The organism is Sphingobacterium sp. 2149, assembly GCF_031455655.1.
Lineage (GTDB): Bacteria > Bacteroidota > Bacteroidia > Sphingobacteriales > Sphingobacteriaceae > Sphingobacterium.
The window spans coordinates 288,358-346,028 of record NZ_JAVDTD010000005.1 but is presented as its reverse complement, the minus strand read 5'-3'; the positions used below and the strand labels follow the sequence as shown (position 1 = coordinate 346,028).

Annotated in this window: 49 protein-coding genes (2 of these 49 only partly in view); 21 read left to right on the top strand and 28 right to left on the bottom strand. The window is 39.7% G+C overall.

From position 1 onward, the window contains the following. On the bottom strand, positions 1-741 hold the 5' portion of the coding sequence (sucD, locus tag J2X77_RS09830; protein WP_209576846.1) for a succinate--CoA ligase subunit alpha. The gene continues 132 nt to the left of window position 1, outside the view; 741 of the gene's 873 nt are visible here — the first part of the coding sequence; its start codon is at positions 739-741; the stop codon falls past the left edge of the window. Between the two features lie 90 nt (positions 742-831). After that, positions 832-1,365, bottom strand: a complete 534-nt coding sequence (locus J2X77_RS09825; RefSeq protein WP_209576791.1) for an RNA methyltransferase — start codon at positions 1,363-1,365, stop codon at positions 832-834. A gap of 113 nt (positions 1,366-1,478) precedes the next feature. On the opposite strand from J2X77_RS09825, the gene rpsT reads away from it, so the two are divergent. Further along, the gene (gene rpsT / locus J2X77_RS09820; RefSeq protein ID WP_209576789.1) at positions 1,479-1,733 is read left to right on the top strand and encodes a 30S ribosomal protein S20; all 255 of its coding nucleotides are present in this window, start codon (positions 1,479-1,481) and stop codon (positions 1,731-1,733) included. 146 nt (positions 1,734-1,879) lie between these two features. Here the strand turns inward: rpsT and J2X77_RS09815 are convergent, their stop codons facing one another. Together J2X77_RS09815 and J2X77_RS09810 are read right to left on the bottom strand one after the other, a co-directional pair. Further along, complete coding sequence (locus J2X77_RS09815; RefSeq protein ID WP_209576787.1) at positions 1,880-2,731, bottom strand: DUF1080 domain-containing protein; 852 nt, start codon at positions 2,729-2,731, stop codon at positions 1,880-1,882. A 39-nt stretch (positions 2,732-2,770) separates the two neighbouring features. After that, positions 2,771-3,604 carry an AraC family transcriptional regulator gene (locus tag J2X77_RS09810; protein ID WP_209576785.1) on the bottom strand — a complete coding sequence of 278 codons (834 nt, stop codon included), beginning with the start codon at positions 3,602-3,604 and terminating at the stop codon, positions 2,771-2,773. Positions 3,605-4,014: 410 nt separating this feature from the next. On the opposite strand from J2X77_RS09810, the gene J2X77_RS09805 reads away from it, so the two are divergent. Further along, positions 4,015-5,511: a succinate CoA transferase gene (locus J2X77_RS09805; protein WP_310080523.1), complete on the top strand. Its 1,497-nt coding sequence runs from the start codon at positions 4,015-4,017 to the stop codon at positions 5,509-5,511. A 202-nt stretch (positions 5,512-5,713) separates the two neighbouring features. Here the strand turns inward: J2X77_RS09805 and J2X77_RS09800 are convergent, their stop codons facing one another. After that, positions 5,714-7,006: a hypothetical protein gene (locus J2X77_RS09800; RefSeq protein ID WP_209576781.1), complete on the bottom strand. Its 1,293-nt coding sequence runs from the start codon at positions 7,004-7,006 to the stop codon at positions 5,714-5,716. A 258-nt stretch (positions 7,007-7,264) separates the two neighbouring features. Here J2X77_RS09800 and J2X77_RS09795 point away from each other — a divergent pair, with 258 nt between their 5' ends. Both J2X77_RS09795 and J2X77_RS09790 read left to right on the top strand, forming a co-directional pair. Continuing rightward, complete coding sequence (locus J2X77_RS09795) at positions 7,265-7,474, top strand: hypothetical protein (RefSeq protein WP_209576779.1); 210 nt, start codon at positions 7,265-7,267, stop codon at positions 7,472-7,474. A gap of 169 nt (positions 7,475-7,643) precedes the next feature. Then, entirely contained in the window at positions 7,644-10,169 is a 2,526-nt protein-coding gene (locus J2X77_RS09790) for a cation-translocating P-type ATPase (RefSeq protein WP_209576777.1), read from the top strand. Positions 10,170-10,214: 45 nt separating this feature from the next. Here J2X77_RS09790 and J2X77_RS09785 read toward each other — a convergent pair whose 3' ends face one another. Genes J2X77_RS09785 through J2X77_RS09770 form a run of 4 tightly spaced genes read right to left on the bottom strand, consistent with a single transcriptional unit; the run spans position 10,215 to position 13,412 of the window. Next, positions 10,215-11,153 carry a glycerophosphodiester phosphodiesterase family protein gene (locus J2X77_RS09785; RefSeq protein ID WP_209576775.1) on the bottom strand — a complete coding sequence of 313 codons (939 nt, stop codon included), beginning with the start codon at positions 11,151-11,153 and terminating at the stop codon, positions 10,215-10,217. A gap of 3 nt (positions 11,154-11,156) precedes the next feature. Beyond that, a complete protein-coding gene (locus J2X77_RS09780; RefSeq protein ID WP_209576773.1) occupies positions 11,157-11,672 on the bottom strand; it encodes a shikimate kinase in 516 nt (171 codons plus the stop codon). Positions 11,673-11,677: 5 nt separating this feature from the next. Next, positions 11,678-12,862 carry a BT_3928 family protein gene (locus J2X77_RS09775; RefSeq protein WP_209576771.1) on the bottom strand — a complete coding sequence of 395 codons (1,185 nt, stop codon included), beginning with the start codon at positions 12,860-12,862 and terminating at the stop codon, positions 11,678-11,680. A gap of 7 nt (positions 12,863-12,869) precedes the next feature. Then, positions 12,870-13,412 (bottom strand): nucleotide modification associated domain-containing protein, encoded by a 543-nt coding sequence (locus J2X77_RS09770; RefSeq protein WP_209576769.1) that lies wholly within the window; start codon positions 13,410-13,412, stop codon positions 12,870-12,872. Positions 13,413-13,700: 288 nt separating this feature from the next. On the opposite strand from J2X77_RS09770, the gene J2X77_RS09765 reads away from it, so the two are divergent. The 4 genes from J2X77_RS09765 (at position 13,701) to cysM (ending at position 16,669) form a co-directional block, all read left to right on the top strand. Then, positions 13,701-14,498 carry a HipA family kinase gene (locus J2X77_RS09765; RefSeq protein ID WP_209576767.1) on the top strand — a complete coding sequence of 266 codons (798 nt, stop codon included), beginning with the start codon at positions 13,701-13,703 and terminating at the stop codon, positions 14,496-14,498. Further along, positions 14,476-14,859, top strand: a complete 384-nt coding sequence (locus tag J2X77_RS09760; RefSeq protein WP_209576765.1) for a DUF3037 domain-containing protein — start codon at positions 14,476-14,478, stop codon at positions 14,857-14,859. The genes J2X77_RS09765 and J2X77_RS09760 overlap by 23 nt, the downstream gene beginning before the upstream one ends. 122 nt (positions 14,860-14,981) lie before the next feature. Next, positions 14,982-15,791 carry a serine O-acetyltransferase gene (locus J2X77_RS09755; RefSeq protein WP_209576764.1) on the top strand — a complete coding sequence of 270 codons (810 nt, stop codon included), beginning with the start codon at positions 14,982-14,984 and terminating at the stop codon, positions 15,789-15,791. Positions 15,792-15,796: 5 nt separating this feature from the next. Beyond that, positions 15,797-16,669, top strand: a complete 873-nt coding sequence (gene cysM, locus J2X77_RS09750; RefSeq protein ID WP_209576762.1) for a cysteine synthase CysM — start codon at positions 15,797-15,799, stop codon at positions 16,667-16,669. 56 nt (positions 16,670-16,725) lie between these two features. Here the strand turns inward: cysM and J2X77_RS09745 are convergent, their stop codons facing one another. The 4 genes from J2X77_RS09745 to J2X77_RS09730 form a co-directional block, all read right to left on the bottom strand. Further along, complete coding sequence (locus J2X77_RS09745) at positions 16,726-17,103, bottom strand: VOC family protein (RefSeq protein WP_293939734.1); 378 nt, start codon at positions 17,101-17,103, stop codon at positions 16,726-16,728. A gap of 60 nt (positions 17,104-17,163) precedes the next feature. Next, on the bottom strand, positions 17,164-17,622 hold the full coding sequence (locus tag J2X77_RS09740; protein WP_209576760.1) for a GNAT family N-acetyltransferase: 459 nt from the start codon (positions 17,620-17,622) through the stop codon (positions 17,164-17,166). A gap of 40 nt (positions 17,623-17,662) precedes the next feature. After that, positions 17,663-18,121, bottom strand: coding sequence for a MaoC family dehydratase (locus J2X77_RS09735; protein WP_209576758.1), 459 nt, complete (start codon positions 18,119-18,121; stop codon positions 17,663-17,665). 168 nt (positions 18,122-18,289) lie between these two features. Then, positions 18,290-18,721, bottom strand: a complete 432-nt coding sequence (locus tag J2X77_RS09730; RefSeq protein WP_209576757.1) for an SRPBCC domain-containing protein — start codon at positions 18,719-18,721, stop codon at positions 18,290-18,292. A 198-nt stretch (positions 18,722-18,919) separates the two neighbouring features. Between J2X77_RS09730 and J2X77_RS09725 the strand changes: the two genes are divergently transcribed. The 4 genes from J2X77_RS09725 to J2X77_RS09710 all read left to right on the top strand — a co-directional run bounded on the left by J2X77_RS09725 (position 18,920) and on the right by J2X77_RS09710 (position 23,850). Then, positions 18,920-19,726 (top strand): alpha/beta hydrolase, encoded by an 807-nt coding sequence (locus J2X77_RS09725; RefSeq protein ID WP_209576755.1) that lies wholly within the window; start codon positions 18,920-18,922, stop codon positions 19,724-19,726. Positions 19,727-19,873: 147 nt separating this feature from the next. Further along, complete coding sequence (locus tag J2X77_RS09720; protein ID WP_209576753.1) at positions 19,874-20,284, top strand: hypothetical protein; 411 nt, start codon at positions 19,874-19,876, stop codon at positions 20,282-20,284. Positions 20,285-20,447: 163 nt separating this feature from the next. Further along, positions 20,448-21,344, top strand: coding sequence for a DUF3347 domain-containing protein (locus J2X77_RS09715; RefSeq protein ID WP_293939739.1), 897 nt, complete (start codon positions 20,448-20,450; stop codon positions 21,342-21,344). A gap of 229 nt (positions 21,345-21,573) precedes the next feature. Next, positions 21,574-23,850: a multicopper oxidase family protein gene (locus J2X77_RS09710; protein WP_209576749.1), complete on the top strand. Its 2,277-nt coding sequence runs from the start codon at positions 21,574-21,576 to the stop codon at positions 23,848-23,850. A 141-nt stretch (positions 23,851-23,991) separates the two neighbouring features. Here the strand turns inward: J2X77_RS09710 and J2X77_RS09705 are convergent, their stop codons facing one another. Continuing rightward, positions 23,992-24,990 carry a beta-ketoacyl-ACP synthase III gene (locus J2X77_RS09705; RefSeq protein ID WP_209576747.1) on the bottom strand — a complete coding sequence of 333 codons (999 nt, stop codon included), beginning with the start codon at positions 24,988-24,990 and terminating at the stop codon, positions 23,992-23,994. A gap of 303 nt (positions 24,991-25,293) precedes the next feature. Next, positions 25,294-26,727 carry a PLP-dependent aminotransferase family protein gene (locus tag J2X77_RS09700; RefSeq protein ID WP_209576745.1) on the bottom strand — a complete coding sequence of 478 codons (1,434 nt, stop codon included), beginning with the start codon at positions 26,725-26,727 and terminating at the stop codon, positions 25,294-25,296. Between the two features lie 219 nt (positions 26,728-26,946). Between J2X77_RS09700 and J2X77_RS09695 the strand changes: the two genes are divergently transcribed. Both J2X77_RS09695 and J2X77_RS09690 read left to right on the top strand, forming a co-directional pair. After that, positions 26,947-28,089: an aspartate aminotransferase family protein gene (locus tag J2X77_RS09695; protein ID WP_209576743.1), complete on the top strand. Its 1,143-nt coding sequence runs from the start codon at positions 26,947-26,949 to the stop codon at positions 28,087-28,089. A 132-nt stretch (positions 28,090-28,221) separates the two neighbouring features. Further along, complete coding sequence (locus tag J2X77_RS09690) at positions 28,222-28,635, top strand: NUDIX domain-containing protein (protein ID WP_209576741.1); 414 nt, start codon at positions 28,222-28,224, stop codon at positions 28,633-28,635. A gap of 15 nt (positions 28,636-28,650) precedes the next feature. On the opposite strand, the gene J2X77_RS09685 is transcribed toward J2X77_RS09690, so the two are convergent. Next, positions 28,651-29,184: a hypothetical protein gene (locus J2X77_RS09685; RefSeq protein WP_209576739.1), complete on the bottom strand. Its 534-nt coding sequence runs from the start codon at positions 29,182-29,184 to the stop codon at positions 28,651-28,653. Positions 29,185-29,434: 250 nt separating this feature from the next. Here J2X77_RS09685 and J2X77_RS09680 point away from each other — a divergent pair, with 250 nt between their 5' ends. The 5 genes from J2X77_RS09680 (at position 29,435) to J2X77_RS09660 (ending at position 39,268) form a co-directional block, all read left to right on the top strand. Next, positions 29,435-30,781 (top strand): sensor histidine kinase, encoded by a 1,347-nt coding sequence (locus J2X77_RS09680; RefSeq protein WP_209576737.1) that lies wholly within the window; start codon positions 29,435-29,437, stop codon positions 30,779-30,781. Positions 30,782-31,165: 384 nt separating this feature from the next. Then, on the top strand, positions 31,166-33,769 hold the full coding sequence (locus J2X77_RS09675; RefSeq protein WP_310080510.1) for a zinc-dependent metalloprotease: 2,604 nt from the start codon (positions 31,166-31,168) through the stop codon (positions 33,767-33,769). A 19-nt stretch (positions 33,770-33,788) separates the two neighbouring features. Continuing rightward, positions 33,789-37,127, top strand: coding sequence for a SusC/RagA family TonB-linked outer membrane protein (locus tag J2X77_RS09670; RefSeq protein WP_209576735.1), 3,339 nt, complete (start codon positions 33,789-33,791; stop codon positions 37,125-37,127). A gap of 21 nt (positions 37,128-37,148) precedes the next feature. Beyond that, positions 37,149-38,468 carry a RagB/SusD family nutrient uptake outer membrane protein gene (locus tag J2X77_RS09665; protein WP_209576732.1) on the top strand — a complete coding sequence of 440 codons (1,320 nt, stop codon included), beginning with the start codon at positions 37,149-37,151 and terminating at the stop codon, positions 38,466-38,468. Positions 38,469-38,542: 74 nt separating this feature from the next. Then, positions 38,543-39,268 (top strand): LytTR family DNA-binding domain-containing protein, encoded by a 726-nt coding sequence (locus J2X77_RS09660; protein ID WP_209576731.1) that lies wholly within the window; start codon positions 38,543-38,545, stop codon positions 39,266-39,268. Positions 39,269-39,409: 141 nt separating this feature from the next. Here the strand turns inward: J2X77_RS09660 and J2X77_RS09655 are convergent, their stop codons facing one another. The 5 genes from J2X77_RS09655 to J2X77_RS09635 all read right to left on the bottom strand — a co-directional run bounded on the left by J2X77_RS09655 (position 39,410) and on the right by J2X77_RS09635 (position 48,511). Then, entirely contained in the window at positions 39,410-40,591 is a 1,182-nt protein-coding gene (locus J2X77_RS09655) for a PepSY domain-containing protein (protein WP_209576728.1), read from the bottom strand. Position 40,592: 1 nt separating this feature from the next. Continuing rightward, a complete protein-coding gene (locus J2X77_RS09650) occupies positions 40,593-42,923 on the bottom strand; it encodes a TonB-dependent receptor (RefSeq protein ID WP_209576726.1) in 2,331 nt (776 codons plus the stop codon). Between the two features lie 421 nt (positions 42,924-43,344). Then, complete coding sequence (locus J2X77_RS09645; RefSeq protein ID WP_209576724.1) at positions 43,345-43,770, bottom strand: tetratricopeptide repeat protein; 426 nt, start codon at positions 43,768-43,770, stop codon at positions 43,345-43,347. Positions 43,771-43,873: 103 nt separating this feature from the next. Next, a complete protein-coding gene (locus J2X77_RS09640) occupies positions 43,874-45,313 on the bottom strand; it encodes a SusD/RagB family nutrient-binding outer membrane lipoprotein (protein ID WP_310080506.1) in 1,440 nt (479 codons plus the stop codon). 78 nt (positions 45,314-45,391) lie between these two features. Beyond that, a complete protein-coding gene (locus J2X77_RS09635) occupies positions 45,392-48,511 on the bottom strand; it encodes a SusC/RagA family TonB-linked outer membrane protein (RefSeq protein ID WP_209576720.1) in 3,120 nt (1,039 codons plus the stop codon). A gap of 427 nt (positions 48,512-48,938) precedes the next feature. Between J2X77_RS09635 and J2X77_RS09630 the strand changes: the two genes are divergently transcribed. Further along, on the top strand, positions 48,939-49,550 hold the full coding sequence (locus J2X77_RS09630; protein WP_209576718.1) for a zinc-ribbon domain-containing protein: 612 nt from the start codon (positions 48,939-48,941) through the stop codon (positions 49,548-49,550). Positions 49,551-50,311: 761 nt separating this feature from the next. On the opposite strand, the gene J2X77_RS09625 is transcribed toward J2X77_RS09630, so the two are convergent. From J2X77_RS09625 to J2X77_RS09595, 7 genes are all read right to left on the bottom strand, one after another. Beyond that, entirely contained in the window at positions 50,312-51,631 is a 1,320-nt protein-coding gene (locus J2X77_RS09625) for a serine hydrolase (protein WP_209576716.1), read from the bottom strand. Continuing rightward, the gene (locus J2X77_RS09620) at positions 51,628-52,185 is read right to left on the bottom strand and encodes a hypothetical protein (RefSeq protein WP_209576714.1); all 558 of its coding nucleotides are present in this window, start codon (positions 52,183-52,185) and stop codon (positions 51,628-51,630) included. The genes J2X77_RS09625 and J2X77_RS09620 overlap by 4 nt, the downstream gene beginning before the upstream one ends. A 49-nt stretch (positions 52,186-52,234) precedes the next feature. Next, positions 52,235-52,579, bottom strand: a complete 345-nt coding sequence (locus J2X77_RS09615) for a PadR family transcriptional regulator (protein ID WP_209576712.1) — start codon at positions 52,577-52,579, stop codon at positions 52,235-52,237. 533 nt (positions 52,580-53,112) lie between these two features. Beyond that, complete coding sequence (locus J2X77_RS09610) at positions 53,113-53,388, bottom strand: hypothetical protein (RefSeq protein ID WP_209576710.1); 276 nt, start codon at positions 53,386-53,388, stop codon at positions 53,113-53,115. A gap of 5 nt (positions 53,389-53,393) precedes the next feature. Then, a complete protein-coding gene (locus J2X77_RS09605; protein ID WP_209576708.1) occupies positions 53,394-54,107 on the bottom strand; it encodes a hypothetical protein in 714 nt (237 codons plus the stop codon). Between the two features lie 175 nt (positions 54,108-54,282). Further along, positions 54,283-56,520 carry a Tex family protein gene (locus tag J2X77_RS09600; protein ID WP_209576706.1) on the bottom strand — a complete coding sequence of 746 codons (2,238 nt, stop codon included), beginning with the start codon at positions 56,518-56,520 and terminating at the stop codon, positions 54,283-54,285. Between the two features lie 85 nt (positions 56,521-56,605). After that, entirely contained in the window at positions 56,606-57,127 is a 522-nt protein-coding gene (locus tag J2X77_RS09595; protein WP_209576704.1) for a twin-arginine translocase TatA/TatE family subunit, read from the bottom strand. Between the two features lie 240 nt (positions 57,128-57,367). Here J2X77_RS09595 and J2X77_RS09590 point away from each other — a divergent pair, with 240 nt between their 5' ends. Beyond that, positions 57,368-57,671, top strand: partial view of an MATE family efflux transporter gene (locus J2X77_RS09590; protein WP_209576702.1) — the beginning only. It continues 1,073 nt past the right edge of the window; 304 of the gene's 1,377 nt are visible here — the first part of the coding sequence; the start codon lies at positions 57,368-57,370; its stop codon lies off the right edge, out of view.

Below are 57,671 nucleotides of genomic sequence, written 5' to 3'. Positions count from 1 at the left end.
GTGTCCCATACGGCGTCCTGGAGGCGCTGTTTGGCCTGCGATAAATCCAACAACAGGTTTAGTACCATGCTCTTTGATCCAACGGGCAGCTTCAGCTTCCATTCCACCACCAATTTCACCAATCATGATGATAGCTTCAGTTTCAGGATCATTCATTAATAATTCAACAGCTTCTTTTGTTGTAGTACCGATAATAGGGTCACCACCAATTCCGATTGCAGTTGTAATTCCTAATCCCGCTTTCACCGTTTGATCTACAGCTTCGTAAGTCAAAGTTCCTGACTTAGAAACTACACCTACATTACCTTTTTTGAAGATAAATCCTGGCATGATACCGATTTTAGCTTCGTCTGCAGTGATAATACCTGGACAGTTAGGACCGATTAAACGAGAGTTTTTGTCGCTTAAATAAGATTTAACTTGGATCATATCCTTTGTCGGGATACCTTCTGTGATACAAACAATCACTTCAATACCTGCAGCGGCAGCTTCCATGATCGCATCTGCAGCAAATGCTGGAGGTACAAAGATAATAGAAACATTAGCTCCTGTAGCGTCTACTGCATCTTGAACAGTATTGAATACAGGACGGTCTAAGTGTTGTTGACCACCTTTACCAGGAGTAACACCACCAACTACATTTGTTCCGTACTCAATCATTTGAGTAGCATGGTAAGTACCTTCGTTTCCAGTGAAACCTTGAACGATTACTTTTGAATCTTTATTAACTAATACACTCATTTCTTCTTTAAATTTTGCACACAAATCTACTATTTTGCTTTCTAAAATGGAAGCAATGTGAATAGGAATGTGACCTTTATTGATAAATTTTTAATTGGAATTGCGTTTTTGGATAAAATCCCAAAGAATAATGCCAATTGCGACAGATACATTGAAGGAGTGTTTAGTTCCGTATTGCGGTATTTCGATACAGGTATCAATTTTTCTCATGACCTCTTCATCAACCCCATTGACTTCATTTCCAAAAATCAATGCATATTTTTGATGATTTTTGGGTTCAAACTCCTGTAGCATGACACTGTTATCTGCTTGCTCAATGGCAACAATGACATAGCCTTCTGACCGAAGCTGATCGATGACAGCTGTCGTATCCTGGTGATATTCCCAAGCGACCGATTGAGTTGCTCCTAAGGCTGTCTTTTCGATTTCGCGATGGGGAGGTGTTCCGGTGATGCCACACAAGTATATTTTTTCAATAGCAAATCCGTCTGCTGTACGAAAGGCCGAGCCTACATTATGCATGCTCCGTACATTGTCCATAATGATTGCGATTGGAGTTTTTTCTTGTTTTTTAAACGATTCAACATCTGTACGTTGAAGTTCATCCATCGATAATTTTTGCATGCTGCAAATATACTAAACCTAAAAAATAAAATAGATTTTGAATATTGAAAATAAGGTGTTATTTTTGCAGTCCGAATTACAAGAAAAAATTGAATAAAAATTAGCTAAAAAAAATGGCAAATCATAAATCAGCGATCAAAAGAATTAGAGCAAACGCTACTAAACGTTTAAGAAACCGTTACCAAGCAAAAACTACACGTAACGCAATCAAAAAATTACGTCATACTACTTCTGCGGAAGAAGCAAAAACATTGTTACCTCGCGTAATTTCTATGCTTGATCGTTTGGCAAAGAAAAATGTGATCCACAAGAAAAAAGCTTCAAACAACAAATCTAAGTTAACTAAATTTGTTAACAGTTTAGCTTAAGCTTTTTGTATAGATATCGAGGGGTACAGCTCGCTGTATCCCTTTTCTTTATGTTATATACTTTGGATTTCTCTTTCCAAGCGAATTGTAAATAAAAAAGCATCGATATTCGATGCTTTTTTATGTTTAAGCCTTTCTTGCAAACCTTACTGGTGCAAATTGGGCAGCAATTCGGCAATAACCTTTTTCAATTTGTTTGGATCTTTCATATAAGGTTCTAAATCGTAAAGTTCTACCTTTTTGAAGTCAATCGGATGACTTTCACTTTGAAGTGAAATGGTACCTTTAGTCAATAGCTGACCATCTTTTTTTACACTTGGGTCAAAATCGCTTACGTTTCCGCCACCAATTTGGGGTTTAGTATACTGTAAGACTACTTTATCTTCAAGAATATGCTGTACTAAAGAGTCGCCCAGCACCAAAAAATCCGCAGTTACCCATTGGTCCCCGGCATAAGTTTTGGATGTTGAGCTGATGCAATGTGGAGTGAATAATTTGTTGTCCATAACAACGTTTGTACCTGGAGTGCATAGATTGCTTGTGGTCCGTTCATCTTTGCCATTTCCGCCCAACAGCTGTCCTTCAATTGATATTGGGAAGTCCTGATCTACACCCATTGTTTTCGGATCTTGTCCATGTAACATGGCCCCACTATTACGCCAAGCCCAGCCTTCTCCACCATTAGCCTGTTCACCAACAAATCTGTAAGTGACACGTAATAGATAAGCAGAGAATTCTTTATTATAGAACAGGTGGCCATACTGAAAATTGAAATTATCATAGCCATCATATCTCACCTTAAGTAAACCGTCTTCTACGCGAAATGTATTTTTATAATTATCCCCAACTTTGTGATTTCTAATTTTAGGGGTCCAGTTCTTTAAGTCTTTCCCATTAAATAATTGAATGGGTTTGGGTTTCTTGTCTTGAGAGTTGGCAAATAGATTCGTGCTAAGCAATAGAATTCCAGCACTATAAATGATATGTTTGAATTTCATCCTGAATTAGGTTTATTGACCTAAATTAGGTAAACATTTTTAAATAAGCAATTCTTTTTGTTTGACATATTCACTGGGACGGATACCGACAACCTTATTGAATGTGTTACTAAATGTGGGTAAGCTATTGTACCCCACTTTGAGTGCAACTTCATTTACGCTCAATTTTTCGTCCAAAAGCAGCTTAAGTGCCGTCAGCATTCTGAGGATTGTGTAATACTGAATAAAAGACATATTTAATTCTTTTTGAAACAATCTGGCTAATGTGCGTTCGCTGATATTAAATAATCCAGCAAGCTTTTTAAAGTTGACATTTTCCGTTATATTTTCGTCGAGGTAAGTGACTATATCCTTTAATTTTTGGTGACTGGGATAGGGCAGCGCTAATGGAAGTTCATGTAGGGATAACTCCGGAAGGATAAGTTTAAATGCTGTAGCAATGCTGTATTTAGGTTCTTCAACTGGAAATATATTGCCGTTCCAGCGGTTAGTGAACATGATAAGCTCTATCAAAAGATCATTTACGGGATAAATTCCCATCTTGCTGTAAAATGGAGCATCATTATTGGCTTTTGGAAAGTACAAATTACGCATAACGACCTCAGGGGTACTTGGATGAATACTATGCTTTATACCGGCTGGAATCCATAAATAATGACGCGCTGGTAAGAAATAAGACTTTTTCTCCGTTTTAATAAAAACAACACCGCCTTCGGTGTATAGAAATTGATCCTTATCATGGCGATGCTCGGAAATATAATGCTCTGCTATAATAGCATGGTGACAATAAATGCTATCTTCAAATGAGTCTACTTCCGTCATGTAATAACGGTTGACATATTTTGCATCTGTCGTTATATCTTGTGTATTCATCTTAAACTATCATCCTATGTGACAAAGGTAAGACTTTTTTACTAGACCACACTTTTTACTTGGTAAAGGTGAGTGTATACTTACAATAAAGCGACTTTTCTTTAGTTGGAAAGTTAGTATTTACTTACTTTAATCTTGATGCATTTCAAGTAAGTTGTTTATTTACAGTATGATATAAATTATGAATCTAGGTGATGTAAACTATTTTTTTGCTATGATTTGTTGTATATTTTTGATCTGTAGCCAATTGCGTTTTCTTAGTCGCATTTGGATAATTTTGTGTCACATGACAATAAATATAGCGTTGGAAAAAATGCTAAAATTGTTTGGTTTAGAGATTGGTAAAATATAATAAATAGCTTTCAATTTCTTAAGTTTACAATAACTGAATAAAATAAAATTATAACACTATGTCTTACGAAAGAATAAAAGTTCAAAGCTTACATGATAAAGTAATTACAGGGGAGGAAGCCGCTAAACTATTTCAAAATGGAATGGTGGTTGGATCGAGTGGCTTTACGAAGGCTGGAGATAGCAAGGTTGTATTACCGGCTTTAGCTGAACGCGCCAAGGTGGATCCATTGAAAATAACCTTGATCACTGGGGCTTCTTTAGGGCATGGAACTGACGGTAAATTGGCCGAGGCAGGAGCATTATCCAAGCGCATGCCTTTCCAGGTAGACCGTATTCTACGTAATAAAATAAATGCTGGAGATGTATTGTTTATTGATCAACATCTAAGCGAAACAGCAGAATTGCTGCACAATAAGAATTTACCTCAAGTAGACATTGCCGTACTCGAAGTTGCAGCAATTGAATCTGACGGAAGTATTGTTCCAACGACTTCTGTGGGTAATTCAGCGACTTTTGCTGCTTTGGCTAAGCAGGTTATTTTAGAGGTAAATACAGCGATCCCGATGAGCATCAAGGGAATACACGATATTTACCAGGCAGAAGATTATCCACGACGTAATGTTATTCCAATCGTAGCTCCTGAAAATAAAATTGGTCGTAAAACTATTCCTTTGGATACAAGCAAGGTGGTGGGGATTGTCTTTACGAATGAATTGGATAGCCCTGCTGATATTGCTGAACCAGACGTCAAAACAACAGCCATAGCAAAGCATATTTTAAACTTTTTTGAAAGTGAAGTGGAACTTGGCCATTTGTCAGAGAATTTAATGCCGCTTCAAGCGGGTATTGGAAAAGTTGCCAATGCTGTTTTGACGGGATTTATACATAGTAAGTTTCGAAATTTAACTATGTTTTCCGAAGTGTTGCAGGATAGTACGTTCGATCTCATCGATGCCGGGAAACTTGATTTTGCTTCGGCTTCCTCAATAACAGTCTCGGAAGAATGTTATTCAAGAGTGTTCGATCATTTGGATCGATACCGTGATAAAATTGTGTTGCGTCCGCAAAATATCTCCAATACTCCTGGATTGATCAAACGTTTAGGGATTATAGCGATCAATACTGCCATTGAGTTTGATATTTATGGAAATGTAAATTCTACCCATACTTCGGGTACTAATATTATGAATGGTATTGGAGGATCAGGTGATTTTGCACGAAATGCTTATTTGAGCATCTTTGTCACTCAGGCAGCCTCTAAGGGGGATGCGATATCTCATATTGTTCCGATGGTTTCCCATGTAGATCACACGGAGCATGATGTTGATATTTTAGTAACAGATTTTGGTTTGGCCGATTTACGTGGTTTAGCACCTCGCGAACGTGCAAAAGTTATTATTGATAATTGCGTACACCCTGATTATAAGGAACAGCTTTTAGATTACTACAACCGAGCTTGTGAAAGGGGGGGACATACTCCGCATTTATTAGAAGAAGCTTTTAGCTGGCATATTCATCTCCGTGAAAAAGGCACTATGAAAAAACATAAATAGCGCTCTTCCAATGGAAGTATCACGTATTTTGCCACCGATTATAATCGGATTTTGATCACTTAATTGCAGCGATTAAAATCATGGGGTCGCAACAGTGGTCACGTTATCGTTGAGGATTACATGGACGTTAGATCAAACAGTTTGGATAGGAGGAGTGCTTGGAAAATGCCGTTAAAACAGCTGTTTTAACGGCATTTTTACGTTACATTTCCTTTAAACTCACTTCTTTCTTTTCGCCATCTTTTTCGATGGTGACACGTTTTTCGATATTAGCCTTATCAACATAGGATGATCTTGCCGTACCATAATTTGTGGTGGAACCTGTATAGCCCCAATAATTATAATAATTGGTATAACCTGATACGTATGAATAGTTGTAAGAATTGGTGAAATCGAAGCTTGCCATGATCACGTAACTACCAGGCATCAGATCTGTAAATTCGAAATGGCCCTCATCGTCGTATACCTTTGCTTTTTTAACGGCATATCCGAAATCAGGGTCTAATGGCACTTCCTGAACCTTCTTTTGTTTTCGTATCTTTTTATTGACTTCCAACCATTCTTCGTAATAAGGAGAGTTGGCGAAGAGTGTGATTTCTGTACCTTTGGGAGCATACTGCTTTTTTGCGGTATTGACAAGACCACCAAGTTTTTTTCCTGAGCTAGACCTAGCGTAAGCCGTCCCGATGATGACACTATTCCCTTGGGCTATCTGCTGGGCAGCTTGTTCTTTGTTGAATCTATTTTTAATAGGTTGATAGTCCAGCTCTTCGTTTACTGTAATTTCCCATTTTCCGTTACCCATGGACATCTCACGTTGCCATAAGCGTCGATCTTTCTTATCGACTACGTAATTATAAATGGCACCGGTACTCTCTTCTAAAAGTGTAACTAGCCAACTGTCGTGCTTACCCGTTTTTGGGGAGCCATAACTGTAGCTTTTTACTTCCTTGATCGTGTAGTCTTCAACGAAAATGTCCGAATTACTATTGTAGTAGAATTGTGGAATGCGCGCTTTATAACCGAGATCTAAAGGGAGGGTTAAAATCAGGTGATCCATCCAGTTAAAATCTATAAATGGCTGAGTCGGATTCAACGTAATCTTTTTATCTTTTTTGGTTTTCTTCGAATAATAATTACCTGTAATTGTTTCGCCAAAGCTGAGGTTTAACTTCGTTTCCTTTCCATCGCTGGAATAGCTAATCGGTTGAAGCGTTTTTGCATCGGCAACAGTGGTTCGCATCGAAGTCCATGCATTATCCTTTGGAACATAGGTATTGGTTAAAGTCAGTTGATTATTAGCGGCGATAATGTTGTAGGTCAATGACCCTTGCTTATCCCAGGTGTTATCTTTGACATAATAAACAGTGTATAGCGATTTTTCTGGTTTAATATAGTTGGTGTTGATATCGCGACTACCCGGCGTGACGGTTTTCTGACAGAGGCCAACAGCGGGAAGTAAACCTACACTTAAAACAAAGGCATATATTTTCATATGTGTGATCATATAGTTAATGAAAAACAAGCTGTTTTCTTATTTCGATTTATGTATCTAAGGTAATAAAAAACTTTTTCATTTTTTGTCACTGTCGATTCATTCAATGACTTACTGTTTGCGCGGATGTGAGGGAATATAGTCATGCCAACGATTTATCGCTTAGTGTTGTTCTAATTTTAAAAGAACTGCTTTTTATAAATTGATATTCCGTTATTGGAGTATTTTTTATTGTTGCATAAGTGTACGATATAGTATATGGAGAAACTACAAATCACTACGGAAAAAATTGAAGAATGGATTGCGGCTGGCTATGACATTCTTCAGGATGGAGAGTTAATTAAAGTTGAAGGTGATATCCCCGAATTTCTAAAGCAATTCGCGGAGGATACAGCGGATACAGCACCCAAAACTTATTTATTGAAGGAGCTACTTACTTGGCCGGAAGAAGAACTCAAAAAAATATAAATGGGGTTAAATGTTATGCGCTATTTTTGAGCTCCTTAGAAGACGAGTTGAGTAGGTGTTTTATTGCTAAAAACATTGGATGAGTGATGTAATAATTTGAACAGCAGAAGATTTGACCGGTTTAAAATCGGAATTATTCATTATATTTAGTTAACCTAGTTAATTCGATATGTCATATAATATCCCCGAAAATTTGAAAGGTCTTTCTGCAAGCGAGGTTGCTGCTGCTAGATATAAATATGGTTGGAATCAGTTGAGCGAAAACCATACGAGTACCTGGTTTGAACTACTTGTCGGTATTTTGAAGGAGCCGATGTTGATCCTGTTGATTGTAATCTCCATTATTTATGTCCTTGTAGGGAATTATGGAGAGGCTGTGTTTATGTTTGTTGCTATTGTTGCCGTCACGGCAATTTCTTTTTATCAGGATAACCGCAGCAGGAGAGCTTTAGAAGAACTAGAAAAGCTAAATGAACCATTAAGCACTGTGATTCGAGATGGTAAAGTTACTGACATCCCGACTCATGAGATTGTTGTGGGAGACCTCTGTATTACTGAAGAAGGGCGTATTATAAACGCCGATGGTCATATTTTACATAGTAACGATTTTTCTGTTAATGAATCTTCTTTGACGGGAGAGAGCTTTTCCGTATTTAAGGATAATCAATCCGAAGATAACATGGTGTATGGCGGAACGGTTACAGTTTCTGGCCTTGCAGTCTTTGAAGTTACAAAAATTGGCAAAGAGACGCGTGTTGGTAAGATCGGCGAGTCTATAAGTACCATTAAAGAAGAGATATCACCGTTGCAACTGCAAATTCAAAAGTTTGTAAAAGCAATGGCCATTATTGGTATCCTAATTTTTTTGTTTGTCTGTCTATATAGTTTTATTGACAGTGGTAATTTAGTGGCAAGTCTGCTCAATGGGCTTACTTTGGCCATGTCAGTACTACCTGAAGAGATTCCTGTTGCATTCACAACATTTATGGCACTGGGTGCTTGGAAACTTATGCGTCAAGGAATTATAATCAAAAGAAGCAGTATTGTTGAGACGTTGGGTAGTACCACTGTGATCTGCACGGATAAGACGGGAACGATTACCCAAAATTCAATGCAGTTAAAATACCTGTATAATTACGCTAGTGATGCCTCGTATAAACAGGAAGAGTTTGGTGATCCAGCGCTGAGTGAACTTATCGATTACGCCATGTGGAGTAGTGAGCCTGTGCCCTTTGATCCGATGGAAATTACGTTGCATAAAATATACGAAAAAACGCAGCAGCAGGACCTTAGAAATGGATTCAAGCTATTTCATGAATATCCCTTGGAAGGCAAGCCACCGATGATGACTCATCTTTTCGAAAATCGCGATAAAGAAAGGATTATTGCAGCTAAGGGCGCTCCTGAGGCTATTCTTAGTGTCTCTAGGCTGTCCGATAATGAGAAAAATAAAATTAGAGGTATTATTAAATCCTATGGAGAGCAGGGGTTTCGTCTGTTGGGCGTGGGCAAAGCGAAATTCGAAGGCGATAATTTTCCTACAAAGCAACAGGATTTTGCGTTTGAATTTTTAGGACTGACCGTGTTTTATGATCCGCCTAAAAAGGATATTGAAAAAGTTTTCGAGCATATCTATGCCGCGGGGATTAAAGTTAAAGTAATAACCGGTGATAATGCTGACACCACTAAGGCAATAGCGGCCCAGGCTGGAATTATTAGCTTAGCTCCGCCAGTCAACGGCAGCGAAATAGTGAGCCGGTCGGAAGCTGAAATAATAGCGTTAGCGGAGAGAACAACCTTATTTACAAGAATGTTCCCAGATGCTAAATTGGCCGTTGTAAATGCGCTGAAAAAGAACGGTGAAGTTGTTGCTATGCTTGGCGATGGAGTAAATGACGGGCCGGCATTGAAAGCTGCTCATATAGGAGTGGCTATGGGCGATAAAGGTACTGAAATTGCAAAATCAGCTGCAGCACTCATCATCACGAACGATGATTTAGAAAAGTTGACCATCGGTATAGCAGCTGGGAGAAGAATTTATGCAAACATCAAGAAGGCTGTTCAATATATCATTTCTATTCATATCCCCATTATTTTAACCGTATCGCTTCCATTGTTTTTGGGTTGGGTATTTCCACAGATTTTTAGCCCCGTACATGTAATTTTTCTTGAGTTAGTGATGGGGCCTACTTGTTCGATTGTCTATGAAAACGAACCTATTGAAAAAGATACCATGAAACGTCCTCCCAGAGCAATGAGCGATACCTTTTTGAGTATCAATGAGCTTGGCATAAGCATCGTTCAAGGGGTTATCATCACGATAGGGATTCTATTTGTGTATCAACTTGCCGTTCAGCAGGGTGATACGGAAGAGAAAACCAGGGCAATGGTTTTCTCCACTTTAATTTTTGCTAATATTTTGTTGAGTTATGCAAACAGATCTTTCCACTATAGCATCTTTGAAAGTTTTAAAAATAGAAATCTGTTGCTGTTGGGTATTTCAATCGCTGTGCTCCTATTTTTGGCTGTGATACTCTATGTGGGGCCGGTGGCCGATTTTTTTAACGTAACAGCGCTGAGCGGACATGAATTAGGCATAACATTCGCCGTTGCCGCTGTATCTGTGCTATGGTTCGAGGTTTATAAACTGTTCAGAAGAATTGCCCATCAAAAAATCGCGGAAAAAAGAATGTAAATATAGTTTTGACAGCCAAAAGAAGACGCAGTCAAATCAGGGATATTACTGAATAAATTTTGAAGTGATTCCTCTTTTCTTGATATAGAAATTCAGCGCTCGTCCTGCTTCGGTAGGACGATCCGTACTCAGTATGTCTGCACCTCGATCAATAAATCCTGCATAAACTTGAATGCCTTTTTTATCTGCTTGTTTGTCCAAATTACCAAGTGTGCCCAATATACACATGATACCATGATCGTGGAGTATTTTTGTCAACTGAGGATCTGCTTCTCGCGTTCCTACAAAGGCTAATAGGCGGTTGTCTGGAATATCTTTTTCATTAAGCCTGGCAAGATCGTTCACGGTATTGATAGAAGCCGAAATCATTAAGTCGCCAGCGAGATTATGGACCTTGGCTGCTTGGTTGGCGCTGTAGGTAATGATGACCACACTAGATTCTGCACGTTGCTTACGGATAGCATTGATAACAGCTTCATAAGGAACATCATTCTTTATATCTAAGGTGAAAATTACCTTACCTTTTCCCCAAGATAGCGCTTCTTCCAGCGTTGGGATCTGATATGGTGTTACTTTTTTGTAATTATCCAATAGACGTAGCTGTTTGAGTTCCGACAAGGTGCTGGCGTTCACAGGCCCTCTGCCCGTTGTTGTACGGTTTAACGTATTGTCATGCATTAATACCAATGCTGAATCTTTGCTGAGGCGTACATCACACTCAATAATGACTGGCTGCAAGTTCGCATTATAAGAAAATGTTTCGATAGCATTCTCGGGGTATCCGGATGTCGGGCCACCGCGATGCAAACTGACCAAAGGATAGCGATTATCGTCATAGGTCAAAAACTGATATAATTCCTCTACATGTTGGAGTTTTAAGCGTTTACCTACCGGCAAGCCGTCCGTATTGTCTCCATGCCGAAAGCAACTGCTTAGTGCCAGGCAGATCAATAAGAGGAAATAGTGGGCGATACGAGAATTCATTGTTTATTTATTGTACTCAATAATCAGATCGGCCAGTTCTTCGACACTGGTATTTAGTTGATCGATTGTTAGATGGGCTTGCGTATAATGGGGCTCTCTTTCGATCAGTTTTTCTTCAATAAATAATCGGAGTTCTTCAGGTGATTTTCCGATCAGAATCGGTCTTTTGTGAAGTTTTGATTGCGAAAGCCTGTCAAATAGTGCTTTAGGAGACATGTGTAAATACACTGCATAGCCGTTTGCCTTAATCCAATCCATATTGTCGAAGAAACAAGGTGCACCGCCCCCTGTTGAGATTACAGCTGCTTTCTCCGCAAATTTACGCAATTGCTCGCGTTCCAATGCGCGAAATGCATCTTCGCCATATTGCGCGAAATATTCAGTAATACTCATGCCGATTTGCTTGACGATCTCCTCATCAGTGTCTATAAATGGCAGCTCTAGTTTACTGGCAAGTTTTTTACCAAGGGTAGTTTTTCCACTTCCCATATAACCAATCAAAAATATAGGTTTAGGCATAGGTATTATTTGTCTTTACTTAGAAATTCATCTTCAATGGATTTGGCGTCCGGAAAATTATTATAATGCCATTTTCCGATCACGTTTCCTCCTTTTAAGAGTAGTACGCCTGGATTTGCTCTGACCATACTTTTCAAAGGAACTAGATCGGCGTAGAATATCTCCGCGATTAATTGCATTTTATCACTCAGATATTGAGCGTCTTTCGATGCTGACGCGGTTAATAGGACGACACGGAGTCCGTTATAATCCTTTGTTAACTGGATAGCGGATTGATTGATCTTTTGGATGGCATCAATATTGGCCGTCGAAAGATCTTTTGCAACGATAATAAGATTGTAATAAGGATTAGCAATGATTTCTTGTGTGTGATCAGCTCCGTCTGCATCAGTGATCAAAAGATCTGGAATAGGAATATCATACCCCTTTTTGACTAATTTACTCTCAGGTTCACCTATAATTTCCCATGATTCATCTTCCCATAGTTTATCAGCCATATAAGTTTTGTCGTTGACCTTTTTAGTTTCGCCTGTCTTTTTATTTTTCATGGTATAGATTTGCTCAAACAGATCCCCTTGTTTGCCTTCTGGCAATACCATTAATGAAGGTAAATTGTTGCCAACCTTATAGGGTAAAAAGTCAATAAATGGGAGGTAGTTTACTGTATAAATACCGATACCTAAGGAGATAACCGCTGTAATCATTGTAGCAACAAATTGATTGCCTGATCCTTTGATAATCGATCGCAACTGTTTTCGGTTAAAAAATATTACTAGAATCAACGCCAGCAGCACGAGGTCTTTGGAAAATGATTGCCAAGGTGTGAGGGGGATTGCATCTCCAAAGCATCCACAGGATGTTACAACCTCGAAAAAAGCCGAATAGAAGGTCAAAAAGGTGAAAAATAGGATCAGCAGGAGTAGGCCCCAAGCAACTGTATTGCCATATAGCCCCAATAATAATAGTGCTCCTAATAGAATTTCAAAACCACAGATCACAACAGCGATTGCGGTAGCATACTCATTAAAGACTGTGAGATGAAACACCTCAAAGTATTCTTGGAGCTTATAGCCAAACCCGGTCGGGTCATTGGCTTTTATAAAGCCTGAGAATATGAAAAGAAGTCCGGTAAAAATTCGGCAAAACCCTAATAAATAATTCGTTTTGGTACGCTGCTGTGTCAATGTCATAATCCGGTTATTGTTGTGCTATTCCTAATTTAATCAATGCAAAAACTGCGTAATTGAGCATATCCTGATAATTAGCAGGAATACCCTCAGAAACAAGCGTTTGCCCGTCATTATCTTCGATTTGTTTAACTCGGTGTATTTTCATTAAGATCAGATCTGTCATGGAAGATACACGCATATCGCGCCAAGCTTCACCGTAATCATGATTTTTAGCGAGCATAAGATCTCTTGTTTCAGTCACCTTTTCGGTATATTTTTGGTTCACAAAGGTTGTATCCAAATTTTCTTCGCCATCTTCTCCCAAATCAATCTGAATCATGGCCATGACACAATAATTTATGATACCAATATATTCGTCAGCGATTCCCTCGCCTACTTTGGAAACTTTTTTGATTTCTAGTGTGCGTATACGCTGTGCTTTGATATAAATCTGATCTGTAATGGAAGATAGGCGCATAATTCGCCAAGCTGTTCCATAATCTTTTGTTTTTTTTATAAATAAATCCTGACAATGCTTGATCACATTGTTATATTCCTGAATGGTATCCATATCGTTGATTGAAGAAACTTGATGAGACAAGTTGTGATTACATTACAAATATAATTAGAAAATAATACTTCCGACGGTCAAATGAATGTACAATTTATGCTTTATTAATAAAATATAGATAATAATTTTGGATATTACCACAATATAAAGTTCGCAGGGTAAAGCACTAGGCAATGCTCAAATACATGGTGTAGATTTCTTGCTTTCTGTTTGCTAAAATATTTAATTGGGATAGTTTTAAAAGAGTGGATTAGTTTGCCAACTTTAGCTAATAAAAAAAATAAATTCATGGATTTTCAACAACCTGTTATTAGGAAAGTAAAGATCATTCGATATGTACAGCCATTTCGGGAGGGAGGGTCTTTACCGGCACTGGTCGATGCTGATGATGGCTTCAGTTATGTCATAAAATTTAGGGGAGCAGGGCAAGGGCGGAAGGCCCTCATCGCCGAATTGATTGGCGGAGAGCTGGCAAGACTGTTAAAATTGCGCGTCCCCGAAATAGTGTTTGCCGATTTGGACGAGTCCTTTGGTCGGACAGAGCCTGATGAAGAAATTCAGGATCTACTTAAATTCAGTGTGGGCAAAAACCTAGGCCTACATTTTCTGAGCGGAGCCATCACATTCGATGCAAATGTTGACGTTATTGCGGCGGAAGAAGCATCCAAGATTGTTTGGTTAGATTCACTCTTAATGAATGTGGACCGAACTGTTCGGAACACAAATATGCTGATATGGCACAAAGAACTTTGGTTAATAGATCATGGTGCTGCTTTATATTTCCATCACAGCTGGGATAACTGGGAGGAACAGTCGTTAAAGCCATTTGTTCAGATCAAAGATCACGTACTGTTAAAAAATGCCAGTAGGGTGGGGGAGATAGATGCGGAATATCGTTCACTTTTTACGGAGACGGTATTTCGTGACATATTAGCCGTGGTACCGGATGAGTGGTTGGAAGATTCCGAACGTGAACTTTCGGCGGCGGATGCGCGAGAAGTATATGTTTCTTTCTTGAAACGCCGTGTAGCCAATTCATCCATTTTTGTAAAGCAAATTGAAGATGCCAGAAAAGACCTTATATGAGTACGCTGTGGTACGTTTGATACCACGGGTGGAACGCGAGGAATTTATTAACGTAGGTGTAGCTCTGTATTGTCGCAAGTACCGTTATGCGAAAATGATTTATTTTGTCAATGAACAGAAAGCGCGGTCGCTTTGTCCGGATATTGAATTGGAAATGATTGAAAATCATCTGTCTTCTTTCCAGCGAATCTGTCATGGAGAAAGAGATGCCGGCAAACTTGCTGAGCTGGATATCACCGAACGTTTTCGTTGGTTGACAGCGAAGCGGAGTACCTTGATCCAATGTTCGGCCTCACATCCCGGTTTGTGTGAAGATCCAGAAGTTACATTGAGAGAGTTGTTTGAGCGTTTGGTTCTTTAGGCCAAAGGATTTATTCCATTAGCGAGCGGATTTAAAGTGATGGTCAAAGCCGTTAAGTTTTTTAGTATAAGGCTTAATCTATCAATATTGTATAGTATATTTGTTTCAATAAATTAGTGAAGATGCATGATTTTTATCAACATATCTATGAGCAGCAATTGGCTGTTTTAGAAATGCCTTCTAATAAGAAGATCTGTGGATGGGCTATCCGAATTTTGGATGTGCTCTTTCCGGAACGAAATTCAGGCGATATGAAATCTGTCGATGATGTGAAGCTCGCTTTTGAGCAATTTGAATTGGAACTGGAGCAGCTTTTGAGCAAATCCAAAGCTTGTCAAAGCTGCAATCATTCGGACGTAGCGCATAAATTCTTTGAACGGATTCCACAACTTTATGAACTGATGTGCTGGGATGCCGATGCATTGATGGACGGGGATCCCGCAGCGCAGAACAAGAGAGAGGTCGTACGTACTTATCCTGGTTTTTTTGCGATCTGTATTTTCCGGATGGCCAATGAACTGCATCGTTTGGGTGTTCCTTTGATACCACGTATATTGACGGAGCATGCTCATTCCAAAACTGGAATAGATATCCATCCTGGAGCAACGATAGGCCATCATTTGCATATTGATCACGGAACCGGACTGGTCGTTGGTGAAACTTGTACTATTGGTAATTATGTAAAGCTTTATCAGGGGGTAACTTTAGGCGCACTGAGTGTGGATAAGGTTTTTTCCAATGTAAAGCGGCATCCGACTATAGGTGATCATGTGATTATCTATTCCGGTGCTACCATTCTTGGCGGCGAAACACAGATCGGTCATCATTCGGTGATTGGCGGTAATGTGTGGTTGACAAGTTCTGTAGAGCCGTATACCACGGTATACCATCAGGCTACATCAAAGTTTATAGATTCGAAACCAATAAATTAAATACCATGGGAAATATCATAGATACGATTGGGAATACGCCATTAGTCGAGATTACGCAATTCCATACCAACCCGAAAGTGAAGATTTTTGCGAAAATGGAGGGTAATAATCCAGCTGGTTCAGTTAAAGATCGTGCAGCGCTCAATATGATCCGTTCAGCGATGGAACGTGGCGATATTACAAAAGATAGCAAATTGATTGAGGCAACTAGTGGTAACACAGGAATCGCATTAGCTATGATTGCAGGTATATATGGGCTGAGCCTAGAACTTGTGATGCCCGCTTCTTCCACCCGTGAGCGAACGCTTACGATGGAGGCGTATGGAGCGAAAGTTACCCTGTTGGAATCGATGGAAATATGCCGTGATTATGCGGAAGAAAAGGCTGAAAAAGAGGGCTATTATATATTGAATCAATTTGCGAATCCAGATAATTACCAAGCACATATCAAGACCACAGGTCCTGAAATCTGGCGTGACACAGATGGCAAGATTACACATTTTGTAAGCGCCATGGGCACCACAGGAACAATCATGGGTAACTCCATCTACCTGAAAGAAAAAAATGCAGCCATTCAGATTGTAGGTTGCCAGCCCACTCCTGAATCATCGATACCAGGTATACGGCGTTGGCCCGAGGCCTATTTACCTAAGATTTTTGATCCGCGTAGAGTAGATCGTGTTCTCGATATATCCCAACAGGAGGCCACTGAGCTTGCCCGGGAGCTTGTTAAGCGCGAAGGTGTTTTTGCGGGGATGAGTACGGGGGGAGCCTTAGCCGGAGCACTCAAAATTGCGAATGAAATTGAAGCGGGCGTTATTGTATTTATTGCCTGCGACCGCGGTGACCGTTACTTGAGTTCGGATCTTTTTGGCTAAAAAATAACATAAAAAATGCCCGGCCCACTAGGAGATTATGCTAATTTAACCCAATCTTAGTGGGCTTTTTGGAATTCAGCGTCATGCCCAAAGGTTATGAGGTTGCTGTCGGGGTCCAAAATTGAAAACTCACGTTGACCCCAAGGCTTGGTATCAAGTTTTCCATTGGGGTGTATAGCTACGTTGTTTTCCTGAAAAGATTGATACAAGCGGTCAATATCGTCTGTACGGACGTACACCATACCATAATTTTCTTTGGGTGAAAGTTCTTTAAATTCAAAAAAATGGATTTCAACATGATCTTTTTTTAGCATGAGATAGCCCTCGTAATCGACGCTCCCGATCAATGAAAAACCAAGTTTATGTACATAAAAATCCTTTGTAATGGATTTATTGCGCATCGGTAGTTTGGGGTGAATGGCAGTCAATTTCATCTGTTTATATAAATAAAGTTCCGTTGAATCAATTCTGTTAGTTGCCTCTTTCAAAGATAGTTATTTATTGTACCTCAACATAATCATATCTTTCAATAACTGGCCATTTTCATATATAGGCCGCTCATAATTTTTTATAAAAAAGTCTTTACGAATTCCGTATTTAACAAATCCATTTCGTTCATAGAAACGAATTTGTGCGAGTCCGCAATCTGCGGTACCTACGATCAGGTTAGCATATTGCTGGTAATTGGCCTTAATAAAATCAAGCAATTGGGTTCCGAGTCCCATGCCTTGAAATGCTGGAGATACGGCGATGTTTTTAATTTCCAATGTTTCTGAATCGACCGGATATAAACAAAAAACAGCAATCGGCATTTTCACGTCATATACGACATACACTAGGGATTCGTAAAGGTATTTATCGATTGCATGTACCGTTTCGTCTGCTAAAAGCAACAAATCATAAGGGTATTCCTTATGATTTGTAATATGCTTTATTTGATAGCGATTGTGCATTGATAAGAATTCGCTAATTTCTGTGAATCTAAAGCTGAGACTAATTGAAATGATATAAAAAGATGACGTCACCTACGTAAGCCGGTTTTGTACTATCTTTGATTTTCAATGTAGCTTCTATGGTTACTTTGATAACACCTCTTAAATTGACGACAGACTTTACCAGTGTATGTAGCTGCACCGCATTGTCAACCAAAACGGGCTGTGCAAAACGTAGGTTTTCGATCCCATAATTGATTTCCATTTTGACATTTCTTACTTCAGCTATTTGTTTCCATAAATAGGGAATGAGGGACAAAGTCAGATAGCCATGGGCTATAGTTGATTTAAAAGGGCTATCAGTTTTTGCTTTTTCACTATCTAAATGAATCCATTGATGGTCGAGTGTTGCATCCGCAAATTGATTAATTTGTTTTTGATCAATAACATGCCATTGGGATTCGCCTAATGATTTTCCTTCAAAGGCTTTGTACTCTTCATAATTGTTAATTATTGTCATATGTAATCTTTTTATCGCGTTTTGTTTTTGTCGGTCCCCCTTATGTATGGTGAAGGGAAGACGAATTTGTGGCTAAATATAACTATACTTTTAAGAATCCTAAAGATATCCTTTATTTAAAAGGTGATGGAGTGAAATGACAAGCTAAGCTGGTCCGTCGCCAATTCATTATCCGTTTTGTGTAGTTGCATAAGTATTTTCAACGTAAGATCTGAAGTTTTCGAGTATGGCCTTCCATCCATTACGCTGCATATCAATGGAATTTTCAGATTCAGCATCGAAAATTATGGTGACTTCAGTTACAGATTTTTTAGCATTGAAGTTGACTTCAACATGACGTCCATCAGGCATGACATAGGCTATTTTTTTAAAAGGCTCTAGTGCGGTATAGCTGCCTTCAAAATCAAACCCCATCGATCCATTTTTTGCTTCCATTCGATTTTTGAACTTTCCTCCAATGCGTAAGTCGTTGATTGAACTTGTGCAGTGCCAATCATCTGAGGCATGGTTCCATTGCATGATATCTTCTGCCGAGTTATACGCATTCCAGACCGTTTCTACGCGCACGTTGATAGCGGTTTCAATTTTTATCCGTTCCATATAATGTGACTCTGTTTTCTATTTTAATACATGTTTTTTACGTTAATAACAGGAAAATTTGTGTTTTGTTATATCTGTTTCCAGATAATTATCAAGATATAATAAAAAGGCTAAAATTGAAACTTATTTTAGTGCAATTAAATGGTTTCTCTTAAAGTTTGTTACCTTTAAGGGATGTAAGACTTAAATACGATTCATATGTCCTTCAAATTCCTTATTATCTCTTTTTTCCTGTTTTCGCCAAGTTTGATTTTTGCTCAGCACTATAGAACGACAACCGATGTTGCGTATTGCAAACCTAACGAGCCGGATTCTTATAAGAAAGAACGTTGTAAATTGGATATTTATATCCCGACAGATCGTAAAAATTTTGCTACCATTGTTTGGTTTCATGGGGGGGGATTAGAAGAGGGGAATAAATTTATTCCACTTGAACTTAAAGAGAAAGGTGTGGCGGTTATAGCGGTCAATTATCGATTAAGTCCTAAAGCAAAAGCTCCTGAATATATTGAAGATGCTGCAGAAGCTGTTTCCTGGGCATTCTCAAACATTGCCAATTATGGTGGAGATCCTTCAAAAATTTATGTTTCGGGCCATTCGGCGGGTGGGTATTTGGCTTTAATGGTAGGCTTAGATAAGCATTATCTTCAAAAATTTGGTGTTGATGCAGATCGTATAAAAGGCCTGGCGCCAATCAGTGGACAGACCAATACACATTATACAATAAAAAAGGAACGTGGACAATCGATGGTGATTCCTCAGATTGATCAGTTTGCACCACTTTCATTTGTACGCAAAGATGCGCCGCCCATCCTCCTGATCACCGGCGATCAGCAATTGGAAATGGCTACACGGTTCGAGGAAAATGCACATTTGGCAGCAATATTAAAGCAGGTTGGACATACAAAAACCTCACTCTATCAGCTGCAGGGCTTTGACCATGGTGGTGTATATGCGCCTGCCTGTCTGCTGATGCTTAACTGGATTAGGCAAATTGAAAAGTAGTTTTATGTATTTAAATAGCGTGTCAAAATAGGCCTTATTGAAATATCATAAACAAAAAATAAAATAGTGCAATTGTTCATTCAAAAATTCTACCGACATTTACTTCAGAAGTAACGTATATAGTTACTTGGAAAATTTCAATCCGTTATGTGGACAAAACGCGGTATCGTATTTATAATCTGTATTATGGGGCTTTTTTTTGCTCCAAATAGGTTATTTGCCTGCCATGCGCCGTCGGAAAAAAACAGTCAGGAAGAAAAATCATGTTGTCTTGATGAAACGCAAAAGACAAGAGACACAGCAACCGTCGATTGTTGTAAAGATAATGGAGCAGAGTCGGCGGCTTCAGACGATCGGGTAGATGACTGCAGTAAGCGCTGTGGAGAAAAGTCTTGCCGTGTCTCCTTTCAATATCGTTTTATTGTGTCAGTAATCGAAGCTCCGCAGATTTTACCGGCGTATGCCGATGCTTCAAGCTCCTATGCGCGCTATAAGCAACCTTTTTGTACAGATATATATATATCCATTTGGCAGCCTCCTCAGCTCGCTCAACAATAGATTGATAGCCCATGCTATGTCTTTTTGGATAGGTTTTCTGTCCGAGCCCGATTTATTTAGCTTATGAAAATCCCTTTGGATCTATCGGATTCAATGCATACATCTATTGATTGCTGTACCGTAATTTTCATCAGTATTCATTTATATACAACATATCATAATCATGAGATTAATTTCATTACTTGGTTTGGTAATCTCGGTATTACTATCCACTCAATATACATATGGACAAATTAAAAATGCAAAGACAGCCACAGTAAAGATCTTCGGAAACACTACGGCTGTTAAAAAGATAATTGAAAAAGTTGGCAGCGATGGACACACTGCGATCGTTGACTGGGATCCGACATCCAAACTAGCATCTATTACTTATGATCCTTCAAAAACAAGTGCTGATGAAGTTCTTAAGCGTATAGCATTGGCAGGCTTCGACAATGAAAAGTTCCTGGCTCCAGATGATGTCTATGCGCAATTGGCTAAAGCTGAGCAATATGAACGCGTGCTAAAACCAGCATCAAAAAATCGAGCTGAACAGCAGGTCGATCATAATAAGCACAATCAGGGCGGCCAAACAGCAAATAATGCTTCCCGTGTTCACCCTTCGAAGATAACAGAACCTGAAAAAGAGAAGACAGCGTTTGGCCAGTTGGCAAACCATTATTTGGGGCTAAAAGATGCTTTGGTGAAGACCGACGCACAGGGAGCTGCAGTCAAAGCCACCGCGTTGAAGGAAGCGATCAAAGCAGTCGATATGAATAAGCTTACGCATGCTGAACATACGGTTTGGATGAAGGTGATGAATAGCTTAGCATCTGATGCATCGGGCATCGCCCAAAATAAAGATGTGGCTAAGCAACGCGTGACTTTTGCTTCTCTTTCAAACGCTTTTTATGAACTTCTCAAGGTGAGTAAATTGGATGGACCTATTTATTATCAGCATTGTCCCATGTATGATAATGGCAAGGGTGCGCATTGGCTCAGTAAAGAGAACGCGATAAAAAATCCTTTCTATGGGGCGCAAATGATCGGTTGTGGAAGCACGGTAGAAACGTTAAACTAATCGCCTCCCTATGGATTATTTTCATATTGGTTGGCTTGAAGAATGGCAACTGTACGTGGTGTAGGACTTCGCAGTGATACAAAAGTCTGGATAAACTATTTAATATTGATTTTGTTGATAAGTTTGTCAGTTACACCACTGATCACGGGGCATCCGGGTGTGAGGTTGGTCTATCAGTATGGGGTAGGACCTATGGGTAACAGAATACTAATTAAGTAAATGAATTAAGATGAGTAAAAAGAGTAATATATTAACCGTTGTTTTACTATTGATGGCGCAATTGACGGTGCTGGCCCAGAAAGTGGTTCGTCACGACCTTTATGTACGGGATACAATCGTCAATTATGCCGGCAAATCAAAACGGGCAATCGCTGTAAATGGACAGATTCCGATGCCTACCCTGACTTTTACAGAAGGGGATACGGCAGAGATTATTGTTCACAATGAGTTAAAAGAGAGTACTTCGCTACACTGGCATGGTGTTTTTTTGCCGAACAAAGAAGACGGCGTACCGCATTTGACGCAGGAACCGATAAAACCAAATTCAACTTACACCTATCGTTTTCCGATAATCCAGCACGGTACACATTGGTATCACTCGCATTCAGGCCTGCAGGAACAGATCGGTATGTATGGTAGCCTGATTCTCAACAAGCGTGCTGATGATAAGACTTTCCGAAAAGGAATTGATGATTTACCCACGATTCCCGTCATATTGAGTGAATGGACAAATTACAATCCAGACAATATACAGCGGATGCTGCATACAGCAAACGATTGGGCAGCGATAAAAAAAGGTTCAACACAATCGTACGTTGAAGCTATTAAAGCAGGAAAGTTTAAGACGAAAGTCACGAATGAATGGAAACGTCAGCTTGCGATGGATGTCAGTGACGTTTATTATGATAAGGTGTTGATGAACGGGGCTCATTCCACGGATTTGAATTCGGTGAATGGTAAAGCATTGAAAGCAGGAGATAGAGTACGTTTACGAATTTCCAATGGTGGTGCTTCGTCTTATTTTTGGCTGCGCTACGCAGGTGGTAAAATTACCGTTGTTGCAAATGATGGGAATGATGTGGTACCAGTGGAGGTCGATCGATTAATGATCGCAGTATCGGAGACTTATGATGTCGTTGTAACAATCCCAAATGAAGCTACAGCTTATGAATTTATGGCAACCACGGAAGATCGCACACAATCTACAAGCTATTTTATCGGTAATGGTATCAAACAGTTGATCTCCCCACTTCCCCGCCTTAAATATTTTGAAGGAATGAAGATGATGAACGACATGATGAAGATGAATGGCGATCTCAATGATATGGGCATGAAGATGAGTCTGAATCAGATGGATATGAATGTGGTGATGTATCCCGAAATTACAGGCGATGGAAAGAAAAAAGAAGATCACAATAAACATAGCGGTATGGATCATGGACAAATGAACATGGACGAAGATCCCAATCGTTATAATGCCAATGCATTAGGTAATATTGTCACGCTGAACTATGCGATGCTAGAGTCTCCTCAGGCGACTGAATTCCAAAAAGAAGCCCCCATACGAGATCTCAAATTTACGCTTACCGGAAATATGAGCCGTTATGTATGGAGCATGGACAACAAAATTCTCTCTGAGACGGATAAGATACCTGTAAAAAAGGGTGAGGTATTGCGCATTACCCTCTATAACAATTCAATGATGCGTCATCCCATACATCTGCATGGCTTTGACTTTCGCCTGCTGAATGGAAAAGGAGCTAATGCGCCGCTGAAAAATGTGGTTGATGTTATGCCTATGGAGACCGATACGATCGAATTTTTAGCCAATGAAGAGGGGGACTGGTTTTTTCATTGCCACATTTTGTACCATATGATGGCTGGTATGAATCGAGTTTTTGCTGTTGGGGATTACCAAAACCCCTATCTTCCGAACAAAACCAAAGCCTATAAACAACTGCAAATGGAAAGTAATATGACGCATTTCATGGCGCAAAATGATTTTGCGACAAATGGAAATGATGGGCAGGCAATGTTTCAGAATGCACGTTGGCAGCTTGGCTCGGAATGGCGATTGGGCTATAATGATATGCACGGTTATGAGGTGGAAACCCATTTAGGCCGATTCTTCGGGAAGATGCAATGGTTTATGCCTTTTGTAGGCTTTGATTATCGTTACCGTCGTATGGGGGAGGATGAACATGAAACAAATATTTTCGGACAGGCAAATAAAAAAGATAGCCGCAAAGCGCTAAGTTTAGGTTTTATGTATACTTTGCCCATGCTAGTTAACGTTCAGGCAGAGGTTTATCACGATGGCATTATACGACTGCAACTGATGCGTGAAGATATTCCGATCTCCAGAAGGATCCGTGGTGATTTTATGGTCAATTCAGATCGTGAATATATGATGGGGCTAAACTATGTCATTACCAAAAATATGGCCTTTAGAACGCATTATGATAGTGATATGGGGTTTGGTGTAGGCTTGTCGTTAAATTATTAAGGGGTAGATCAGCATAGGCGAAATCGCTAGTATGGAAACAGAATAGCTGATTTTTAAAAGAGAAAATAAAAAATGCCAGAAATCAGAAATCTCTGGCATTTAATCATAGTGTGAATTTTATGACGACAAAAGTTTTAATGCTTAAATCATCCATTTAAATAGGCTGGCTCCCCAAGAGAAACCTGCGCCAAAGGCGGTTAACATGACTAAGTCACCTGTATTTAATTTTTTAATATTTTGCCAAATACATAATGGAATTGTGGCAGCAATCGTATTTCCTAGGTATTCTATATTACTTAGAGCTCTGCCTTCTGGTATATTAAGGCTACGTCCAACAGCATCGATGATCCGCTGATTGGCCTGATGTGGAATTAACCAGCTGATATCTTCAATCTGTAGGTTGTTGCGTTGCAATACCGTAGTACAGGCATCGCTCATAGACTGTACAGCATGTCTGAATACAGTTTTACCATCTTGTTTCAGAAATCTGTTGTCATTTACAGGAAGATTACTGTCGATGGGATACAAAGAACCACCAGCCTCTATTTTTAAAAATTCTTTTCCCGCGCCGTTACTGCAAAGATAAGCGTCCATAATACCCCCTTCTAATGAAGGCTCCAGCCAGATAACGCCAGCACCATCCCCAAAAAGAATATTGGTTGATCGGTCTTTTAAATCTACATATGTACTGATATTATCGGCTCCGACAACAAGTACGTTTTTGTAACGTCCTGTCTCCACCAAAGCAGCAGCCATATCCAGGGCATATAGAAATCCAGAGCAAGCTGCGTTGACATCAAAAGCCCAGACATTAGTAAGCCCTAATTTTTCTAAAATAATATTGGCTGTTGCCGGCATCGGCATATCGGGTGTAGAAGTCGCTACAATGAGCGCATCTACATCTTTCAGTTTTTTATGATATTGTTCCGCCAGATTCTGTATCGCTTTTACAGCCATATCTGATGTGGCAAGATTCTCTTCTAAAATTCTTCGTTCCTTAATACCTGTACGTTTGATAATCCATTCATCGGATGTATCGCAAAACTGTTCTAAATCTGTATTTGATCTCTTATTCGGTGGAATATATCCGCCAATACCGGTTATTGCGGCATATGGCCTGCTGGGTATTCTCTCCGTCATAAATTAATGTACTCCATTCTCTCTTATTGTATCGCTATCCAATTGGAATAGCTCTGTGCGTTTTTGCACTGTAAAACTACGGTTAATTTGTGCGATTGATAAGTGAAAAAAATGATTTTTGACAAAATAATTACCTTTTACCAACACTTTTAACTGTTTTTTACGTATTGCCTATACTAATCTTCTAAACGGTTTTAATGAAGCGAAATTAAATATTGAATGTGTTTGTGTTTTCAGAATTTTAATCTAATGACGTTCGTCCAAAATGGAAAATGGTCTAACCAAACGACTAATTGAAATTGATTAGGATTGAAGCTTTGACTGTTCCAACACTTCGGCCAGAATCGTGATTCCTTCTTTAATCAGTTCCTCCGATAAAGAGCCATAGCCGAGTCGTATTCCACCAAATGTACGTTCTTTAGTGTAATTTTCGGGATGCGGTATATGTACTGATTTTTCCTTTAGTTTTTGGAATAACAACGCCCAGTCGATTTGGTGTTTAAGGGATAGCCATATGGCCAATCCTCCTTTAGGGGATGTATAGTCCACATGATCCGGTAGAAATTTATCCAATTGGGCGACCATAAAATCACGCTTCTTTTTGTACAGCTGTGTTGCTTTTCGGATATGTCTACGGATGGTTCCATCCTGAATGAGCTCCAGCACTGCTTGCTCCATGATGTTGTCTCCCTGAATATCGATGATGGATCGGAGTTCGGTAATTTGCTGGAGCAGATATTCGTTTCTTGTTGCAAGATAACCGATACGGAGTGCTGGCGCAACCACTTTGCTCAACGTGCCGATGTAAACATTATTGATCAGTTCAGGCTGTGAGGCGAGCGGGTAATAGGGGGCTTGTTCAAAATGAAATTCGTAATCGTAATCATCTTCGATGATTATAAAGTTATATTTGTTGGATAGATCAACTAATTGAGCACGGCGTTCTTTGCTTAATGTTACGGTGGTTGGATATTGTCTATGTGGGGTAAGGTACAAAGCCTTGATGGGATTCTTTTTCAATAGATGTGGTAGCAGCTCCTCAACCTTAAGCCCATTTTCATCTACCGGGATAGGAATTAATTTTGCTCCAGCTTTTTCAAAGATCTTCCAGGCCGAATGATATCCTGGAGATTCCACAAAAATATAGTCATTGTGCTGTAACAAGCATTGGGCAACAAGATACATGGCCATTTGGCTACCCCGACTGATACAGATATGATCTTCATTGATGCGCATGTTACGCTCGATGTTAAGCATGTTTGCGATTTCCTGCCGAAAATCAATATGGCCCCTCGGATCAGCATAACCCATCATTTTCCAGCGTGCACTGCGTTTAAATAGTTGACGATAAGCTCTTCCAAGCTGCTCTACCGGCGCAATTTTACTGTCTGGATTACCGTCATCGAAGATGATGCGCTGGGGAGCCTGATGATCTGACCATGCTATCTTTTGTTCCGTATATAGGTTGGAGCCATAAGGTAATTGTGCTGCAACAAATATACCTCTACGCGGTTGACTAAGTAACCAGCCTTCGCTGACTAGCAACTGTATGGCCTCAATTACTGTATTCCGGTTCACTTTTAGCTGGGCTGCAAGTGATCGACTGCTCGGTAAGGCCGTTCCTTTCGGCAGCCTGCCTGATTGTATGGCTGCGGCAACATTATCTGCTATTTGGATGTAAATTGCTTTTGCAGAAGATCTGTCAATGTCTATTGTTAAATTCCAAGGTCTAAGCATGGGGCTTTCATATCGGGTAATTATCCAAAGATACGATTGTTCAGCAGGATTAAAATATGCTGGATGTCGCGCGCGAGATCAGCGCTAAGCTATTGTTTTTAAGATGAGTTATTTGCTTTGTTGTCCGCGTCGGCTGGACTAGTAGTAAATAACCTTTTTGGACTAGTACTTAAAGTATATTTAAGCTGATTTTTGAGTTTTATTAATACGAATTGATTCATGAAACCATTTCCAGTTTTTGAGAAAGTTGATATTGCAATCGAACGCGCTTTAGGTTGCTTTGTGTATGATGACCAGCAGCAGTCCTATTTGGATCTATATGGCGGGCATGCAGTTATTTCTGTTGGGCATAGTCATCCCCATGTTATCGCACAGGTTTTACAACAGATCAATAAGATTGGATTTTATTCAAATGCGGTTAAGAATGACTTGCAGGACCGTTTTGCTCAACGCCTAGGCTTAGCTTGTGGTTATCCGACCTATGCTGTCTTTTTTAGTAATTCTGGTGCTGAGGCAAACGAAAATGCGCTGAAGTTGGCTTCATTCCATACGGGGAGGAGGAAAGTCTTAGCAATGTCCAATGCGTTTCATGGAAGGACCTCAGCGGCAGTTTCGGCAACGGATATTCGATCTATCCGTGCGCCGCTAAATGAAAGTGAACAGTTTGTTTTCACGCCCTTCAATGATATCTCCAGTTTGAAAAAACAATTGGAAACAGAAGAATACTGCGCTGTAATTATTGAACCTATTCAAGGTGTTGGAGGAATCCATCAGGCAAGTCCTGATTTCTTGCAAGCAGTGAGATCAATTTGTACAGCAACGGGTACGTTGCTTATTTTGGATGAAATTCAATGTGGGTATGGACGTACAGGGCTTTTCTTTGCACATCAGCATGCCGGGATAGAAGCCGATCTGATTACTGTCGCCAAAGGAATTGCAAATGGACTTCCCATGGGAGCCACGATTATTTCTCCAAAGATAAAGCCTGTGATGGGACAATTAGGGACTACTTTTGGTGGCAGTCAGGTGGTGTGCGCGGCGGCTTTAGCAGTATTGGATGTTATCCATAACGAACAATTGATCGACAATGCGGCTGCTGTAGGTGAATTTTTGTTAACAGAATTGAGGACAATAGATGGCGTGAGTGAGGTGAGAGGCCGAGGCCTGATGATTGGCGTAGAATTTGAAAACGACATTAAACAACTGCGGGAAGAACTGCTGTTTTCTGAAAAGGTTTTTACGGGGTATGCCGGACGCTATACGCTCCGTTTGTTACCACCGTTGTGTTTCACCCGAAATGACGCAGAGACTTTTCTGAAGAGTCTGCGGAAGCTCGTGCACAAAGATAGATCATCCTACTAACGGTGCATTGATTGATTTTTCAAGAATTTTAGGGGGGCAATCCTTAAAATTGACTGTCGTGTTTTGATAAATGCCGTAAAAGAATTAATTTCAATTTATCTTTTCGATCAGTACTAGCTTATATTTAAATTCATGAAAACAAAAAAAACTTTGCCTACAGCGGGTTTAGTGAGCATTAAAGAGGGTAAATTACTATTGGCATATAGCAACAATAGAAAGGCGTGGTATCTGCCAGGCGGCAAAATTGATGCTGGAGAGGAAGCTTTGCAGTCTCTCCGTCGGGAGATTTTGGAGGAGCTAAATATTAATCTGGATCCGGATAAAATCTCCTATTATTGCCATGTAACAGCTTCGGCATACGGGCTTGTGCCGGAGGTTATCATGGAACAGGAATGTTTTCTATATCCATTAACAGAGCCGATTGAACCCAGTAATGAGATTGGGGCCGTCCGTTATTTTTCACACCAGGAATACCTGGAGGAATCTGTCCAGGTTATTGGTGTTTTGCATGTGTTTGACAAGCTAAAGGCTGATGGATTGATTTAAAATAGCCATTCGTGTTTATATCCCATAACCTTCATTGAGACAGCTGATCCCTTTTGTATCTTTTAAACGGACAATTTTCTGGTTTTGGGTATCTATCCGCCATGCTGTGATGATGGTATTGAAATATTCTTTGTCTTCATCAACATGACTAATGGCTATAATTTCTGTATTTGGTTTATCACCTTGTTTGCAGTTACATAAGCTAAGTTGTTGGTCGGGTTTAAGTTTTTGAATATTGATGGTGTCCAAAATCATGTATTTTACTTTACCTTTACCTGCTTTTTCATCGGGTAACACTTCCTCTAGAATACAGATGCCATTTTTTGCATTTGTAAAGTAGCCGGCAGCAAAGCGGTGGTCTCCCTGCGGATGCTTGTCAGTTTCGACGATTGCACCAGTTGAATACTTGTAGGATTTTAATTCGGCAATCTCATTGATCTCTCTGAATACCCTGCCATATAAAGGATTTCGCTGATCATTCGGACTGTTGAAACTGTACCAACAGCAGATCGATAGCACTGCCAATGAAATGATTAGTGTATGTCTCATGGTGTCAAATCATTAATTACGCTATTAAGATAATAATTCTCTTTGTTATTTTAATGCATGTTTTAATTAAAACCCTATTTTGGTCGACTAAATTTACAAAAAGTAATTAGCGTTTTTTTTAATTCTTTGCGGCCTGTATTTTGGAAGAGCAGTGGGAATCGATCGGCATTAATGGATACATGGCTTTGTTAAAGTCTTTCTTGTGAGGTAGTTTGCATACGCTTTAAAATTTTTCATGTATTTTTGTGCCGTGAAATTTCGATTTAAAAATGGCGAGCAGAAAAATAGTATTATCCTGATTGTCTGTTTGTTGTTGCTGCTGCTGGTAGGGGGAGGACTGCTCGGTATTATCCATCATAAAGTTGATCGTCTTAAGAAAAGAATATTGATTGATTTTGCTGATGAGAATATGTTGCTTGTCAAGAAACAACTAGAATTGTTGCAGCAAGATCTGTACCTTTCTGAGAAAAAGATATTGGAACAACCCGTTTTCGATCCAAAAGAAAGTGGGGATTCCTTATTGGTCATTATCCCTGTAGGTCAGGTTGAAGATGTGGGCAACAGGATGCTAACATTGTTACGTACCCGGACAATACATCATCGGCTGTATCATATTTACATGGATATTGAACGGCTGAATGCTTATTTTTCAAAACTCAACTTTGGAAGGCGCGCTTACTTTGAGATCTATGACGACCGCGGTATCTGTGTGTATTCTCCAGATAATAGGAGGTGGGGACGAAGAAATACTGCAGCATTTTCAAAACAAGGTCAAATTGTCCAGTCTGATTTTCTTCAGCTGGACGTAATGGTCAATTCTTATCCTTCTAACATTCTTTTTGTTGGTGGTGAAATTAAGGTGTATGTTCTGTTGTTGAGCATCGAAGAGGAAATCCAGGAATTGTTGACTTATAGTATCTTGCTCGGTGTGGGGCTGATGCTGGTCGCTATGGCATTAATCTACTTCAATGTTGTGGAGCGGCGTAAAATTCAACAATTGAAATTGCTGGCCTTGGAACAGGAAAATGAATATACGCAGATGCGTCTTGTGCAATTGAGACAACAGATCAATCCACATTTTTTATTCAATACATTTGGTTCACTTCAGTACTTAATCGGAAAAGACGATGAACTGGCCAAGTCTTTTATTGGCAAGATGACTAAAGTATATCGGAAGATGCTGCGTACAGACGAGGCGGAATGGTCTACGCTACGAGAGGAACTGGAATTGGGTATAGCTTATTTCTTCTTGCAGCAGGTGCGTTTTGGGGCGGCATTAAATGATATGGACATTCAAATTTCAAATGAATTATTGGAAAAAAAGATTCCCCGTTTGGGTTTGCAAATGCTTATTGAGAATGCGATAAAGCATACTCGTATTTCTAAAGAGAATCCGCTTACTATTCGGTTAATCTACATTCCGGAAAGCAACTTGCTGGAAATTAGCAACAACTGGCAGCCTCGGCAGGGGGCAGAGCCGGAAGGAGAGGGGTACGGTCTCAAATATTTATCATCGATCTATACTTATTATACAATGTCTGGTTTTCAGTTCGGAATAGAGGGGGGGCAATTTATTGTACGATTACCACTCGCATAATACCTTATATGCGTAATGAAATTGAAGGTGTCGAACGTGTTCATGTTTTTATCGTGCGTGTTCATACCGCTAAACTACGTGTTCATCCCTTTATGTATTATTCTCTACAATATTTTTAACAAATTTGGATCTTAATCCAGTGGTTTTAGTTTGTGATCAGCCTAATCTTATCCGATAAAATGTCAAGGCCTTTATAGCGTGCAATTTAGGATTGACTTCATGGAATAGATGCAATTACTTTCTGCTATAACTTATCCTCAGCTGATACAAGCTTTGGTTAAACAATGGATATTCGGTTGATATTACATCGCCACCAGTGAAAAACAAATAGCGTGCCACGAGCTCATTTATGCCTTTGAAAGCGAGCTTAAAAATAATTATTTGATGAAAAACACTTATACAAAGCTAGCCATAGGTCTTTTATTTTCAACGGGTCTAATGCAATCTTGTGCCATATTGCAAACAGTTGGTTTAAGAAAAAAAGAGACGGTTATTGCTGCCAAGGATTCGACTGACAGAAAAGACTCTACAGCGGCATACGACAAATTGTTGAAAGATGCACATGTGGATAGTGGGATGTTTACGGTAATCCGTAAGGAAAATAACTACTACTTTGAGATTCCATTGAAAAAGATGGGCCAAGATATTCTATTGATTCAGAAGTTATCTTCTGTTCCATTGGCGCTGAATGAGGCCGGCGTAAATAAAGGGATGAATTATGAAAATAAGGTCATTCGTTTTACCCATCGTAAGGAGAAAAAAGAAGTTTGGGTTTCGGAGATTAAACCACAGGTCGAAGTACCCAAGGGTGATGCGATTGCGGCTTCAGTTTATGATAATTACCGTCCTTCTTATATCGAATCCTTTAAAGTCGAGAGCTACTCCAAAGACTCCAGTGCTGTAGTAATAAAAGTAAACAAGGTTTTTGATGGTTCAGAAAAGAGCTTTACGGATGTGTTTACCTCTTTGGGCTTGGGTACTTCGCCTAAGACCAGTATTTCTACGATCGAAGATATCAAATCATATTCAAATAATATCGTTGTGAAATCGGTATTGTCCACCAAGGTGACCGAAGGGAATGAATCGGTGCCAGTTTCTCTAGAGATAACGAGCAATCTGTATGAGCTTCCAGAAACACCTATGGTTGCGCGATTTGCCGATCCAAGAGTTGGATTCTTCACTTCACCACGTTGGTATTTTAACGATAAACAACAAGAACTGGATAAGAAAAATCTGGTCAATCGCTGGCGATTGGAACCGAACGATGAAGACAAAGAGCGCTATTTGAAGGGGGAGCTTGTAGAACCAAAGAAGCCGATTGTTTTTTATTTGGATTCGGCGACACCAAAACAATGGCGTCAGGCAATCATTGATGGCGTACACGATTGGCAGGTCGCATTTGAAGCTGCTGGTTTCAAAAATGCAATTCTGGCCAAACAACAGCCCGACAGTGTCAAATTTGATCCGGACGACGCTAACGTTTCTTCTATCGTTTATGCAGCATCTGCACAGGCAAATGCGATGGGGCCGTCCGTCGTTGACCCACGCTCGGGGGAGATATTGGAAGCTGATGTGATCTGGTGGCATAACGTTATGACTATTCTGAACAGCTGGATGCGTATACAGACAGGCATCGTCGATACATCAGTACGTGCTAATGTTTTTTCCGATCAGAAAATGGCACATGCCATTCGTTTTGTATCATCCCATGAAATTGGCCATACTTTGGGGCTTATGCATAATATGGGGGCATCGGCAAGTTTCCCCGTAGACTCATTACGTAGTAAAAGCTTTACCGCAAAAATGGGGGGAACAGCACCTTCTATCATGGATTATGCGCGTTTCAATTATGTAGCGCAACCTGAGGATGGTGTAGAACAGATTACCCCGGTGATCGGCGCATACGACAAGTATGCGATTGGCTGGGCCTACCGCTGGTACGGTAAAACACAGCCTTGGGATGAAATACCTTTGTTGAGAAAGGAAATTGATAGCCATGTACACGATCCGATCTATCATTATGGTGAGCAACAGGATTCCAAAAATATCGTTGATCCGCGGGCTCAATCGGAAGATCTTGGTGATGACGCCATGAAAGCTGGTGAATATGGTATGCTGAATCTGCGTCGTATGATGCCAAATATAATCAATTGGACCACTAAGATAGGCGATGATTACTACCGTGCTGGTAAATTATATATGGGAGTTGTCGGTCAATGGTACGCGTATGCGGACCATGTCTTAAATAACATCGGGGGTATCTATCTAGAAAATGCCGTTTTGGGCGATCAAAAAGATGCGTATAGTCCAGTGCCGAAAGAAAAACAGGTGCGTGCTTTGGAATACCTCAAGAAAAATGTCTTTTACATGCCCGAGTGGTTGTTCGTGCCGGCGCTGATGGCAAAAACTTTTCCGTTGAGAGATTCGCCGATAGGACCATTTGAGTACGCTCCTTATAACTTACAACGTGAATTTCAATACGCTATGTTGTATAAACTTGTGAACGATGAGCGTCTACTGCGTATGGTTGAGATGGAAAATCTTTTTGGAAGTCAAAAAGCATGGAGTGCACCTGAGTTTCTGACTTCTGTACGTCAGACAATTTTTGCTAAAACCATCAGTGGACAACCGTTGGATCTTAAAACACGGATGCTTCAACAAAACTATGTGGATGTGCTGATGGTCTCTACAAACAAATCCATGGAGAAGTTAAACGCGAAGAAACTGGCAGGCATTGAGCAACTGGTTGAAGCGACACGACCTGCTCTATGTTTGCATTCACAAGATGCATCCTCTTCACCAGTTGCACTTCGGAATGTCCATGTCACCGGTATGATGCGCACGTCCGATATGCTGACCTACAAACGCGCTGAACTATATGAGATCTACCAGTTGCTGAAACAAAAGCAGCGGACTGGTGATGCCATAACAAAATCGCATTACATGGATCTTTTACTACGTATTGCAAATACCTTAGAATTAAACTAATATATTAACATCTACCAAAATGAATAAGTTTTTAATACCGTTGACCTTCATGTGTGTGCACGTTGCGCATGCGCAGGAATCCAGGGAACTGAAAGGAAAGGTACTGGATGCGGTCACGTTGAAACCGGTCGTGGGGGCGACGGTTGTCGTTGAAAGTTCGGCAGTAGCAGAGGATATCGGTGTACCCAATCAGGTACAGCAGTCGGCATTGGGGTCGTTGACCGATGCGGCAGGTGAATTTCGACTGAAAGTGCCTAATAATTTAAAATATGTTACGATTAGCTATGTCGGATACCAGCGAATTCAGGTACCGGTATTTCAGGATCATAAAACCATTTTGTTGCAGCCTAGCGGCGAATCTTTGGATGAGGTGATTGTAACGGGTTATACCGATATCAAAAAACGTAAAAATACGACGGCCTACAATAAAATTAACGTCGCTGATATCAAACAGACGGGAGTTGCATCGATCGACGAAATGTTGGCTGGTCAGGTCGCAGGTTTGCAGCTGAGTAATTTTAATGGTGGACCAAACAGTGCCCCACAGATCCGTATCCGTGGTACGGTATCACTCAATGGTACACAAGACCCATTATGGGTTATCGATGGCATGCCGATTGAAGGAGCTGAATTGCCAAAAAGAATTGATAAAGACAATTTGAATAGCTTGAGTAATCTTCCGATTGCAGGTATCAATCCTGATGATATCGCCGATATCACGGTATTAAAAGATGCAGCGGCAACTTCCATCTATGGCGCGAGGGCGGCAAATGGAGTCATTGTGATTACCACAAAAAGAGGTAAATCTGGACCTGCAAAACTGCAAGTGTCGGCCAATACCTTTGTGACGCAACGTCCGGATTTCGGTAAGCTCAATCTGATGGATGCTAACGAGAAGGTAGATTTTGAGTTATTGATGGCCGACCGCACCGATTTAAATTATCGTACCGATAAGGGCGCTGTTATGCGGATACTAACTAAAGCAAATGCATTGGATGCTTACCGTTCGGGTGGTTTGGCAGCCTTATCACCGGAAGTACAGCAGTCGATCAATCAATTGCGTGCACAACAAACGGACTGGGGAAAAGAATTGTACCGTCAGGCGCTGAATCAGCAGTATTCTGCATCTATTTCGGGTGGTAATGACGGACATCGCTATTATTTGTCCAGTGGTTTTTATGATGAAAAGGGAGCAACTAAAGGAGCTGATCTTCGTCGTTATTCGCTTACCTTAAACAACGACTTTACAATCAACGATCGATTTAAGGCGGGTATTAATGTATTAGGATCCGTTTCAAATAGACAGAACCCAATCCAGGATGACGATGCCTTTACTAATCCTAGTAATTATATGCGTTTGGTTAATCCATACTTAACTGTACGTGATCAATCCGGTAAATTCAACTATGATCCGGATATTGAAGGCTACGAAAAAGATACCTATATTCCTTTTAATGCCGTGGAGGAACGTGAGAATACAAAATATACATTCACAAATAAAGCGCTGAAAGCGATTGGTTATCTTGAATATACGATTATTCCACAGTTATCTTTACGTAGTGAATTTGGTTTACAGTTTGATGAAAATAGTACAGAGAAATTTGCCGATCAAGAAAGTTATAATACGCGCAAGTTACGTGCTGCTACACGGTATTACGATGCTGCTAGTAAAACTTATAAGTATTTCTTGCCTACTGGAGGTAAGATCGAAAATGACTATAATAGTATTTTTCAATATAACTGGAAAACTTACTTAAAGTACAACAAAAGCTGGAACGATCGCCATGAGCTGGAATTGATGGGAGGAACAGAGCTGCGCCGTAGTACGAATAAAGCAGTATCAACCAAAGGCTTTGGCTACAATCCAGCGACTTTAACTACACAAAGTATTGTTTTTCCAAATAGTAATGATCAAACAAACGCCAAATTCCTTCAGTATAGTAAGGGATATATCGAGAACTCATATGCCTCTTTTTATGGAAATGCGACCTATACGTTTGATCGTAAATACAACGTCAATGGTAGCATTCGTTATGATGGTTCAAATATGTTCGGTGTGGATCCAAAATATCGGTTTCTACCAATTTGGTCACTATCGGGATCATGGAATGTCCTAGAGGAAGATTTTATCAAAGGAAAAACAGCATTGTCTGATCTTCGTGTACGTGCTTCTTACGGTATACAGGGCAATGTGGATCGTAATACTTATCCTTTTATTGTTGGAGATTATGGAAATTCGACTATAATTCCAGGTTATAATGAAGGAACAGTTACGGTTGAGATGCCTGCCAATGATAAACTTCGTTGGGAACGGACACAATCCTATAATGCTGGGATTGATTTGGGCTTATGGAAGAATAGATTGAATATTACTGTTGACTATTACAACAGAAAAAGTACTGACCTGATTGGTTTCAGCGCCTTACCTTTGGAAAATGGTTTTCAGAATGTTCAGGTTAACTGGGCGTCAGCACGAAATCAAGGTATTGAGTTGACGATTTCAAGCCGTCAGATTCAGAAAGATAAGTTTTCTTGGTCAACGGATTTCAATATCGCACATAATGACAATAAATTATTAAAGGTCATGAATGATCCGAAAGCGTATGCGCCGGAGGCACAGGAGGGACGTCCCATAAATGGTTTATATGTATTGGAAACTGCAGGTTTGGATAAAGATGGCGTAATGCAATTTAGAAATCAGGATGGGTCCGTTTCAAGTTTTGAAGAGTTTTATGGTTTATACGATCCATGGGCAGAATTCTTACCGGGCTATACTTCGCAAACCGATATGACTGCTGCAGAATACCGTTCAAAATTTAAGTACAAGGGTAGTAAAGATCCGAAGTTTATCGGTGGAATGACTAACCGTTTCCGTTATGGTAACTTTGACCTTGCGATTTCTGCAGTGTTTAATTTGGAGCGTTGGGTAAGCCGTACCCCGACTTATAATCCGGCTCTGGTAGACCGTGGGCAGAATTATACAACAGATCTTTTTAAGGCATTGCAAGAAGGTGGTAATATGCCTGCTTTGGGAAGCATAAGTTCCGAATTCAATGATCGTTGGATGGCCTTTGGTTGGATGGAAAGCAACGATCCGATCAACTCATTCAAGCAGTATGATATCTGGGCAAAAAAGATGAGCTATGTCCGCATCAATAGTATTCGATTAGGGTATACTTTACCGGCTGCAGTAAGTAAAAAAATTGGTGCGAGCAATTTGCGTGTGAATGTAGAAGGGCGTAATCTCTTTGTTTTCGGCGCAAATTACGATGGGTATTTTGATCCAGAGACCTACGGCAACTATTATGCGCAACCAATCAGTAAATCTTTTGCTTTTGGTCTTTCTGCAAGTTTTTAATTCTCTTAATTGATTTATAACATGAAAAAGATAATTTATTTTGGAATGATCATGACAGCAAGTGCATTGACATCCTGCAATAAATATTTAGATATACAACCGGTTGGAACAGTAATTCCTGCCACAGAAAGTGATTTTAGGGGGTTAATGACAAGTAGCTATGGTGGTTTTCCAGCACATAAATCTTACCTTTCCTTGCGTACGGATGAACTATTGTTGGATGAAAGTTCAACCGATGCCGCTAGAACCAAAGATATCTATCTTTGGAACGACCAAAATCCTGATCCTGCTACGATTGCTTATCCTTATTTGGCGTTTTATAAAAGTATTTTTTATACCAACCAGGTCATCAGTACGATTGATGAAAAGTTAGGAAATAATGCCACGGTAGATCAGATTAAAGGCGAAGCCTACCTGATGCGTGCCTATGCTCATTTTGAGTTGTTAAATCTTTACAGTGAGGTCTATTCAGCGAGTAATGCAGGGCTTCGGGGTGTTCCTTTGTCGACAAAGATTGACCTGGAACAACGTTTTGTTCCCGCGACCATTGGTGAGTCTTATGCGCAGATCCTGACGGACATGGAAAAAGGAACAGCTTTACTGACTGTCGATGATCAGGCAAAAGGCGCTAATTATCGCTTTAGTAAACGCGCTGCGTATGCGATGGCCTCACGTGTTCATTTGTATCGCGGAGAGTGGCAGGAAGCGATTGATGCTGCTAAAAAAGCTTTGGCTATAAATGACAAACTGGTTGATCTGAATGTTGCTGGAAGTCAACTTCCGAACGATTTTGAATCAGCAGAGATGATTATGGCTCTGGAAAAGGTGTCTGTTTCTGAAGTTCGCTCAAGTTCGTTTATCTCGCCTTCTTTGTTATCGGCATACTCAGATGGTGATTTGAGAAAAGGCCGTTACTTCCAAAAAAGTGGTGGTGATTATGTATCTCTTAAAGGTGGTGAAAATCGTTTTAATGTGAGTTTTAGAAATGCTGATCTTTATTTGACTATGGCCGAATGTTACGTTCGTATGGGAAATACCGCAGAAGCATTGAAGTATCTTTCGGCATTAAAGAAAAACAGATTCAGCGCAGATGCATATGCCACAGAATCTAAAGCTGACGCTAGTTTATCAAAGGAGCAATTGCTAGATGCGGTCATGTTGGAGCGCAAGCGCGAACTGGCACTTGAAGGATTACGTTGGTATGATCTAAAACGGACGACCAGACCGACGATCACCCATAGTAGCTTCGGCAGAACGGTAACCTTACAGCAGAATGATCCTCGTTATGTCATTCGTTATCCACAGGAAGCCATCAACAATAATCCCGATCTGTTGAAATAATTGATTTTTTTAAATCCTATATATATTAATCCATTTTCTTTTTAAGGAAATGGATTTTTTATTACATTCAACCCATGGGATGGAAAATACTGATTGTCGAAGATGAAGATTGGGCTTTCGTTGGTTTAAAGGAAATGCTGAACTCGCTATACGGCGAAACTATATTTACCTTTTCCAACGCAAAAGAGATTCAGGAGGCTGTGGTAGCGATCAATAAGCAGCATTTTGATCTGATTTTTATGGATATTCACCTCATGGATGGACTGAGCTTTGAGATTTTCAAGCAGGTGGCTGTTGATGTTCCTCTTATTTTTACGACCGCTTACGAACAATATGCCTTGGAGGCTTATCAAAATAAAGGTTATGCCTATTTGTTAAAACCTTTTGACGTTGATGAGCTGAAACAGGTAATGAATCGTATTGAGCCATTACTACCCAAAATCGAACCTCAACTCAAACAGCGGTTTCTAGTGAAGTACGGAAATTTTTTAAAGTCCTTGGCTATTGCTGATATTGCTTATTTTATGGCGGAGGACAAAGAGCTATACGCCGTGGAAAAGGGATCGGGAATCGCATATATTATTGAAGATACCATCACCCATTTGGTCACCCAGGTGGACCCAATGGTTTTTTTCCAGATCAATCGAAAATTTCTCGTTCGGATCGATGCGATTCAGTCCATGTTAAAAATTAGCAGGAATCGGATCAAGTTAGCATTAATACCACCAACCCCTGAAAGCATTGTTGTCATTGTCAGTGAAGAACGCTCTCCAAATTTTCAAAGATGGCTTGACCAATAATAGTGATTTGGATCAATTTAGCTTACTACCCGATATATTCATTCGAAACGAGCTGTTGATTCCGATAACTATGTTGGGTTAACTTTTCCACATAATGTTAATAACGTTGTTGAAAACCTGTTTATAAGAAAAATACATTTATTAACAGTACTTATTAACATTGTGTTGATAACGTTTCTTTTTCTTCTTTTTGCTTTTGTTCATCCAGATGATATATCCGGTAATGGGCAAGGACGCACAGCAGAGACTAGCTAGGCATGCAATGATTTTTGTTGAGATGTTACCTATGCTACCTGTGTGGATATCATAATTAAGGGCGCCCAACTTATCACCGTAGTGTAGTTGTTCGCTAGACTTGATTTCGTATAGATTATTGCCTCTTCTGTCAAAATAGAGCCAATCAAACACCCCGCTTCGTTTTTCATCATGGCGTACCTGAATATCCATTCCTGTTTGCGTATCTTTTTTCAATCGTATAGACATCATTTCAGCGGTGGGATAATTTGTCAGTGCATACCGCAATGCATTGTCCTGAAACTGATTTTCTGCCGTAGGTAATGGCACAGGTGAAATGCGCCCAGAAGATGCTGTTGTCGACTGCAATACATTGAATGTTGCGATGTATGATTTTTTAAAGCCGGGGAAAGCAAAGGCGAGTCCAGTTATGGCAAAAATCAATCCTATGAATAGGCTATAAAAACCGATGACATTGTGCAGATCGTGGTTGAGTCGTTTCCATTTAACTTTGGTATCAAGCGAAAAACTTCGCTTGAGATTCTTGCCTTTCCATTTTTTTGGCCACCAAAGAACGATGCCACTAAGTAGGATAAGAATAAAGATGGCAGTTGACCAGGCGACGATTGGATGGCCAAATCGCTTGCCCAAAAGTAGGTTAAGGTGAAGCTGAAGTGTCAGCTGAAAGAATTCTGTTTTTGAATTTTCAACGTGTTGTACTTGCCCACTGTATGGGTTGACGAATACGCGTTTATAGTATTTGTAATAATTCCAGTGACCAAATGCTTTTTCGTCAGTTTTTACAGCACGAAACACCCAAGTGCGGTTCTTGGTTGGATAAAGGTCAACTCGCGTAATTTTCTCATCCTTTGGAAGGCTTTTCTGTGCATAGTGAAGAAGCGTGCTTAAAGGAAGTGGAATGGTTGGATGGCCAGTGGTGCCGGAGATAAAATATTTTTCAGGATAAGCCACTAGTTTGAGCTCATCCTGAAAGGTGTATATACAGCCTGTCAGGCTTAGGATGGTGACTACAACACCGGTAATGATTCCGAGCCATTTATGCAACCAAAGGGTGACAGTTTTAAACATATCAAAATTTATAGTTGATGTTAAACGAGGCCAACATCCCTTGTCCTTTTACATACTCTTCATTTAGGGCACGGTATTGACTAACGACAGGATAATAATTTTTATTGAATAAGTTCTCTATTCCCATACCAATAGACCATTGTTTATTGATATGGTAGTTACTATTTAAATTAAATACATCAACAGGTTTGACCGGTCCCTCGCTGTTTTTGTATATTCCTTTTTCGTTGGGAAGGAATCTGTCCCGTGACCCTGTATGTACCCAAAAAAGCTGAAAGGTAAGGGGTCGGATTGGTGTGTAGTAAATATATCCCGTTGCTTTTTTGGGAGAAATACGTGAGCCATTGAGGTAGGACTTTGTTCCGTCGTCCTTTTTGGATTTCCCTTCTACATAGGCATAAGTTCCACCAATAGTCAATTGCTGTGAAATGTTAGCGCTTAATGCAACTTCATATCCATATACATCCTCTGGCAGACGTTGGGGCATCAGGTAACCACCGATATCAACGAGTTCGACTCCCATTTTAGATGTACTGTAGTAGTAGGCAGCGGATAGTTGGAAAATACTATAATTACTTGAAAATCCTATTTCATAATTGTTGGTAATGATCGGATCAGTTTTTAGGCTGTCTAGGTCATTATCTGTTGCTCTGCGGACGATACGACCCAGTTCATTAATCGCGAAACCCTGTGAGAAACTAATGAAGGGGTTAAAAATTGCATATTTGTTATAACGTAAGCCTGCATTGAAGGTTGCTCCTTTGTAAGGGATCTTTCCACCCTTTACAGCAATACTTCCCTCGTTATTGGGTCCTGTAGCAATGGTATTGAAGTCCTTGATTTTTACGGTTGCATTTTCATAGCGTACACCGCCTTTAAAGATTAAATTTTCTAGGAAATCAATCTTAACTTGGGCGTATGGAGCAATGTTTAACATATTCATATAGGGGATATAAACCCTTCCATCAGTCAGATTCTGATCTGTCACATCATTTAATAAGTCTATACCATAGGTAATGTCCGCATTGGATCCCAATAGCTGAAATGGCGTGTTGAGATTAACGCGTAATCCTTTTTTCTCCGAATTGATTTGTGTTTGTCCCGGACCGTACCATGCAGAAGCTTTCTCGACATAACGATTCATTGAGCGAAACGTATTGTAGTACGCTGATGCCGTTAAAGATGTGGAGGCAAAGAGATTGTTTTTGTTATAGGTCAGCATGGCATTGTGGTTGTAGGGAGTTCCAGCAGGTTTACCTGGATCTTCGCCTTTTACTCCTATCGTAGGAGTCTGTCCATATATACCTGCCTGGCTGATGTATCTGTTGTGTTGATTGCTTCTGTAGAAGTTGTACACTGCCGTTATATTAGAACTACTATCGATGCGGTAACCAGCCTTTAAGAATGCGTTGTATTGATAGGTGTTCGAAAGACCGTCAGTCTGACCAAGGGGGACACCGTCGCCGTCGCGTTGCAGTCCGACGTAATCGGCCGAACCGCTTACAGTATAATTCCATTTGTTTTTTTGGCCATATAATGTTTGGCCTATGCGATATCCCATGGTACCCGCGCTGTTTACGGGATTAAATGTTGTTCGCAAACTAGTCATTCCCTGAATCGGAGCAGCATCTTTTGACGGAGTGCGCGTAATGTAATTGATAATGCCTCCTGCGGATCCATTTCCATAGATGGAAGTAGCACCTTTGATGACTTCAACTCGCTCAATGACGCTTGCGTCAATGGTGCGGAGATCACGTTGTCCATTCATCAAGGGGGTGGATTGTGGAATTCCATCAATCAAAACTAATATAGATCGTCCACGGAGGGTCTGGCCGGAGTTGGTTGCTTTGTTTGTCGCAGTTCCAAGGCCAGGAATGGTGTTACCCAAAATAGTGGAAAGATTAGTGCTGATTTGGCTTTGGGCTTCAATCTCCTTTGTCGTTAAGATAGAAACTGAAGAAGGTACAGTGGAGATGCTTTCCGCTTTACGTCCTGCTGTTACAATGATCTCATCTAAAACTTGGGTAGAATTAAGCTGAATGATTAAGGGTTGTTGAACGGTATCTAAATTCACCATTTTTTCAACCGGAGAGAAGCCTGTATAGGATACCCTTAATCGAATAGTATTGCTTAAACTTTTTTTTGCAAAATTGAATTGCCCAAATTGATTGGAATATCCTACGCTCTTTCCATCAACTTTGATATTCGCTTGCCTTAATGGTTTATTTTCTCGGTCTTTTACAACAAGGGATATTTCTTGTGCATTTAGCTTAGCACTTAAAAGCAAAAAGATTCCACAACTGAACATCATATAGCGTGTTCTATTCTTCATGGTAATTTATTTAGATCAAATATAAATTAATGTGCAAATATAGTTTATTTTATAATTGTGACAACATCAATGTGCTCTTTTTTGATTTTTTCAGTAGTTATTGTTGGATTTTAAGGCTGATTTAGTAGCCAATGCACTGCTGTTTGATATCAAATTAGATCATTATTTTTTGGAAAAATAACCTGTTCGCTAGATTTACTTTGATCAGGCGATGTGTGAGAATTTTACTTATTCTAAAGGCAACGAAATTGGCATCGGGAGCCATTGAAGCAGGATTTCTCGAGAACGCGATTATTAACGATAAAGTGAAACAAAGCAGAAAGGCCAAAAATACTAAGCTGTATTTGCTGTCGACGCCGCAGTTATGGCATCTGGTGTGCCGATGAAAGGTGAAGAAGCCATCGATTTAGATTGATAATTATCAATCTAAATCGATATTATTACTTAAAAATGTAAGGTACTTGGGGGATTCATCCTCGAAAATATCTTTTCCTTCCATCATATAAGCCCGGAGAAGATATTCCTGAGCCAGCTCACTATTATTGTCGTGTAGGTAGCATTGTCCTAACCGCAACATAATAAACGGATTTTCGTAAGCATTTTCGATGATATTTTGTTTTGCTTTTTCAAAATGGGAGAGCGCATTGGTAAAGTCGTCGAGTAAGAAAAAAGCATCTCCTATAGAGGCTTCGAGCCAGAGGCTTTCTGCGTGAACATTTTGCGGACTTGGGACCAAATCAAGTGCTTCGGTCCACAAGCGGATCGCTTCTTGATAGTTGCCTTCGTCACATTGAATGTTTCCTTCTTCGCTGAGTTGGTCTATTCTGTCTAATGTTTGATCATCCATGGCATTTAAATCGTTAAAGTCCTATACTAAGGTAAGAAATCTATTCAAAAAAAAAGCGGAAAAAATTTGTGCTTTCTCCGCTTTTAGTTCTGTTGATATCTATTTATTCTACATCAAACCACAGTTTAGTTAACAACGTATTGCTACCCTGGCGTGCTATGGCTTCTCGGTAATTAGCTCCATTGAGAGATTGTTCTGTTCCGGGATATAGAAAGCGCAATGGGATTTTTCCGCCCAAAGCACCTTGTTTTGCAGGTGTTAACTTAGGATAATCCAATCTACGCCATTCGGCAAATGCTTCCAAACCTTGCCCATATAACGCAATCCATTTTTGTTCCCCAATTGACTTTTTATAGTTATTGGGGTCGAAAATTACTGATGATTGACGAAGGTAGGCATCGATTAAATTATTACTGACTTTATATTGTTCAAAAGATGCACGAATGGCCTTTTGGTAGAGATCTGCTGCATCACCCGTAATAAATCCTCTGCTTACGGCCTCGGAAAGATCAAAAAGAACCTCCGAATAACTTAAGATGACTGCAGGAGCTTTTGGCTCACGGTAATATTTTCCTGGTCGGGATGTAAGATCAAAACCAATACTGCTAGCCTCACTTGAAGTGAGTCCATTTGGAAGACCAACATATTGCTCCTTAGTCGGTTTGTCCGTTGCATCCGCATAAATAGGTAAACGTGGATCGTTTAACTCGAAAAGCTTATCTACCATTGTTTTACTCACGCGATAATCCTCTCTTGCTTCAAAAGATGCACTGACGGGATTGCGATAAGGAGCATCGCGGTAGATCAGCTGAGCGATATCCTCATTGGAGCTAATGTAAACACTTCCTTCTGCTGCGATTTCCTTCAATGTAGTTTTGGCTAGATCCGGTAGGCGGTCAGCAATACGTAATGCAAAGCGCAATCTTAGTGAATTCGCAAAACGTTTCCATTTAATGATTTTATTCTCATAAATAATATCACCCTGGATAGCCTCACCATCAACTTTTAATAAACTTTGTGCGTTTTTGAGATCGTTCAATAGGCCTTTATATACATTCTCCTGTGTATCGTAACGAGGGGTCAAATAAGCATCAATGTCTCCTGTTTCAGTATAAGGAATATCTCCATAGGCATCTGTCAGTAATGAAAATACCCATGACTGCAAGATAAGTGCTACGCCCTTGTAGTTGTCGTTGCCGCTATTTGCTGCTAATTTTTGCGTGATCTTTAATTGGCTGATGCTCTTTGAGTACCAGGTTGACCATCCTTCTGTGAAATCATTGTTTGTGAAAATATAGCGGTCGGGGTCCGTGTATTGGATTCTAGCCCAATGTTGTACAAACAACAAACTAGAAGCAAGATTATTGCTTACGCCCCAGTAGCTGTCGGCTGTTGTTTTAATCGCGCTTGTGAGAAGGTAGCCAGGTTGAGGATTTTCTGCCTCATTCTGATTTTGATTGACTTTTGCTAATTCATCTTTGCAGGACGTGGTTAGGCCCAGTAAGAGAATAAGTCCTGTTATATATTTGCTGTATATTTTCATGCTCAAAATAATTATTTGTTCTTCAATTGTTCGCTAGTGAGAAATCGAACTGCCTTAGGCAGCGATGATTTCAGTTGCTTAAAACTTAAGATTTAAATTGAAGCCAAAGCTTCTTGTGGTCGGTAACTGTAAACTTTCCAAACCTTGTGCATTGCCTGTATTAAAGGCTGTCTCTGGATCAATATTGGGTGCGTTCTTATGGATAATCCATAGGTTTCGAGCTACTAAAGAGAACGAAGCTCCCTGAAAGCCGATTTTGGAAATCCAATGATTTGGCAATTGGTAACCTAGTTTTACCTCGCGCAATTTAACATAAGAAGCATCGAATACATTTGCTTCATTGGTTCTATATAGCGTTTTATAATATTGTTGTGCCGATACAACTTTCGTATTTTCTGAACCGTCTGCATTTACGCCATCTACGATAATACCATCATCATAGGTTGTCCCGTTAACTGTATAACTCAGTCCGCCATGTTCAGCATCTCTTCCAGGGAGAGTCGAGGCCAATACCCCAGTTCCTCTACCAGTCGCATTCGTACCTGAGTAGAGTTTGCCCCCATGCTTGATGTCTATCAAAAAGCTTAAATCAAAGTTTTTGTAACGGAATTGATTTGTAATACCGCCCAACCAATCTGGTGTAAATTTGCCAAAATAGTGATTCACTGGATCAGTGGCAGGTGTTCCGTCTGCGTTCACGATAAGGCGACCCGCTTCATTTCGTAAGAAGCCAGTTCCGTAAAGAGTCCCATAGGGTTTTCCGACTGCGGCCAAAACTTGCACGGTTCCTGATGATCCGATCGTATAACTTTGTAATAATCCTTCATTGTCTAATTCTACAACTTTACTTTTATTTGTTGCGAAGTTGACATTGATATCCCATTGGAAATCCTGTTTTTTCACCGGTGTAACCCCTAATTGAATTTCAAGCCCCTTATTGTTGATCTTTCCGGCGTTCATGAGTTTCTTCTTATAACCTGTCGATGGACTCACATCAACGGCTAAAATCTGGTTGATACTATTGATGTCGTATAAACTTAAGTCTAATCGCACTCTATTTTTTAGGAAAGCCAGTTCGGTACCTAGTTCAGTTGAGGTGGTTGTTTCGGGTTTTAGGTCTGGGTTTTTCTTAATGTCATTGACCGATAATTGTGGGTTGTCTCCGTATGGTGCACTAAATAGATAAGAATCAATTAAACTAAAAGGGTCTGTATCTTTACCTACTTTGGACCAGCCCCCCCGTAATTTCCAGAAAGACAATATATCGCTTTGAATAGCGAATGCATCTGTCAGGACTATGCTAGCGTTTGCAGACGGATAGAAATACGAAAGATTGTCAACAGGCAAAGTAGAAGACCAGTCGTTTCGAGCTGTTAGATTCAAAAATGCATAATTTTTGTACCCTAATTGTGCCGATGAAAAAATACTGTAGGCCTTCAATGGGCTATATTCACCTGTTGAAATTAAGGCATCTCTTGAGTTTGCTAGGGTATAGACATCAGGTACAGCTAAACGCGGGGCTTTTTGGTTATTGCGTTGCCGCGATTGGCTACGTATATTACCTCCAGCTAATATATCCAGCGTAAAGTCTGTTGAAAGCGGTCTATTGTAGTTTAAAGTAAACTCCGTATTATTTTCATTTACTGTATAAGCATCTTCTTCATAGGAACCGTAGGGTGTACCATTGGTACCATAAGCAATCCGTATTTTTCTACGGTCAGTATAATAATCGTTACCAGTACGGAAGTTGGCTGTCAAAAACTCATTGATCTTGTAATTTAAACCAACATTTCCAAAAATTCGGTCGCGTTGTTGCTGTACCGTATTTTCCTCTGCGATAAAGTATGGATTGCTATAATAACTATTGTTCCAATTGACAAGGTTACCGTTTTCATCCCGATAATTTTTTAAACGGGAAACATCGACCTGTCTGCCAAACCAGGTAAATTGGAGCATATAGCCGTTCGAGCGAAAGCCCCCTACACCTGGTAAATTACCTGAGTTTGTACGTACATAATTTGCATTTGCTGTAAGTGTCAGATCTTCCGTGATTTTATAACGTGTGTTGATATTGAAGTTGTTTTTTTCAATCGAAGAATTTGGGATAATTCCTGTTTGATTACTATTGTTATACGAAAAACGATAATCAACTTTATCTGTGGCATCGGCAATAGATATTCCATTGTTTAATGTTCTTCCTGTTCCAAAAAAGCTGCGTACATTATCTGGATGTGGCAAGAAAGGTACTGCTTCACCCTTTGAATAAAATTGTGAGATGAGTCTGCCATCCATTTTTGGCCCCCAGCTTTCATCAACACCATCATTGATACCGCCACCCTTTCCATCAACATAGCTGAACTTTCCATTGGCACCTTGTCCAAATACATTTTGATAATCGGGTAGAACGGCAAGCCGTTCATTGGTATTATTTGAATTAATATTTATCCCCAATCCTTTGCGTTTTTTTCCAGTTTTTGTCGTAATCAAAATCACCCCAGCGGCGGCTCTTGAACCATACAACGCAGCCGCATTGGGCCCTTTTAGTACGCTTATGGATTCGATGTCTTCGCTGTTGATATCTGAAATTGCATTTGCATAGTCACGGTTACCACTCGTTCCCAGCTGAGAATTATCAACAGGTGTTCCATCAATCACAAATAAAGGTTGATTGTTTCCGGCAATGGAAGTTTCTCCACGGATAATAATTCTCGAAGAACCCATATTTCCTTGACTATTTGTTACCTGAACCCCAGCAACTTTTCCGGCTAAGGAGTTTACGAGATTACTTTCTTTAGCTTCGGAAAGATCTTTTCCCTTTAGTTCCTGAATAGAATATCCTAACGTCTTTTTTTCCTTGGATATATTTAAAGCCGTTACGACCACTTCATCTAACAGGGCAGTTGAAGGCACAAGTTGAACTGTGGTAAAGCCTGTCGGATTAGTTTGAACCGTTTTACTTTCAAAGCCTATATATTGTATATTGATATTTAGCGAGCTGCCAGACGAAGGTAACTCAAATAGACCATTTGTATCTGTCTGTACTTGTTTTTTACTGGTCGTTTCGGTGACAGTAGCCCCTTGAATAGGATTGTTGTTATTATCAACTACTTTTCCTTTTATAGTGTTTTGTGCGTATAGTGCGCCAGAACTTAGACAAAGCGCGGCCATTACGACAAAATTTATGTTGTTTTTTGCCATACTAATTATAATAGTGAGTGTATTGTTTGAGATGGGTTATCGGAGATATTTGAATTTACTTGTAAAACATCCCCTTAGGACATTCGTTTTTCAAGGATATACTGTATACGCTGTTTCATGTGTTAAAAAATGTTAATGCAAATATATAAAATCCACCTGATAACTATACTTTATTTTCAGCTTTTTTGTAATTTTTGAGTCAGAATGATTAAATATAGACGAGCTGATGTAGTATTGATGAAAAACGGAAGCTGCTTTTTTGCGGAAAGCTTTCATCTGGACTTTGCAATATGGCGCCTATTAGCATATTGATGGGTAGGTGCGAATCGTAAACGCCGGATTGCGAATTGTAAATCCTTGTATATTCTGCTCGGAATTGGGCAGCATTCTTGTATTTCGATTATACAGAATTAAAATGCATCATACTATGATTATTTTTGGCACACGAACCAAGGTATTAACTAACAAATCGCAATCGGCAGTAGGCGACTGTGATTATTGTGGCACGGCTCAGTCTCTCTTTGCCTATAGACAGATTAAGTATTTTCATATTTTTTGGATACCCATATTTCCCTATTCTTCGCAGATTATTACGATTTGCAATCATTGCAAAAAGTTGAGCTACCAATCTGAAATTAAGCCACAGACACTTCAATCCCTGTCTTCAGGAACTATCCGTAAAACACCTATCGATTATTTTACGGGTTTAATGCTGATTGGACTTTTAGTAGTTGCTATTGTTATAGCTGGGATTTCAGGTGCAAAAAAGAAAGAAAAATACCTGAAAGATCCAAAGGTAGGCGATGTGTATGAGGTTTCCTATCCAAAGGATGGTAAAACGATGCGTACACTCTATCGTATAGCCAATTTAACTACAGATTCAGTGACTTTTGATGTTAACGATTATGAAGCGGATAGCCGAAAGGGTCTGCGCAAATTGAAAGAGCAGTATGCTGATAGTTATGCTGAACAGCGAAAATTGTCACGTTCTGAACTTGAAGAAATGAAAAGAAGGATATCAAATATTGAAAGATTTTAACGAGCATTTTCTTGTTTCTTATTGCTACCTTCGTTGGTACTACTGGCGTATTGGTTTGCTATTTCTTTGCCCATCCTTTGCTGTTTTTCTGCCATTTCTTTACCGTTTCTTTGCCTATCCTTTGCTGGTTCTCTGCTATTTCGTTGTTGTTTCTTTGCCTACGGTTTGCTGTTTCTTTACCTATTATTTGGTCTTATAGTAATCAGATAGCAACGAAAGACCAAATAGATAGCAACGCTATAGCATAGCTGTTATCAAGGAAACCCAAAGGATATACAACAAGGTTTAAACCAGCGCTCAAATTACCTCTTTTGCAAAAGAGAAGGTATTGATTTAATCCCCAAGAATATATCTTGTAGACACGGTTTGCATCTTAAATGAGCTACTTCTTTGTTTTTATAATATTAAATTATGAATATAACCCAGCATAAAATATTGTTTCAGTGTAAGTGAATTCCCAAAATATGTTCTATTGTCTTGACTGTGCCCAATAATTTTGCGTATTCTGATTCAAGATATCGAAACCGGTCAATTTGATTTGGGAATTGTTTTAAATATGCACTATAGTTATTTTGAATTCCACCTATAACAATAATTTCTGTTTAGACAATTCGTGAAATATGAAACTTAAAAAGCAAGATTTAAATAAAATCCTGCTTTTTAGATTGTACAATTTGATGAATAGGGAAGATATGGATAGCAAATGGGGTTATATTCATTAATCAAGTCGTATAGCTACGCGCACTAGCAACAATTTCTCCTTATTTCTTCAAAACAAGTGTATGTCCATTTTGGTAGAGTGTCATTTTGTTTTCGTTGCGCTCGAAAACTATTTTTACACCAAATTGCGGTTGAATCAGTGTGTTTTTATCCTTTGCTTTCAGCTGAAACGACGGTTGACCAATGACCTGTCCGAACACTTTGTTTCCTTCTCGGGTAATATTTATCTGGATTGGAGGCTGTTCGCTTTTATATTCGCCAACAAGACTAGTAATTTCTTCGTCTGTCAATTGTACTTCCGTAAGATCCGGTAGTGGGAAGGACTTTTTATAAAGTTCACCTAAACTGAACTTTAGGATTTCATTATTATTATAATTGTTGGCATTACTAATGATAGCGACATTATAATTACCATCATCGAAATGCCCAGCTACAGAAGAATAGCCATCGATTCCGCCGGTATGTCCGAAACCCATATGCTCATAGAACGGCAACTGGAATAAGCCAAGTCCATAACCTTGATCTATTTTTTTCATGGCGTCGAGGCTCGCCGCATTGATTATTTTATGGCTGAATAAACCATTGAAAAATTTGTCTAGATCTGTTGGCGTTGACCAAACTGCCCCCGCACCGAGGGGAACAGAGTTGTGGGTGTGTGGTTCAAGGATCCATTCTTGCGTAAATCGATAGGATTCACTAACAGCACCGCTATTATTTTGTGGTCGCCCAAATGTGGTCTGTTCCAATTTCAATGGTCCACAGATATATGTTTTCAGGAGCGCAGCGTAATCTTTTTTCCATACTTTTTCTAGGATATATGTCAGTAAAATATAATTTGAATTACTGTATTCATGTTTGCTTCCAGGGGTAAATTCAGCACCACCCTTGATAATGCGTTCAACAAGTTCCTGTTCAGTTTGAGGTTGAGTGTTCCATGTTAGGTAATCTTTGTCGTTGGTGACGCTATGAACACCGCTACTATGATTTAACAATTGATGAATGGTGATCTTTTCTGCATTTGGAATGTCTTTAAAATAAGTCGATAATGTTTGGTTCAGTTTTAGCTTGCCAAGTTCCACTGTTTTTAGAACAAGGGTTGCTGTGAAAGTTTTTGAAATCGACCCTATACCATAGCGGGTATCTGGGCTCGCTTTCTTTTTCTGGGCGATGTCTGCATTTCCAATGGCCCTTTGGTAGAGCAATTCGTCTCCTTTACTTATCGCAATACTGCCCATCCAGACTTGGTTACTTTCTAATATTGACATCAGACTGTCCATCCGGATAGGACTAAATTGTTGGGCTTTTAAAATTGGGCTGGTTAGACTGCCTAATAGCAAGAGCAAAAGTGAGGTTCTTTTCATAATTTATGGTATATAGATTTTTTGATTTTTAAAATAAGCGTTGAAGAATAGTACAGCCCAATGATGATAAATAGAAGAACTGGAATAAAATAATTGCCCAATTGTTCATACCGTATGGCCTCTTCTTGCTGTAGAATAAGTTTTCCGAATATGAAAAACTTATTGGGCGCATAGAAAAAGCCTACTCTCTGTGGATCAACAAACTTGGCCACTACTAAAAATATAGCAATAAGCATCAGGGTATAGGTGGTATAATAAACCAAATTGACTATCGCTCGTGCAAGCATGATGGGCATCTTCAAGAGGGATACCGGTTCAGTTGAAGGCGCTACTGCCTGACCTAAGGAGGCTGAGGAGATCATTTCTAAGATAAAGGTCGCAGGTAAACCTAGCTTTTCCAAAATATCTTCGAGCTGCATAGGCGTCGTATCCTGGATTAACTGTTGGGGAAATTGCTGTTGCAAAGCCTCAAATATGTGACTATTAATTTCGCATAATATATCCTGACGTTGCTCCAATGCTAATTTTTTGACAAGAGCCGTTGCTGTTGACATGTAATTTTTATAAAGCTGAGCCGAGGATCTATTGGTAAAATGTATTTGGTTATAATGCATGAGTCAAGGTGGTTAAGTGTTGGTTTAAGCCTGCCCAGTAACTTCTCATTTCTAAGAAGGTACTTTGGCCTTCCTTTGTTATTTTGTAATATTTTCTTGGAATCCCAGTCTTCTGCGGAACCCACTTCGATTCGACCAACCCCTCGTTTTTTAAACGAATTAATAAAGGGTATAATGTTCCTTCAGCAATATCAATGGTGGTTTTCTTCTTGACCTCTTGGATAAGATCGTAACCGTAGTATTCTTGCTCGTAAGCGAGGACACCGAGTATAACAAAAGAAAGGCTTCCTTTTTTTAGCTGTGAAATCCATTTGTCAATAAATTCTTTGTTCATGGAGGTAAATATAACAAAATACATAGTAATGCAATGTATTTATTTTAAAGTTTCATTACAGACCTCGATAAGTGATTTGCCGTGCTATAAATAGAAGGTATGCTTAGCTTAGAAGTCTTATTAGAAAACGAAGTAAAGTTGTACATAGAAGTCACACCAGAAGCGGAATAGAAAGTATTTGATGCAAGCGAATTCTACAAAAAAAAACACTTGAAGTGGGGAACTTCAAGTGTTTAACCTAACCAATTATTAACCTAAATTTATGAAAAGTATACTTTCTCAAGTATAGTATCTGTTATTCAATATCTGTGCCATTCTGTTTGTTCGCCTTATAATATTTTTCTTTGTGATAGGTTTGTTACGTAAAATTATCGATTTTTCCTTGCAAAGCTCTCTTAATTGGTAATATTTTGTTAGGATGGGGCGGGCTTGAGTGCTATTGAGTTAAAAATATATTTTTTTTAATAGCATTGTCACAACGTTGTTGGGGAATGTATTAAAAAGTGAACAGACTCGTGGAAAATTGTCTATTATCATACATATCGTTTAAAGAGCTCTTTCCATTCTTCTTCCAGACTACCCTTGTAAACATCCTGTTTTGCGCGGCGGTACCAATATTCTGCATTCCATTGATCGCCTTCTTTTCGGTGTAAGTATGCATGAACATGTGCTGCGTCAATTCCGCCTAATTGATCAATCAGATCGTGGGCTGTTTTCCAATGTCCTTTTAGATCATACCAAAGTGATTTTTGTACTGCCGTCCAGTGCTGAACCGGACTTTCAAGAGATTGAAATTGTTCTATTGTCATTTTTTTTATTCTGTTATTTCTTTGCTCCAGATTTCATAAATAGCGTCTCCTTTCGAACTTTTTCCTTTATGGTGCCATGCTCCAGCCACAATTTCACCATCAAAGGCGAGCGCCTGCCCAACTCGATTATTGTCTCTCGAAAAGAATTGTAGTGTTTCAGTATACCGATTTTGAGCATATTGATACAATCCCCCGCCAGTACCATAGAAACCTTTTTGTGCAGGATTAATCGCTACCCATTGAAAATATCCATCAACTAATATTTTGATTGTTTTGCGATCTGCTTTTGGAATATTATTCATTTTTCCCTCCTGTTGACGCCCACTAATCCGCCAAAGTGCATCAAGATCCTGCGGAATCTTTTTCTGCTTCATATAGAGATGGTAATTATCGGCTGTTTTTAGATGGAGAGAATCTACTTCAGCCCGATAAGGCAATTGCATCGTTTTACCGACAGTAGTCGAATCCTGTGAGTTATATTCGATAACTATATTGATCAAATTCTGCTGTTTATCAATTGTGCCACCCCAAGTATGTTGAAAACGTTTCCTCACATCATCGTAACTTATAAAGGAGATGTAATGGTCTTTAACGAGCATTAAATGCTTATTCATGCCATCCTGATACAGATAGGCTCCGTCATGAAGTTGCTGTTGTGCTTGGGCTTTAGAAAAACAGGTCCCAAAAAAAAGGAAGAATAATAGCGTGCAATTTTTCATAACGGGCTTATTGTTGTTTTCTTTAAAGATACAAATAAAGAGTCGCTAAGAGTCATTAAAATCAGATTTAACGGAACAAAAAAGCTGACCATGAATGGAACGCTTCCAAAAGTGTATATACTTTATGGGAGGTAGTCCAGCAAAGATCAGCTCTTTTAGGTGAAATTAAACGTATCTATTTGAACCTACTAGCTAAGGCAGCTAGCTTACTTGCCATATCCGTTTGTGGTTCGACCTGTATTTTGTTATCCTTTCTCCTGTTGTTTGGCTGAGTGGACTTTTCTTCGGTCTTCATAGATAAAGCAATGCGATTACGTTTTTCATCGACTTCCGTCACTGTAACCATCACATGTTGCTGTACTTTCACGATCTCTTGAGGATCTGATACGTAACGATTGGATAATTGACTTAAATGTACCAGACCGTCTTGGTGGACACCGATATCAACAAAAGCCCCAAAATTGGTAATGTTAGTGACGATTCCTGGAAGTTTCATACCGACCTTTAGATCCCCAATGCTGTTGACACCTTCAGTGAATGAGAATGCTTCGAATTTTTCGCGTGGATCTAGTCCCGGTTTCGCTAATTCACTTAGAATATCGTTTAATGTCGGTAGGCCTACCTCCTCTGAGATGTAGTTTTTTAAGGGAATAGATTTTCTGAGATCCGCATCTTTCAATAAGTCGTCCACTTTTTTTCCTAAATCTTTGGCCATTTGCTCAACCAATGCATATCGCTCGGGGTGTACTGCCGACGAATCCAATGGATTTGCTGCATGCCGAATGCGAAGAAAGCCAGCTGCTTGTTCAAAAGCTTTATCGCCAAGACGAGGTACTTTTTTCAGTTCACGTCTTGAAGCAAAAGGGCCATTCTCGTTTCTATATTTAATGATCTGTTGTGCCAGGGATGGACCTAGACCAGAAACATAAGATAAAATTTGTTTGGATGCTGTATTCAGTTCAACTCCTACGGCATTTACACAGCTGATGACCGTGTCGTCGAGAGAGGTTTGTAGCTTGTTTTGATCTACATCGTGCTGGTATTGTCCGACACCAATGGATTTTGGATCAATCTTAACCAGTTCAGCAAGTGGGTCCATCAATCGTCTGCCAATGGATACTGCGCCGCGTACCGTAACATCTTGATCTGGAAATTCTTCCCGGGCAGTTTCGGAAGCAGAATAAATGGAAGCTCCGCTTTCATTGACCATCACAATAGTCACATTGTTTAATCCAAGCTTCCGTACAAATTCTTCAGTTTCGCGGCCAGCTGTTCCATTTCCAATCGCGATGGCTTGGATATCATATTTCGATACTAAATACTTAATGGTTTTTTGGGCTTCTGCCATTCCATTGGCACCAGTATGTGGGAAGATAGCTGTATTTTCTTTAAGCTGGCCTTGTTCATCTAATACGACTGTTTTACAGCCGGTGCGAAACCCGGGGTCGATTGCAAGTAATCTCTTTTGTCCCAATGGAGCGGCTAAAAGCAATTGACGCACGTTATCTGCAAAAACTTTGATGGCTTCCTCATCTGCTTTCTGACGGGTTAATACACGTATTTCTGTTTCCATGGACGGTTTGAGGAGACGTTTATAACTGTCTATCAGGGCAAGTTTTACCTGAGCAGCTGCAGCGTTGCCACTCTTCACAAAGATAGATTCGATACGCGGTAGAATCTCCTCTTCATTGACAGCAATGTCCAAGTAGAGCAATTCTTCTTTTTCACCACGACGCATGGCCAGCACACGATGCGATGGAGCATCTTTTAAGGATTCAGACCAGTCGTAATAATCTTTATATTTTATTGCAGCTTCTTCTTTTCCAGGAACTACTTTTGAAACAAATGAGCCTTTTTCGAGAAAAATAGCTCTCGATTTAGCTCTTACAGTAGCGTCTTCTGCAATGATTTCCGCGATAATATCGCGAGCACCTGCCAACGCGTCCTCCGTATTTTTTACGCCATTTTCTGCATCCACTAAACTTTCGGCAAGTGCAAGGAAATCGCCAGATTCTTGTGCTAAAATAAGATCCGCTAAGGGTTGCAACCCTTTCTCACGAGCCACACTTGCGCGCGTTTTGCGCTTAGGTTTGTAAGGGAGATAAATATCTTCTAAGCTGGCCATGGTTTCGGCACCTAATATTTGTTGTTCAAGTGCTGGGGTCAATTTCCCTTGATCGTTTATTGATTTCAGAACAGCTTCCTTGCGTTTATCTAAGTCCCGCAATTGCTGGAAACGATCTCTGATGGCGGTGATTTGAACTTCATCTAGACTTCCGGTCATTTCCTTACGGTAGCGCGAGATAAAGGGAACGGTGGCACCTTCGTCTAATAGTGCAATAGTCGTGCGAACTTGTTTTTCGCTAATAGAAAGCTCGTTAGCAATAATAATTTCGTGTGTTGATAAGCTCATTGATGGTTTAATCTTAAAAAGTAGAGCCGTTGAATGGTGATTCAACAGCTCTAAGTATATCTAATTATAAACTAAAATAGTAAAATTAGGCAGGTTTATGGGTATTGTCCTGCTCAGGAACTTTTTTATCTTCTACTTCGTTGTTTTTAGTTTCAGCAAAATGATCATTATATCCGTAAGTGATATGAGATGGTTCTTCTCCGTAATCCGGTTGCTTATGGGGATTGTGTTCGACGACACCGGCGGGAGTGGTGAACTCATATTTTTTCTTTGGCTGTTCTATTTCAGATCCCTGTGCAGTTTCATTTGGTTTAACCTCTTCTTGGTGCGCTGTCTGGACCTTTTCTTCCGCCAGGCGTACGTCATTAGGAACAGCTTCTTCTTTTACTTCTGGCTTAACGTCTATGTCTTTTTCGAAATTATTGATTTGATCTGAAATCTCACGTTTTATACCTTCTGACGCATCTTTAAATTCACGTATCCCTCTTCCTAAACCCCTCGCCAATTCAGGAAGCTTCTTGCCTCCAAAAAGTAACAAGATTGCAAACACAATTAAGATCATCTCCTGCGTGCCGATGTTTAGAAATGCTATTACTGGATTGTACATACTCTTTTTCCTCTTCTTTTGATTACTAACTAGATGCTAAGTTACATTTATATTTCTATAGTTCTTAGACCCAAAAGTAAATTTAAGATATTTTTAAGGTATTTGAAACATAAAAATTACTTAACACGCGGTACGTGTCTAGCGCCTTTAAATTGTTGTATTTTTGCTAAATATTTTATAATATGACGATAGGACAGAAATATCTTCGTACTTTTGTGGCTATTTTTTGAGAAATCGATTATGTTGGGAAAATTTAAAACTTTCAAGCCGTATTACAAAAGTACGATGGTATTAGCGGGGCCAGTCGTGATATCACAATTGGGACATACATTGGTCCATACCGCAGATAGTGTGATCGTAGGACATTTTGCAGGGACTATTCCACTGGCAGCAGTTTCATTAGTGCATGCTGTTTTCATGGTTGTTATGGTTATCGGATTGGGTATCGCGTATGGCATCACGCCATTGATTGCGCAAGAGAATGGTCGTGATAATAAGAAAGAGTGTGCCATCTTGTTATCTAATAGCTTTTGGTTAAATCTTC

Coding starts and splice junctions, on each gene's coding strand:
- J2X77_RS09825 (WP_209576791.1), bottom strand. CDS start 1,365: ATGCAAAAATTATCGATGGATGAACTTCAACGTACAGATGTTGAATCG.
- rpsT (WP_209576789.1), top strand. CDS start 1,479: ATGGCAAATCATAAATCAGCGATCAAAAGAATTAGAGCAAACGCTACT.
- J2X77_RS09815 (WP_209576787.1), bottom strand. CDS start 2,731: ATGAAATTCAAACATATCATTTATAGTGCTGGAATTCTATTGCTTAGC.
- J2X77_RS09810 (WP_209576785.1), bottom strand. CDS start 3,604: ATGAATACACAAGATATAACGACAGATGCAAAATATGTCAACCGTTAT.
- J2X77_RS09805 (WP_310080523.1), top strand. CDS start 4,015: ATGTCTTACGAAAGAATAAAAGTTCAAAGCTTACATGATAAAGTAATT.
- J2X77_RS09800 (WP_209576781.1), bottom strand. CDS start 7,006: ATGAAAATATATGCCTTTGTTTTAAGTGTAGGTTTACTTCCCGCTGTT.
- J2X77_RS09795 (WP_209576779.1), top strand. CDS start 7,265: ATGGAGAAACTACAAATCACTACGGAAAAAATTGAAGAATGGATTGCG.
- J2X77_RS09790 (WP_209576777.1), top strand. CDS start 7,644: ATGTCATATAATATCCCCGAAAATTTGAAAGGTCTTTCTGCAAGCGAG.
- J2X77_RS09785 (WP_209576775.1), bottom strand. CDS start 11,153: ATGAATTCTCGTATCGCCCACTATTTCCTCTTATTGATCTGCCTGGCA.
- J2X77_RS09780 (WP_209576773.1), bottom strand. CDS start 11,672: ATGCCTAAACCTATATTTTTGATTGGTTATATGGGAAGTGGAAAAACT.
- J2X77_RS09775 (WP_209576771.1), bottom strand. CDS start 12,862: ATGACATTGACACAGCAGCGTACCAAAACGAATTATTTATTAGGGTTT.
- J2X77_RS09770 (WP_209576769.1), bottom strand. CDS start 13,412: ATGGATACCATTCAGGAATATAACAATGTGATCAAGCATTGTCAGGAT.
- J2X77_RS09765 (WP_209576767.1), top strand. CDS start 13,701: ATGGATTTTCAACAACCTGTTATTAGGAAAGTAAAGATCATTCGATAT.
- J2X77_RS09760 (WP_209576765.1), top strand. CDS start 14,476: ATGCCAGAAAAGACCTTATATGAGTACGCTGTGGTACGTTTGATACCA.
- J2X77_RS09755 (WP_209576764.1), top strand. CDS start 14,982: ATGCATGATTTTTATCAACATATCTATGAGCAGCAATTGGCTGTTTTA.
- cysM (WP_209576762.1), top strand. CDS start 15,797: ATGGGAAATATCATAGATACGATTGGGAATACGCCATTAGTCGAGATT.
- J2X77_RS09745 (WP_293939734.1), bottom strand. CDS start 17,103: ATGAAATTGACTGCCATTCACCCCAAACTACCGATGCGCAATAAATCC.
- J2X77_RS09740 (WP_209576760.1), bottom strand. CDS start 17,622: ATGCACAATCGCTATCAAATAAAGCATATTACAAATCATAAGGAATAC.
- J2X77_RS09735 (WP_209576758.1), bottom strand. CDS start 18,121: ATGACAATAATTAACAATTATGAAGAGTACAAAGCCTTTGAAGGAAAA.
- J2X77_RS09730 (WP_209576757.1), bottom strand. CDS start 18,721: ATGGAACGGATAAAAATTGAAACCGCTATCAACGTGCGCGTAGAAACG.
- J2X77_RS09725 (WP_209576755.1), top strand. CDS start 18,920: ATGTCCTTCAAATTCCTTATTATCTCTTTTTTCCTGTTTTCGCCAAGT.
- J2X77_RS09720 (WP_209576753.1), top strand. CDS start 19,874: ATGTGGACAAAACGCGGTATCGTATTTATAATCTGTATTATGGGGCTT.
- J2X77_RS09715 (WP_293939739.1), top strand. CDS start 20,448: ATGAGATTAATTTCATTACTTGGTTTGGTAATCTCGGTATTACTATCC.
- J2X77_RS09710 (WP_209576749.1), top strand. CDS start 21,574: ATGAGTAAAAAGAGTAATATATTAACCGTTGTTTTACTATTGATGGCG.
- J2X77_RS09705 (WP_209576747.1), bottom strand. CDS start 24,990: ATGACGGAGAGAATACCCAGCAGGCCATATGCCGCAATAACCGGTATT.
- J2X77_RS09700 (WP_209576745.1), bottom strand. CDS start 26,727: ATGCTTAGACCTTGGAATTTAACAATAGACATTGACAGATCTTCTGCA.
- J2X77_RS09695 (WP_209576743.1), top strand. CDS start 26,947: ATGAAACCATTTCCAGTTTTTGAGAAAGTTGATATTGCAATCGAACGC.
- J2X77_RS09690 (WP_209576741.1), top strand. CDS start 28,222: ATGAAAACAAAAAAAACTTTGCCTACAGCGGGTTTAGTGAGCATTAAA.
- J2X77_RS09685 (WP_209576739.1), bottom strand. CDS start 29,184: ATGAGACATACACTAATCATTTCATTGGCAGTGCTATCGATCTGCTGT.
- J2X77_RS09675 (WP_310080510.1), top strand. CDS start 31,166: ATGAAAAACACTTATACAAAGCTAGCCATAGGTCTTTTATTTTCAACG.
- J2X77_RS09670 (WP_209576735.1), top strand. CDS start 33,789: ATGAATAAGTTTTTAATACCGTTGACCTTCATGTGTGTGCACGTTGCG.
- J2X77_RS09665 (WP_209576732.1), top strand. CDS start 37,149: ATGAAAAAGATAATTTATTTTGGAATGATCATGACAGCAAGTGCATTG.
- J2X77_RS09660 (WP_209576731.1), top strand. CDS start 38,543: ATGGGATGGAAAATACTGATTGTCGAAGATGAAGATTGGGCTTTCGTT.
- J2X77_RS09655 (WP_209576728.1), bottom strand. CDS start 40,591: ATGTTTAAAACTGTCACCCTTTGGTTGCATAAATGGCTCGGAATCATT.
- J2X77_RS09650 (WP_209576726.1), bottom strand. CDS start 42,923: ATGAAGAATAGAACACGCTATATGATGTTCAGTTGTGGAATCTTTTTG.
- J2X77_RS09645 (WP_209576724.1), bottom strand. CDS start 43,770: ATGGATGATCAAACATTAGACAGAATAGACCAACTCAGCGAAGAAGGA.
- J2X77_RS09640 (WP_310080506.1), bottom strand. CDS start 45,313: ATGAAAATATACAGCAAATATATAACAGGACTTATTCTCTTACTGGGC.
- J2X77_RS09635 (WP_209576720.1), bottom strand. CDS start 48,511: ATGGCAAAAAACAACATAAATTTTGTCGTAATGGCCGCGCTTTGTCTA.
- J2X77_RS09630 (WP_209576718.1), top strand. CDS start 48,939: ATGATTATTTTTGGCACACGAACCAAGGTATTAACTAACAAATCGCAA.
- J2X77_RS09625 (WP_209576716.1), bottom strand. CDS start 51,631: ATGAAAAGAACCTCACTTTTGCTCTTGCTATTAGGCAGTCTAACCAGC.
- J2X77_RS09620 (WP_209576714.1), bottom strand. CDS start 52,185: ATGTCAACAGCAACGGCTCTTGTCAAAAAATTAGCATTGGAGCAACGT.
- J2X77_RS09615 (WP_209576712.1), bottom strand. CDS start 52,579: ATGAACAAAGAATTTATTGACAAATGGATTTCACAGCTAAAAAAAGGA.
- J2X77_RS09610 (WP_209576710.1), bottom strand. CDS start 53,388: ATGACAATAGAACAATTTCAATCTCTTGAAAGTCCGGTTCAGCACTGG.
- J2X77_RS09605 (WP_209576708.1), bottom strand. CDS start 54,107: ATGAAAAATTGCACGCTATTATTCTTCCTTTTTTTTGGGACCTGTTTT.
- J2X77_RS09600 (WP_209576706.1), bottom strand. CDS start 56,520: ATGAGCTTATCAACACACGAAATTATTATTGCTAACGAGCTTTCTATT.
- J2X77_RS09595 (WP_209576704.1), bottom strand. CDS start 57,127: ATGTACAATCCAGTAATAGCATTTCTAAACATCGGCACGCAGGAGATG.